We start from the raw sequence: 55773 nt of genomic DNA, 5'->3' as shown, positions 1-55773 counted from the left end.
GGCTCAGCGTGCTGACCGAAAATACCGGGGGAGACCAGGCGCTGATGACTGAGATGCTGGAGACGTTCCGCGATGCGTCGGCCGCGGATTTACAGGCTGCCGGACAGGCAATCGCCCGGCATGAGCCACAGATCTTTCTGCGAGCGCTGCACCGTCTGCACGGTTCAGCGCAAATTCTGGGGATTACTGCGCTGCAAGCGCTGTGCGCCCCTTTTGAGGCGAAGCGGCCTGACTCGCTAACGCCGGCAAGCTGTCTGGAGGTGGTACAGCGCATCACCGGCGTCATGCGCGAGATCGATGGCGAAATCGACGCCCTGATCGGCCGCTAGCCGTTCCGGTCGGGCAGTCCGCCTGCCCGGCCGTTAAGGGGACATCCTTGTCAGTTTCTTCCTCTGCGCTCTCTCAGGGTGGAACAGGTATCAGTTGCCTGCCACCAGCATCTCGCTGTCCACCACGATGCCCTCTTCAGCGCCTTTCAGCACCAGATTCGCTTCGTAATATTTTCCAGCTTTCAGCAGGTCTTGCGCCTGCGCCACCGCCTTACGGGTCTGGTTGAGCGGCATCAGATACTGGTTCTCAATTACGCCAATACCGGCCAGACGGAGGGTATCGATAGCCCCTTTCTGATCGCCTTTCGCCAGTTTTTCGTTAGCGGATTTAATGGCACTCTCTTTTTCCGGCGTGGCTACATAGTCTTCAGACAGAGCGATAGAGGCGTTAATGACCACATAGCGATCGGCGATCATTTTGGCTTTAGCATCGGTTTTCACAAACTTCGCCCAGCTGGCGTCATCGGCGGCCAGCAGCGCGGCGGCGTCGTCAGTCAGTTTTTTAGCGCTATCCGGCTGGCCATGGAACAGCGCCAGACGGGCGAACTGGACGTCGCGCATCGCGTTCGCGCCCTGTACCGCCACCTGCAGCACATCGGCGGCTTCTTTCTGCACCTGCGCTGTGGCTGCCGCGGCTGGCGCTGCCGTCGCGCTATCTGCTGCCCACACCGGAGAGGTACCCATCATGGTTGCCAGCAGGCTCGCCAGAATGACTTTTTTCATCGTTAACTCCTGATTAAAATCGGTAAGCATCACCAAACGCAGCCAGCTTAAAAAATATCATGGGCATTGAGAATCAGAGCCCGGAAGGAATATTGCGGGCCTTGTCTGACAGCTGTCAGACAAGGCGTATAAAGTCACCTCAGCGCTCTTATTTACGCCTGCCGATAGCGCGGCCTACTATTTTCCTCAGACCTTTCTTTTGGCCCGCTGAATAAAGCATGACGCATTTTATTCAGCGTCAGGCCGGCAACCGGGATCTGCGGAGCAATTATGTTTATGTTTAGCCATTACACCTTAAATGCGTTTAACCCACGCGTCTTCATTCGATATAAACGGCATGCCGGCTTGATGGCCGCGCTGCTGTTTATCTGCGGGGCCTGTTGCCTGGCCTGGCCGCTGGTCGCCGGCTGGTATCTCGCCACGGTGACCGGCATGTTGTTGATGATCTGCGGCTTCTACTCACTGTACAGCCTGATCGTCTTCCGCCAGCAGCACTGGAAATCACGCCTGGTGGCGCTGATCTTCGCCATCGCCTGGATCGTGCTCGGCCTGAGCTTTGTCGTTAATCCTCTTAACGGCATGAGCAGCCTGGCCCTCTTATTCGGCTTTTTATTTGTTCTCGGCGGTATTTCCCGCATCGTCAACGGATTTCAAACCCGAAAACAAAGCGGCGCCGGCTGGAATATTTTTATCGGCCTGTTGGATTTACTTATCGCCTGCCTGTGGCTGGCCATGAATCCGCAGCAAAGCTGGATATTTATTACCGCCTTTATCGGCGTTGAAATGATATTTAGCGCCATCGGCTTGCTGGTCCTGCGCAATAAAATGAAGCACGCCCAGGCTTAAGCCCTATTTTGTCACTGGAGAAGAAAATGAATTTGCCTAAAGTACTCGTACTGACCGTAGCGGCCACCACATTCTGTCTGATGACCAGCCCGGCGTTCGCGGTTCTGGAAACCACACCGCAGAATATGACCTGTCAGGAGTTTATGGATATGAACCCAAAAAGCATGACCCCGGTGGCCTTCTGGGTGGTGAACCGCAACACCGACTTCAGCGGCGGGGACTACGTCGACTGGCATGAAGTCGAGACCGTTTCGGTGCCGAAAATGTTGCAGCAGTGCCACAAGAACCCCGCCGCCAAACTCGGTGAGCTCAATGTGGTCATCAAGAAATAACCCTGATCCCCGGCGACTCGCCGGGGGACGTTAACCTCGTTGCCCGCCGTGATGCGGCGGGCAACGTCTCACTCATCGCTAGCGCATTCGCACGGCAGATGGTGGCCGATAAGCTTGCGGTATAAAAACGCTCCCATAATCGCCCCCACCACCGGCGCCAGCAGCGGCACCCAAAAGTAGGGTATCGACTGCCCGCCGGTAAAAGCCATCGCGCCCCAGCCGGCCAGACTGGTAAACAGTTTAGGGCCGAAATCACGCGCCGGATTCAGCGCAAAGCCGGTTAGCGGCCCCATCGACGCGCCGATCACGGCGATCAGCAAGCCAATCAGCAACGGCGCCAGCGGCCCGCGCGGGATGCCATTGCCGTCGTCGGTCAGAGCCATGATCATCGCCATCAGGATCGCCGTGATGGTGGTCTCTACGGCAAACGCCTGCCAAAAGGTGATATGCGGATGCGGGTAGGTAGAAAAGACCCCGGCCAGGTTAAGGCTGGCGACGGTACCGCGAACGATATGCTGGCTCTGTTCAAGATCGAGAAACAGCTGACGATAGAGCCCGTACACCAGGGCGGCGGCGCAGAATGCCCCGGCCGTCTGGGCGACAATAAACGGCAGTACTTTACGGCGTTCAAAACAGGCGAACAGCCACAGGGCAATGGTGACGGCCGGATTAAGGTGCGCGCCGGAGACGCCAGCCGTCAGATAGATGGCCATGGCGACGCCGAGGCCCCAGATAATACTGATTTCCCACTGGCCAAAGCTGGCTCCGGCGACCCGCAGCGCAGCGACACAGCCCGCGCCGAAGAAAATGAGCAGTCCGGTGCCAAGAAACTCGGCCACGCACTGCCCGGTTAAGCTAGAAGTCTGGTTCATCATTGGCATCCTGAAATAGCACGTTATAGAGAGAGGCTGGCGCGAGCGCCGGCTTAATCGGCATGTCCGGCCAGCACCAGCCCGGTGGCGACCGCATTGCGCGGCCCTTCTGTTCCCCGAATGTTGCCCTGCCCGGCGACCACGCCGTAGTGCGACAGGGCGTCGGTGATAAGCTGCGGGATCTCAAAATCCAGCGATGAGCCGCCCACCAGCACCACAAAAGCGATATCGCGAATGGAACCGCCGGGGGAGACCTGGCGCAGCGCGCGCAGGCAGTTGGTAACAAACACTTTCTCCTTCGCCTGGCGGCGCACAAGACGAATTTTTTCCAGCGGGCTGGCGTTATCGATCGGCACCAGTTCGCCCTCCTTGATGTACACCACTTTGGCGAACACCGCCGGGCTGAGGGCTTCCCGGAAGAACTCCACTGCGCCATTCTCGTGGCGGATACTGAACAGGCTTTCCACTTTGGCCAGCGGGTATTTTTTTATCGCTTCCGCCTGCGAAAGATCCTCGAGACCCAGCTCGGTTTTAATCAGCAGGCTGACCATATTTCCCGCCCCGGCGAGATGCACCGCGGCGATCTGCCCCTCCGCGCTGACGATCGCCGCATCCGTCGAACCGGCGCCGAGGTCGAGGATCGCCAGCGGCGCCGCACAGCCCGGCGTGGTTAACGCCCCGGCGATGGCCATGTTGGCTTCCACGCCGCCCACGACCACCTCAGTCTGGAGTCGGGCGCTCAGCTCACGGGCGATAACCTGCATCTGCAGACGATCCGATTTCACCATCGCCGCTATCCCGACGGCATTCTCCATGGCGCACTCCCCAGCCATCCCGCCCTGCACCTTGCGCGGAACAAATGTATCCACCGCCAGCAGATCCTGGATGTGGATCGCGCTCATCTCATGGCCGGTCAGGGACGCCATCACCTTGCGCACCCGCTCGAGCATGCCGCCGGCGTGGGTGCCCGGTTCGCCGCGGATGTCGCGTACCGGAGCGCAGGCGCTTATCGCCTGCATGATCCCCTCCGCGCCCTCGGCGACATCGGCTTCTCCACGGCGCTTTTCGCCGCTGATGTAGATCTTGCCCGCCGGGATCACCCGCGACTGCACGTCGCCCTGGGGGGTCTTGAGCACCACCGCTGAGCGGTTGCCAATCAGCGCGCGGGCGATGGGGACGATGGCCTGGGTCTCCTCCGGGCTCAGCCCAAAGAAGGTGGCGATGCCGTAGGGATTCGACAGGATCCGCACCACCTGCCCCGGCGCGGCTACCTCCACCGCCGCCATCACCCCCTCGGGCACGTGCTCAAGGAGCGTCACTTCATCCACCACCGGCAGGGTTTTGCGCAGGCGGTTGTTCACCAGCACGCCGTCGTCCTTTTTGAGGATCGCCGCCACCACGTTGATCCCGCGGTCGATCGCCTCATTGAGCCACCACACGGCGTCAAGGAAATCGACAGCGTCGTCAATCAGCGCGATCCACCCCTCGGCATACTGCGCCGCCGGCAGCGTCGCCAGCCGGCCGAGGGCGATGGTCGTCCCCACGCCGACGCCCACCCCGCCCGGGGTCTGCGGGTTATGACCGATCATGGTTGACTCGGTGATAATGGTCTCGGTGATGGTCTCCATCGCCACATCGCCAATGACCGGCGCGGCTTCGTTAAGATAGATGCGAGACACATCGCGCATTGACCATGGCGTTTTCGCCAGAGCCTGCTCCAGCGCGGCGAGGGTCCCGGCGATATTGTCCCGCGTCCCTTTCATGCCCGTCGTCGCGACGATCCCGCTGGCAACAAACGTCCTCGCCTGCGGGTCGTCGGACGCCAGCGCCACCTCGGTGGTGGCGTTGCCGATATCAATCCCGGCTATTAACGGCATGCTGACCTCCGCTTAGCTTCCTTTACGCAGCTTATGCCGCTGCTGATACACTTCCGCCGCCTCCCGGACAAAGGCGGCATTCACCGTCGCATGCCAGGTGTGCTCCAGCTCGTCGGCGATCGCCAGCAGCTCCGCCTGCGAGGAGCGGAACGGGCGCAGCGCGTTATAGATAGCCAGAATGCGCTCGTCAGGGATGGCAATAAGCTCCGCCGCGCGGCGAAAATTGCGCGCCACCGCATGGCGCTGCATCTGCTCGGCAATCTGCGCCTGGTACTCAAGGGTTTGCCGGGAGATCCGCACATCCTGCGGGCCCACCTCGCCAGAGAGCACTTTCTCGAGGGTGATGTCGGTCAATGGTTTGCCGGTGGGCGTCAGGATATGCTCCGGGCAGCGGGTGGCTAACGGATAATCCTGCACGCGCATGGTTTTCTCGCTCATGGTCACTCCCTTACTAAGTCGACGTGCAGGGAGACGGGCTCGGCGTCCTGCACCACATGTTTGGTCTCTTTGATATGAAACAGGGCGGCTTTGGCCATAAATTTCGGCCGCACCATCTGGTCGTTCACCACCGGCACCGGCGAAGGTGACTCGTTGCGCGCATAGCGCGCGGCGTTTTTGCCAATCTGCCGGTAGGTCTCCAGCGTCAGCAGCGGCGCCTGGGAGAACAGCTCCAGGTTGCTGAGCGGCAGCAGATCGCGCTGATGGATGACCGTGGTCCCCTTCGACTGGATACCGATGCCGATCCCGGATCCGCTCAGGTTCGCCGCATCCCAGGCCATAAAGGAGACGTCGGACGTGCGCAAAATGCGCACCACTCGGGCGTGAAGTCCCTCTTCCTCCACCCCGGCAATCAGCTCTTTAAGGATCGCGCCATGGGGCATATCGATCAGGGTGTGATGCTGGTGTTTATCGAAGGCGGGGCCGACGCCGATCACCACTTCATCGGCGCGTTCATCGGCAGAAGCCGCCCCGCCCTCGCGGGTTTTCAGGGTAAAAGAGGACTGAATTTGGGTTGTCTGTTGCACAGGAATACCGCCTTATTCAATGGTGTCGGGCTGGACCACGCCCGGAATATTTTTGATCTCCGCCCAGCGTTCGGCGGAGATGCGATAGCCGGTGCCCGGCCCCTGATAGTCATTGATGTCGTTGACCGCGCTCACCACCTCGAACTGTCGATCGAGAATGGCCGAGGTCTGCAGGTAATCGCCGGTGACCCGCTGGCGCAGCATATTGAGAATATTGCTGGCGATATCCTCAAAGCCGCTGCGGCTCAGCGCGCCGACAATATCGAGGCCGGTAATATTGCGCTTCATCATCTCTTCCACCGCGCTCAGGTCCTCCACCACGTTACGCGGCGGCATCTCGTTGCTGCCGTGCGCGTAGGTGGCGGCCTCCACCTCCTCGTCGGCGATCGGCGGCAGCCCCAGCTCGCGAAAGACCGCCTGGATCGCCCGCGCCGCTTTCTGGCGAATGGCGATGGTTTCCGCCTCGGTCACTGGACGCAGTCCGCCGTCAACCATCAGGTCGCGCTGCAGGATGTTGTAATCATCAAAATCTTCCGCATCGAAGTTCGAGCCGGCGAACATGTTGTCGTAGTTCGGCACCGCACTGTAGCCGGAGAAAATAAAGTCGGTGCCCGGCAGCATCTGCATCAGGGTGCGCGCGGTGCGGCGGATATCCGAGTGGGAGAAGGTCTGGTCGTTGGCCGAGGCCACTTCGAGGTCGAGCATGGAGGCGATCAGATTTTCCGCCAGCACCGCCCGAATGCCCGAGGGCACGGCGCCGGTCATGCCGATGCAGCTCACCGCCCCGTTCTGTAGACCCTGCACCCCGGCGCCTTTGGTAATGAAGATGCAACGCGATTCGAGGTAGAGCATCGACTTGCTCTCCGAATAGCCCATCAGCGCTTCGGAGCCGGTGCCGGAGGTGTAGCGCATTTTCAGCCCCCGGGAGGCGTAGGCCGAGGCGAGGAACGCCTTTGACCATGGGGTGTCATCGCCGTCGGTAAATACCGCCTCGGTGCCGTAGACTGACACCGTCTCGGCGTAACTGGTTAAGCCACGCATGCCCAGCTCCAGCTCGGTGGCCTCTTCCACCGAGCATTGCGTCAACACGCCGGGGCGGCCGCACTGCGAGCCGACCAGCAGCGCCAGGGCGTTGAACGGGGCATAGCGCGCAATACCGACCGTGGTCTCCTGCTCGGAGAAGCCGCGGATCCCGGCCTCGGCGGCGTCGGCGGCAATCTGCACCGGATTATCCTTCAGGTTGGTGACATGGCACTGGTTGGAGGGCGTTCGGCGGGCGCGCATCTTTTGCAGCGCCATCATCATCTCCACCACGTTCATCTGCGCCATGACTTCAACCGCTTTGGCCGGGGTGATGGCGGTGGTGATGGCGATGATCTCCTCCCGGCTGACGTGGATATCCACCAGCATGCGGGCTATCTCCAACGCCTCCAGACGCATCGCCTGCTCCGTGCGCTCAATGTTGATCGCGTAGTCGGCGATAAACCGGTCGATCATATCAAACTGGTCCCGGCGCTTGCCGTCCAGCTCGACGATCCGACCGTTTTCCACTTTGACCGACGAGACCGGGTCAAAGGGGCTTTCCATGGCGATCAGTCCCTCTTCAGGCCACTCGCCAATCAGCCCGTCCTGATTGACGGGGCGCTGGGCCAGTACTGCAAATCGTTTTGATCTTTTCATTGTTCATGGGCTCAAAAGGTGAAATCCGCAGACGGTAGCGAACACGCCGGGCCAGCGTCGCTGCCCGCCCGGCCATTACCGGCAATAGCGGAACTTTAAAGGAGCCCCTGGTGAAAAAAATAAAATTAATTTTGTTTCAATCTGGCACGTTATATCGGCAAACAGTTTCACTATGAAACCCCGCCGCAACGGTTAAAATAAAAAATGTGATCGCCCGCATTGATAGAAATCAATTAATAAAAAAAGCCCGCCACCGCGTTTTTCTGAGGCCTTTTTAGACCTGTTGACTAAATCATGGCGGGCGACAAAATAACGCTGAGAAAAATAAATTAAGCCAACCGCGTGGCGATAGTTTTTTTACTTTCGCCCCCTACTGACTATTCGCGTCAGCATTACCCTGGCGCGGGAGATAATCATGAACAAGAGCCAACACATTCAGACTATCACCCTGGTCGCCGCCCAGAAAATGGCGGCGGCAGTGGAGAAAAAAGCTAATGAGATCAACGTAGCGGTGGTATTTTCCGTGGTTGACCGCGGCGGCAACACGCTGCTTGTCCAGCGGATGGACGAAGCCTTTGTCTCCAGCTGCGATATTTCGTTGAATAAAGCCTGGAGCGCCTGCAGCCTGAAACAAGGCACCCATGAAATTACGCCAGCGGTTCAGCCCGGACAATCTCTGTATGGTCTGCAGCTGACCAATCAACAGCGAATCATTATTTTTGGCGGCGGCCTGCCGGTTATTTTAAATCAGCAGGTAATTGGTGCCGTCGGCGTTAGCGGCGGTACGGTCGAGCAGGATCAATTATTAGCCCAGTGCGCCCTGGATTGTTTTTCCGCATTATAACCTGAAGCGAGAAGGTATATTATGAGCTATCGTATGTTTGATTATCTGGTGCCAAACGTTAACTTTTTTGGCCCCAACGCTATTTCCGTGGTCGGTGAACGCTGCAAGCTGCTGGGGGGTAAAAAAGCCCTGCTGGTTACCGACAAAGGCCTGCGGGCGATAAAAGATGGCGCGGTGGATAAAACTCTGCATTATCTGCGAGAGGCCGGTATCGAGGTGGCGATCTTTGACGGCGTCGAGCCGAACCCGAAAGACACCAACGTGCGCGACGGTCTCGCCGTGTTTCGCCGCGAGCAGTGCGACCTTATCGTCACCGTGGGCGGCGGCAGCCCGCACGACTGCGGCAAAGGCATCGGTATCGCCGCCACCCATGAGGGCGATCTTTATCAGTATGCCGGGATTGAGACCCTGACCAACCCGCTGCCGCCCATCGTCGCGGTCAACACCACCGCCGGCACCGCCAGCGAGGTCACCCGCCACTGCGTCCTGACCAACACCCAAACCAAAGTGAAGTTTGTGATCGTCAGCTGGCGCAACCTGCCGTCGGTCTCCATCAACGATCCGCTGCTGATGATCGGCAAACCGGCCGCCCTGACCGCGGCGACCGGGATGGATGCCCTGACCCACGCCGTAGAGGCCTATATCTCTAAAGACGCCAACCCGGTGACTGACGCCGCCGCCATGCAGGCGATCCGCCTCATCGCCCGCAACCTGCGCCAGGCCGTCGCCCTCGGCAGCAATCTTCAGGCGCGGGAAAACATGGCCTACGCCTCTCTGCTGGCCGGGATGGCCTTCAATAACGCCAACCTCGGTTATGTGCACGCCATGGCGCATCAGCTGGGCGGGCTGTACGACATGCCGCACGGCGTGGCCAACGCCGTCCTGCTGCCGCACGTGGCTCGCTATAACCTGATCGCCAACCCGGAAAAATTCGCCGATATCGCCGAACTGATGGGCGAAAATATCGCCGGACTGTCGACCCTCGATGCGGCGGAAAAAGCTATCGCCGCCATCGCGCGTCTGTCGATGGATATCGGGATTCCGCAGCATCTGCGCGATCTGGGGGTGAAAGAGGCCGACTTCCCGTACATGGCGGAGATGGCCCTGAAAGACGGCAACGCGTTCTCGAACCCGCGTAAGGGCAACGAGCAGGAGATTGCCGCGATTTTCCGCCAGGCATTCTGAGTGTTAACGAGGGGACCATCATGTCGCTTTCACCGCCGGGCGTACGCCTGTTTTACGATCCGCGCGGGCACTATGCCTGCGCCATCAATGAGCTGTGCTGGGGGCTGGAGGAGCAGGGGGTCCCCTGCCAGACCGTATCCTGCGACGAAGGCGGTGACGCCGGTACGCTGAGCGCCCTGGCGGCCAGAAGCTCGACGCTGCGGGTGGGCATTGGGCTCAGCGCAGCCGGCGAGATCGCGCTAACCCATGCCCAGCTGCCGGCGGACGCGCCGCTGGCGACCGGGCACGTCACCGATAGCCGCGATCATCTGCGTACGCTCGGCGCCAACGCCGGGCAGCTGGTGAAAGTCCTGCCGTTAAGTGAGAGAAGCTGAATGTACCGTATCTATACCCGCACCGGAGATAAAGGCACCACCGCCCTGTACGGCGGCAGCCGCATCGAGAAAGACCATATTCGCGTCGAGGCCTACGGCACCGTCGATGAACTGATATCCCAGCTGGGCGTCTGCTACGCCACCACCCGCGACGCCGGGCTGCGGGCAAGTCTGCATCAGATTCAGGAGACGCTGTTCGCGCTGGGGGCCGAACTGGCCAGCGATGCGCGGGGCCTGGTCCGCCTGAGCCAGACGATCGGCGAGGAGGAGATCGCCGCCCTGGAGCGACTTATCGACCGCAATATGGCCGAAAGCGGCCCCCTGAAACAGTTTGTGATCCCGGGGAAGAATCTCGCCTCCGCCCAGCTGCACGTGGCGCGCACCCTGGCCCGTCGGCTGGAACGTCTGCTGACGGCCATGGACCGCTCGCACCCTCTGCGCGACGCGCTCAAACGCTACAGCAATCGTCTGTCGGACGCCCTGTTCTCCATGGCGCGTATCGAGGAGACTAGGCCTGATGCTTGCGCTTGAACTGGCTGGCGTCGATATCGTACTGCTTCATTTTGCGCCACAGGGTGGTGCGGCCGATATTCAGCAGTTGCGACATCTCCTGCACCCGCCCGCTGGTCACCCGGGCGGCGTGGATGATGGCCTCTTTTTCGATGGCGCTAAAGGTCAGGCTGGCCGGCAGCAGCGATGAGCCGCTATCGGCACCCGGCCGATCGGAAAAGAGATATTCCGGCAGGTTGCTCAGGCGAATGTGGCCGTTATCGCTGCTGATGGCGATGTTCTCTATCACGCTGTTAAGCTCAAAATCATTTCCCGGCCACGAGTAGGCCACCAGCTGGGCCAGCGCGTCATCGTCCACTTTCAGCCGGGAAGAGAAACGCTTCTCCAGGCTTTTCAGCCGGTTATGCACCAGCGACGGGATACTGTTGCGCCGGGCGCGCAGCGGCGGAATGACGATCTCGAAAGAGTGCAGCGCATAGTACAGCTGGCGGCTAAAGCGGTTCTGTTCCACCAGGTTGGCCAGATCGACGGTGGTGGTGGCGATCACCTTCACATCCACCGGGATCAGGCGGCGGGCGTCGAGGCGGGTAAGCACTCCCTGCTTAATCACCTGCAGCAGGGCGGACTGCAGCTCCGGCGCCAGATACTCAATTTTTTCCAGAAACAGGGTGCCGCCGTTGGCCAGCTCAAGGCGGCTCAGGCGGCCATTTTCATCATCGGTGGGGGCGCTCCCCATAAAGTCCTGGCCCAGCACGCTGTCGGCATACAGCTGGCAGTTGACGGCGATGTAGGGGCCGCCCGCCCGCTCGCTTTCATTGTGGATGGCCTGGCTCAGCAGCTCTTTCCCCACCCCCTCTTCACCGCACAGCAGTACCGGAAAGCCGCCGCGCGCCGCCTGGCGGCCAAAGTGGATCAGCCGCCGGGTTTCCGGATCGTCGGCTGACATCTGCTCAAAGGTGTGGCTGACTTTGCCCAGTTGGCTGGTCATCAGCTGCCGCATCTGCTCCACCGGGTGCAGCAGCAGAATAAAGCTGTTGCCTTGCGACTCGACAATCGGTTTTAAGGTGATCACCGCGTCGATAAACTGGTGCTGGCTTTCAAAGGTGACTTCAACGTGATTCAGGCCGCGGGCGTGTTTGATGGCGCGGCGCAGCAGCGCCGGCAGGGTCACCAGATCGGCGATATTTTTTCCCTGGCTGGCCTGGGCATCAAGATGCAGCAGTCTCGCCGCCTGAACATTGAGAAATTGCAGTACCCCCTGTTCGTTCCACGCCATCACCCCGTCGTCCATGCTCTCCAGCAGGCCGTACATCTGATTAAGGTGGCGGTTGGATTCCGCCAGCAGGCTGTCGGTGAGCAGGGAATTGCCCACCTCGCGGGCGATGGCCAGCGTCAGGGAGAGGTCGGCGCTGGACTGGTGCTCCACCAGACAGCAAAGCGAGATAGAGCCGAACAGCCGCCCGTGGTTATCGAACACCGGCGTCGAACAAAAGCTCCATGGTTGCAGGGCCTGCTTAAAATGCCGATCGCCGGCGGTGTTGATCGGCTGCCCCTGCATCGCGGCCAGCGACAGCGCGCAGGTGCCGATAATGCTCTCCGCGCAGTAGCTGCCGTCGCGAAACCCCAGGTCAGCCAGCTGCGCCAGCGTTTGCGGTTCGCCGCAGCGGCTCAGAATACAGGCGGTCTCATCAAGGATAAACAGCGCGCAGGGGCGACCGTCCATAAACTCCCAGGCGTCCTCCAGCGCCGCCTGACCGATGGTCAGCAGCGCGGTTTTACGCCGACAGATCGAGTCAAAGGTCAGGCCCTGGGCCTGGTGCGGTTTTTGCCAGGTTTCGCGCTGCATAAACTTGCTGCAGCGATGCCATGACTGGGCGATGACGGAAGAGACCGCCTTCCCGGTATCCTGAGTCTGAACAGTCATACTGTTTTCCGCGTTTTACCATAGAGAACCCCTCCGGCAGCCGCTGCCAGAGGGGAGAAAGAAAGACCGCCGACCGGCGCCAGCGGTTTAGCCACCGCGAATTAACGCGCCAGCCACTGCTGGCCTAACAGATCGGCGGTGAGGATAGCGGCGTGCACGCTCTCCGGGGTCACCGCAAACGGCATATTGTGGATGGTTTCCCCTTCCGCGCAGGTGGCTTTCGCCACCGCGGCGATTTTCGCGTCGATCCCCTCTTTGACGCCCATCTGCGCGAGGGTCACCGGCAGGCCGACGCGCTGGCAGAAGCCCAGCACGGTTTCAATCTCGTCCATCGGGCTGTTCTGCAGCACCAGCTGCGCCAGGGTGCCGAAGGCCACTTTCTCGCCGTGATACAGGTGGTGGCACTCTTCCAGAATGGTGAAACCGTTGTGGATCGCGTGGGCGGCGGCCAGGCCGCTGCTTTCAAAGCCAATGCCGCTGAGGTAGGTGTTCGCTTCGATGATGCGCTCCAGCGCTTCGGTCACCACCCCGGCCTGCGCCGCCAGACGGGCCTTTTCGCCCTCCGCCAGCAGCGTATCATAGCACAGGCGGGCCAGGCTCAGCGCCGCCTCGGTGGACTGCCCCCCGGCCATACTGGTGGCGCGCGCATCGTAGCAGGCTTTGGCCTCAAACCAGGTGGAGAGCGCATCGCCCATGCCGGAGACCAGCAGGCGTACCGGCGCTTTGGCGATAATCGCCGTGTCCATCACCACCATATCCGGGTTTTTCGGATAGATCAGATACTCTTCAAACTCGCCCGCTTCGGTGTAGATCACCGACAGCGCGCTGGTCGGCGCATCGGTCGAAGCGATGGTCGGGATCACCACCACCGGCAGCTTCTGGTAGTAACCGATCGCCTTCGCGGTATCGAGGGTTTTACCGCCGCCGATGCCAACCACGCCGCGGCAGCCCTGTTTTTGCAAAATCGCCATCAGGCGGTTAATTTCCGCATGGCTGCATTCGCCGTTAAACCGTTCTGCATGGCAGCGAATATCGTGACTCTGCAGGCCATTCACCACTTTCTCCCCCGCCAGCTTCATCACGAAGTCGTCAGCGATGACGAAGAAGCTCTCCGCCAGGTTTTTGGCATATTGACCGAACAGGACAGCAGCATCAGGACCCTGAAGATATTTGGCTGGAGATTGAATAACTTTTAGCATTCCTTTCACCCTCAAATAAGTGCGCATGTAGACATGATGAGCCCTGGCGTTATCCGCGCCGGCCGGTAAAGCGCGGCCTCAACGGAATGTACCGGAGCAGTGCGATCACTGTAGGGCCGGCACGGAACAAAAAAATCTTTCGCCTTTTTGTTCTGATTTGAAACACAGGTTAAATTTTTACGTTCCATATTGGAACAAAAAACCCTAGTCTTCGTCAGGATTGCGATCCCGATCCGCTCCTCTGCCGCATAATTCCCTTACCATCCCCCTTTAGCGGCAGGCTTTTTCCCCACAGCCGGGGGAAATTTAGCAAAAAATTTTTTTCCGCCCGCTGCGCCAGCCGCGATGACCGGCGCTTAAGGCAGAGGAAAAAAAGCGCGCCAGCTCGCATTTTCACCGTTTCCTTAGCAAAAACGTTCCATAAAGAAACAAAATCAGCAGGTGATGTTTCGTAATGAAACCCGATCGCCGGGGCATTCTTTTTTTCGTCCACTCAGCCAGAATCATCATATCGCCAGGCACGCTGCACCGTCAGACGATACCCCTACGCGATGACCGCCTCCGCCAGCAGAGAGGCCGCATCGAACCTTCTCCAACGGAGCACTGAATAATGAAAAAGCTGATTAACCGTGTTGAAGATGTACTGAATGAACAATTACAGGGGCTGGCTAAAGCCCACCCGCAGCTGACCCTGCACCAGGACCCGCTGTACGTCACCCGCGCCGACGCGCCGGTGGCCGGCAAGGTCGCCCTCCTCTCCGGCGGCGGCAGCGGCCATGAGCCGATGCACTGCGGCTATATCGGCCAGGGGATGCTCTCTGGCGCCTGCCCGGGGGAAATCTTCACCTCGCCGACGCCGGATAAAATGTTCGAATGCGCGATGCAGATTGACGGCGGCGAAGGCGTCCTGCTGATTATCAAAAACTACACCGGCGACATCCTGAACTTCGAAACCGCCACCGAGCTGCTGCATGAGAGCGGCATTAAAGTCACCACCGTGGTGGTCGACGACGACGTGGCGGTGAAAGACAGTCTCTATACCGCAGGCCGCCGCGGCGTCGCCAATACCGTTCTGATCGAAAAACTGGTCGGCGCTGCCGCCGAGCGCGGCGATTCGCTGGAGGCCTGCGCTGAACTGGGGCGCCGCCTGAATAATCTCGGCCACTCCATTGGCATCGCCCTCGGCGCCTGCACCGTACCGGCCGCCGGACAACCCTCCTTTACCCTGCAGGACGATGAAATGGAGTTCGGCGTCGGCATTCACGGCGAGCCGGGCATCGACCGCCGTCGCTTCAGCTCGCTGGACCAAACCGTCGATGAGATGTTCGATACCCTGCTGGAGAATGGCGCCTACAACCGCACGCTGCGCCAGTGGGATACCGTTAAGGGCGCGTGGCAGGAAGTGAAGCAGAGCAAAACCGCGCTACAAAACGGCGACCGGGTCATCGCCATGGTCAATAACCTCGGCGCCACGCCGCTGTCCGAACTGTACGGCGTCTATCACCGGCTCGCCCAGCGCTGTGAAGCGTCCGGCATCATCATCGAACGCAACCTCGTCGGCAGCTACTGCACCTCGCTGGATATGGCGGGCTTCTCCATCACCCTGCTGAAAGTGGATGATGAGACGCTGGCGCTATGGGACGCCCCGGTTCATACCCTGGCGCTGAACTGGGGAAACTAAGGAGCACGACATGTCACTGAACAGAATGCAAATCGTCGACTGGCTGTACCGCTGCGGCGATATCTTCACCAAAGAGAGCGATTTTCTCACCGGCCTCGATAAAGAGATCGGCGATGCCGACCACGGCCTGAATATGCACCGCGGGTTCAGCAAGGTGGTGGAAAAGCTGCCGTCGATTGCCGATAAAGATATTGGCTTTATCCTCAAAAACACCGGCATGACGCTGCTCTCCAACGTCGGCGGCGCCAGCGGCCCGCTGTTCGGCACCTTCTTCATTCGCGCCGCGCAGGTCACTCAGGCCCACCAGAGCCTGACCCTCGACGAACTGTACCTGATGATCCGCGAAGGCGCGGACGGCGTCGTCAACCGCGGTAAAGCGGAGCCAGGGGATAAAACCATGTGCGACGTCTGGCTGCCGGTGGTGGACTCCCTGCGCCAGTCCAGCGAGCAGCATCTGTCGATCGCCGCCGCGCTGGATGCCGCCTGCAAAGCAGCGGAGGCCGGCGCCCACAGCACCATCACCATGCAGGCGCGCAAAGGCCGCGCCAGCTACCTTGGCGAACGCAGCATCGGCCATCAGGATCCGGGCGCCACGTCAGTGATGTTTATGATGCAGATGCTGGCCGCCGCGGCCAAAGAGTAAGGAAATCGCGATGGTAAACCTGGTTATTGTTTCTCATAGCGCCCGGCTGGGCGAAGGTGTCGGAGAACTGGCCCGGCAGATGTTAATCAACGACGGCTGCAAGCTGGCGATCGCCGCCGGGATCGACGATCCCGACAGCCCGATCGGCACCGATCCGATCAAGGTCATGGAAGCGATCGAATCCGTCGCCGATACCGACCACGTGCTGGTGATGATGGATATCGGCAGCGCGTTGCTCAGCGCCGAGACCGCCCTCGACCTGCTCGATCCGGCGATTGCCGCGAAGGTGCGGCTGTGCGCCGCGCCGCTGGTGGAGGGGACGCTGGCGGCCACCGTCAGCGCCGCCTCCGGCGCCGGGATCGACAAAGTGATCGCCGACGCCATGAACGCCCTGGAGGCCAAACGGATCCAGCTGGGTTTACCTTCGCCAACCCCTGACGCCGCCCCGGCGCCGACGCTTGCCGACGATGGCGACAGCAAGTCCGTTGCGGTCGTCATACAGAACCACAACGGCCTGCACGTGCGTCCGGCGTCGAAGCTGGTCGCCGCGCTGGCGGGCTTTAACGCCGATCTGCTGCTGGAGAAAAACGGGAAGTGCGTCAAACCGGACAGCCTCAACCAAATCGCACTGCTGCAGGTGCGGCGCAACGATAAGCTGCGCCTGCTGGCCCGCGGGCCAGAGGCCGATGCGGCGCTGGCGGCGTTTCAGGCGCTGGCCGCCGATAACTTCGGCGAATCGCCTGCGGCGCAACCGGCAGCGGCCCCGGCCGCCCCCGAGCGCGTCGAAGGCATCGCGCTGCGCTATCCGCTGGCCCTGATCCAGCCGGTCCGCCCGGCCGCCGCCGATGTCGCCCGCGAGCAGCAGCGGCTGCGCCGGGCTATCGACCAGACGCTGGCGGATCTCACTGCCCTGACTGAGCTGGCGGAGAATAAATTTAACGCCGATATCGCGGCGATTTTCGCCGGGCACCACACCCTGCTCGACGATGAGGATCTGTTTGATGCCGCCAACGATCGTCTGCTCACCGAGCCGTGCTCGGCGGAATGGGCGTGGCATCAGGTGCTGATGGAGCTCAGCCAGCAGTATCGCCAGCTGGATGACCCCTATCTCCAGGCGCGCTATATCGATATCGAAGATATTCTGCAGCGCACCCTGCGCCATCTGCAGGACGTGCAGGAAACGCTGCCGACGCCCGGCGAGCCGACCATTATTATCGCTGACAACATGTTCCCATCGGCCGTCCTGCAACTGGATGCCAGCCGCGTGAAAGGCCTGTGCCTGCGCGACGGCAGCGAACAGGCCCACGGCGCGATTATCGCCCGCGCGGCGGGGATCGCCTGGCTATGTCAGCAGGGCGAGGCGCTGAACAGCGTGCAGCCCGGCGAGCCCATCGCGCTCGATATGCGCCGCCAGCGCCTTATCCGTTACTAAATCCACTTTGTCCGTTACCGCTCCGGAGGCCTGCCTCCGGAGGGTGAGTTTTCGCTTACTCTTCAGGAACCACTATGTCTCAATTCTTTTTTAACCAGCGCGCCAGCCTCGTCAACGATGTGATTGAGGGAACCATCATCGCCAGTCCGTGGAACAACCTCGCCCGGCTGGAGAGCGACCCGGCGATCCGGGTGGTGGTCCGTCGCGACCTGAATAAAAACAACGTGGCGGTGATCGCCGGCGGCGGCGCCGGCCACGAACCGGCGCACGTCGGCTTTATTGGTAAAGGCATGCTGACCGCCGCGGTTTGTGGCGATCTGTTCGCCTCGCCGAGCGTCGACGCGGTGCTTACCGCCATTCAGGCGGTGACCGGCGAGGCGGGCTGCCTGCTGATCGTAAAAAACTATACCGGCGACCGGCTGAACTTCGGCCTCGCGGCGGAGAAAGCGCGCCGTCTCGGCTACAACGTGGAAATGCTGATCGTCGGCGACGACATTTCGCTGCCGGAAAACAAACAGCCGCGCGGCATCGCCGGTACGCTGTTCGTCCATAAGGTGGCGGGCTATTTTGCCGAGCGCGGCTGCAATCTCGCCACCGTTCTGCGCGAAGCGCAGTACGCCGCCAACCACACCGCCAGCATCGGGGTGGCGCTGGCCAGCTGCCATCTGCCGCAGGAGGCGGACAGCGTGCCGCGCCATCAGGCCGGCCATGCCGAGCTGGGAATGGGCATCCACGGCGAACCTGGCGCCTCCACCATCGCCACGCAAAACAGTGCGGACATTGTCAACCTGATGGTGGAAAAACTGACCGCCGCCTTGCCGGAAACCGGCCGTCTGGCGGTGATGCTCAATAATCTCGGCGGCGTGTCGGTGGCCGAAATGGCGATCCTGACCCGCGAACTGGCCAACACGCCGCTGCAGGCGCGCGTTGACTGGTTGATTGGCCCGGCCTCGCTGGTGACGGCCCTGGATATGAAGGGTTTCTCGCTGAGCGCCATCGTGTTGGAAGAGAGTATTGAGAAAGCGCTGCTGGCGGATGTGGAAACCGCCGGCTGGCCGCGGCCGGTGCAGCCGCGGACGGTTAACATCATGCCGTCCACTCTCGCCAGCCCGCGCGTCGACTTTACGCCTTCGGCCAACCCGCAGGTAGGTGATTACGTGGCCCAGGTGACCGGCACCCTCGTCGGGCTTGAAGACCATCTCAACGCGCTGGATGCCAAAGTGGGCGATGGCGATACCGGCTCCACCTTCGCCGCCGGGGCGCGTGAGATTGCCGACCTGCTGCAGCGCCAGCAGCTGCCGCTGAACGATCTGCCCACGCTGTTCGCGCTCACGGGCGAACGCCTGACGGTGGTGATGGGCGGCTCCAGCGGGGTATTGATGTCGATCTTCTTCACCGCTGCCGGGCAGAAGCTGGGGCAAGGCGCCAGCGTGGCCGAGGCGCTGAGCGCCGGTCTGGAGCAGATGAAATTTTACGGCGGCGCCGAGGAAGGCGACCGGACAATGATCGACGCGCTGCAGCCAGCGCTGGCGGCGCTGCTCGACGAACCCGAGAACCTGCAGGCCGCTTTTGCCGCGGCGCAGGCCGGCGCGGATCGCACTTGCCAGTCGGGCAAAGCCGGCGCCGGACGAGCGTCCTATCTCAACAGCGACAGCCTGCTCGGCAACATGGACCCTGGCGCCCACGCGGTGGCGATGGTGTTTAAAGCGCTGGCGGAACGATAAACTTTCCCCGGTGGCGCAGCGCTTACCGGGGCAACGTCCCACCGCCAAAAGGCAGGTCGGGTAAGGCGTTAGCCGCCACCCGACAAAAACGGCACCGCGGATAGCCCGGATAAGACGCTATGCGCCGCTATCCGGGTTTGACCACGATGGCTTTTTACTTGCTGTGCCAGTACGCCTGCGAGCGCACCAGCTGCTGATCGATGCTCTCATCCTCAAAGCGCGCCAGCAGCGATTTCACCACCGCGCCTTCGCCGGTCAGCCAGATGAAATAATCCTCCGCCGGCACCTTCACCTGCGCCAGACGCTCGGCGACGAACGCCGGATGGTGGCCCACCACCCACTCGATGTTAAAGCCGTCGAGATCCGCCAGATAATCTTTATATGACGCATCGGCGATAGTGACGATGGCGGTCACCTGCGGCGTCACCGCCAGCTGACGCAAACCCAGCAGACGACGACGCAGCGCCGGCATACCAGACTCATCGCAGACATACAGTTGCCAGGCGTAATCCTCCGGCACCACCAGCGAGCCGCGCGGACCGCCGATCACCAGCTTATCGCCCGCTTTTGCCTCCAGCGCCCAGCGGCTGGCGATTCCGCCGTCGTGGATAAAGAAGTCGTACGCCAGCTCATGGCGTTCGGCATCGTACAGCGGCGTATAGTCGCGGGTAGCAGGCCGCACGCCCTCGCCCCAGTCAATCCCCTCCTCGGTCACCTGCGGCGGGGCAAACGCCGCGCCCGGCTCCGGGAAGAAAAGCTTGGTGTGGTCGTCAAAGCCGCGGGAAACGAAACCTTCCAGCGCCTCGCCTCCCAGCACGATGCGCTGGAAGGCCGCGCCTGCGCGCTCCACGCGCAGCACCGTCAGCTCACGGAAACGCAGCTCATTGCGGACACGCTGCGGGTACTTGTCTGCTTTGGTTTTTGTCATCATCGATCGCCTTCGTGAACAGTAAATAGATATATCTAAACTCGATGCAAATGATAATGATTGCCATCTAAAAAGAATGCAAGTCTTTTTTTGATATAGTCAAAACAAACCGCATTAAAATTCCAGAATCAAAAATAAACAGATAAATATCAACAAATTAAAAAATAAATCACAACCAGCATTGCGAGAATTCATTTTTTAGATATAAATTAGATATATCAAAACATAGCAGGAGGTAACCATGCGACATCATCATGAAGACGGGCGTGGGCCGCGCGGGCGCCACGGTGACCCCAGCGAACACGGCGACCATGGCCGTCGCGGCGGCGGACGTCGCCAGCGTTTCTTTGGCCACGGCGAACTGCGGCTGATTATTCTGGACATCCTCAGCCGCAGCGCCAGCCACGGCTATGAGCTGATCAAAGAGATCGAAACCCTCACCCAGGGGAACTACAGTCCCAGCCCGGGGGTGATCTACCCGACGCTGGATCTGCTCCAGGACCAGCGTCTCATCAGCGTGGAAGACGACAACGGACGCAAAAAAATCGTCATCAGCGAAGAGGGGAAACAGCTGCACGCGGAGAACCAGGAGCATCTGTCCCATATCCAGGAGCGTCTGCAGGCGCGGATGGTCGGCTGCGAGCTGCGCCGCGATCCGCAGATGAAGCGCGCGCTGGAGAATTTCAAAGCGGTCCTCGACCTGAAAGTGAACCAGCAGGCCAGCAGCGCCGCCCAGCTCAAGCAGATCATCGGCATTATCGACCGGGCGGCGATGGAGATCTCCCAGCTCGACTAAGCCTCCTTTCTCACCATCAGCTGCCCCGCGCTGGGGCAGCCCGCACCACGACGGATCGTGCCGCTCAACGCCGCAAGGCAGAAAATCTCGTCAGCTCAGGAATAAAACGTGCCAATAATGGCGCCATGAGATTAAATTTTACACATTTCGTCTTTTACTTTGCATTTATCCCGATTTTCACCGCTTCTGCCGAACTGGCGTAATCCCTGCAATACTTAATCCAGTATCGTGTGATACGTCCGCCCCAGGAGCACATTTTGAACAGGTTACCTTCCAGCGCATCGGCTCTGGCCTGCAGCGCACACGCACTGAATCTCATTGAAAAGCGCACGCTTGACCATGAGGAAATGAAAGCACTTAACCAGGAGGTCAGAGAATACTTTAAAGAGCATGTGAATCCGGGGTTTTTAGAGTATCGAAAATCGGTCACAGCCGGCGGGGATTACGGAGCCGTAGAGTGGCAAGCGGGAGGGTTAAATACGCTTGTCGACACCCAGGGACAGGAGTTTATCGACTGCCTTGGCGGGTTTGGCATCTTCAATGTAGGGCACCGTAATCCAGTTGTGGTATCCGCCGTCGAGAATCAACTCGCGAAACAACCGCTTCACAGTCAGGAACTGCTGGATCCGCTACGCGCGATGCTGGCGAAAACCCTGGCGGCCTTAACGCCCGGCAAACTGAAGTACAGCTTCTTCTGCAACAGCGGTACCGAATCGGTAGAGGCGGCCATCAAGCTGGCGAAAGCCTATCAGTCGCCGCGCGGTAAATTCACCTTCATCGCCACCAGCGGCGCCTTCCACGGCAAATCGCTGGGCGCGCTGTCGGCCACCGCCAAGTCGACTTTCCGCAAACCGTTTATGCCGCTGCTGCCGGGCTTCCGCCATGTGCCGTTCGGCGATATCAACGCCATGCGCACCATGCTGAGCGAGTGCAAGAAAACCGGCGACGACGTCGCGGCGGTGATCCTTGAGCCGATTCAGGGCGAAGGGGGCGTGATCCTGCCGCCGACGGGGTATTTGCCGGCGGTGCGTAAGCTGTGCGACGAGTTTGGCGCCCTGCTGATCCTCGATGAAGTGCAGACCGGCATGGGCCGCACTGGCAAGATGTTCGCCTGCGAGCATGAGAACGTTCAGCCCGACATTCTGTGTCTGGCGAAAGCGCTCGGCGGCGGCGTGATGCCGATCGGCGCGACGGTGGCGACGGAAGAGGTCTTCTCGGTGCTGTTCGACAACCCGTTCCTGCACACCACGACCTTCGGCGGCAACCCGCTGGCCTGTGCGGCGGCGCTGGCGACCATCAACGTGCTGTTGACGCAAAACCTGCCGGCGCAGGCGGCGCAGAAAGGCGATATGCTGCTGGACGGTTTCCGCCTGCTGGCGCAGGAGTATCCGGACCTGGTGAATGAAGTGCGCGGGAAAGGCATGCTGATGGCCATCGAGTTTGTCGATAACGAGATTGGCTACGACTTTGCCAGCGAGATGTTCAGACAGCGGGTGCTGGTCGCCGGGACGTTAAATAACGCCAAGACGATCCGCGTTGAACCGCCGCTGACGCTCACCCTTGAGCAGTGCGAGCAGGTGCTGAAGGCGGCGCGTAAGGCGCTGGCGGCCCTGCGCGTCTCGGTTGAAGAGGCGTAATAAACTGCCCCTCCCCCCGGTCCTCTCCCAATGGAAGAGGACCGGGGTTATCTTCTGCTCTGGATTTCCCTCACACCTGCGGTAGCAGGCCGATAAAGCTGCGCTTCTGCCGCGGCTGCGACATCATCTCTTCCAGCTTTTCGACGCAGGCTAAATAGTGCGGGGTCTTCTTGTGCGCCAGCACCGCTTCATCGTCTTTATAGGCTTCGTAGATAAAAAAGCGGGTCTTCACCTCCGGATCCTGCAGAACATCAAAGCGCAGGTTGCCCGGCTCCCGCAGCGCCCCTTCGTGGTTGGCGCGGAACACCTCGAGAAACTCATCCACCCGCTCGGGTTTGATATTGATCTCCACCAGCGTCACATTCATTTCCGCTCTCCCTGTTTCTCTTCCTGCCAGAACTGGTACGCTTCACGCGCGTTCAGATTCTCATGTACCACCTTTTTCACCGCCTTCAGCATTGCGCGCGGGGCGCTGGACTGGAAGATATTGCGCCCCATATCCACCCCGGACGCCCCCTGGTCGATCGCCCGCCAGCACATCTCCAGCGCCTCATGCTCCGGCAGCTTTTTCCCCCCGGCGATGACGATCGGCACCGGGCAGCTGGCGGTCACTTTTTCAAAGCCTTCCTCAACGAAATAGGTCTTCACAAACTGCGCCCCCATTTCGGCGGCAATCCGGCTGGCCAGCGAGAAGTAGCGCGCATCGCGGGTCATCTCTTTGCCGACGCCGGTCACCGCCAGTACCGGCATACCGTAGCGGTTGCCGGCGTCCACCAGTTTGATGATGTTGTTGATCGACTGATGTTCGTATTGGCTGCCGATATAGACCTGCGCCGCCACTGCGCAGACGTTCAGGCGCAGCGCATCTTCCATCGCCACCGCCACGCACTCGTTGGAAAGTTCGCTGAGGATCGAGTTGCCGCCGGAGGCGCGCAGCACCACCGGTTTGTTGGTCGCGGCCGGCACCTGACTGCGCAGTACGCCGCGGGTGCACATCAGCACGTCGGTTTCCTCGAACAGCGGCGCAATCGACAGATCGATGCGCTCCAGCCCGGTGGTGGGTCCCTGGAAGTAACCGTGATCGAAGGCCAGCATGACCGTGCGGTTGCTGTGCGGATTAAAAATGCGCGCCAGCCGCGACTGCATGCCCCAGTCCAGCGAGCCGCAGCCTTTCAGGGTATACAGCGTGTTCTGCTGCGGGCGGTCGAGGCCGAAGTCCTTGCCCTCTTTGATATCGTCTAAATCAGCCATCTCATCCTCCGTCAGAAGTCGTAGTTATTGATGTTCTCTTTGCTGAACACCACGCGCTCCGGCAGCAGCACGATACCGTTGCCCTTCGCCTCATACTGGTAGCCCTGCACGCTGTTCGGTTCGACCTTCAGCGAGCCGATATCTTTCACCTCAACGCTGTCGCCGACGTTAAGATCGCCCTTTTTCAGCAGACGATCGGCGACGTTAACCGCAATTTTGCCCTGCTGAACCACATCCCACAGGCCAAAGGCTTTCACCGTGCCGCGCTCCACGTACGGGCGCATCACGTTGGGGGTACTAAAGCCGACGATCGCCACGCCCTGGCGCTTGAGGTTTTCCGCCGCCTGCGCCGCCGCCGGCAGGGCATTGGCATCCGGCGCGATAATGGCGTCAAGATCGGGATACGCTTTTAAGATCCCCTCGGCGGTTTGCAGCGATTTGGTGGCATCGTTATAGCCGAACTGGGTGGTGACGATTTGCCACTGCGGATGTTCTTTTTCGATTTTGGCTTTGGCTTCCTTCACCCACTGGTTCTGGTCGGTCACCGTCGGGCTGGAGTAGAAAAACGCCACTTTGGCAGCGGGCCTGGTCACCTGCTTTTCCGCCATCTCCACCAGCAGGCCGCCGAGCTGCTGCGGCGTGCCCTGATTGATATAGATGCTGCGGCACTCCGGTTTGGTATCGGAATCCCAGGTCAGGACCTTCACCCCGCGCTGCATCGCCCGCTTCAGCGCCGGACACAGGCCGTCCGGCGAGACGGCGGAGACGATAATCGCGTTGTAGCCCTGGTTGACGAAGTTGTTGATCAGCTGCACCTGGCCGGAAACGCTGGGCTCGGTGGGGCCGTCATAGGTGACATCCACGCCCAGCGCTTTCCCCGCCTCTTTCGCGCCGTTGCCGCCGCTGGTAAAGAAGCCCACGCCGACCAGCTTAGGTATAAAGGCGATGCGGTCCGCCGCCTGGGCGGTTGCCACGCTTAACGCCAGCGCCAGGACGCTCGTCTGGAGGATTCGTTTGGTTTTCATCGTATGTTTATGCTCCGATTGTTTTACGCGAGAAAAGACGCCGCCAGGTCGCGCGCACCCATTCACGGTGCAGGCTCAGCGAACGCCCCATCACCACCACAACCAACAGCGCCCCTGACAGCGCGCTCGACACCTGGTTGGGGATGCCGACCATCTGTAAACCCTGTTGCAGATACCCCACCAGCAATGCCGCCAGCGCGGTACCCAGTATCGATCCCGAGCCGCCGTAAATATTGGCCCCGCCGAGCACCGCCGCGGTCAGCGCCGGCATCAGCAGGTCACGGCCTAAATCCGAACGCGCCGAGCCAAAATAGGAGACCATCACCAGCGCCGCCACTGCCGACGCCACGCCCACCAGGCCATACAGCACATACGGGATGCCGTTGACCGACAGCGCGGCATAGCGGGCGGCGCGCGGGTTTTGCCCGAGTAAAAAAAGATGGCGGCCAAAGCGCCCGCGATGGGCCAGCAGCCAGAAGAGAAAGGTGATAACCGCGAACAGCACCAGCGGCAGCGGCAGCCCGCCCAGGGTTAAATTGGCGAAGGCGGTGAAGCTGTCGGGAAAGCCGCCGATCCCTTCATAGCCGGTGGCGCCGGCCATGCCGGAAAGCAGCAGCGCGCCGCCGCCGTACAGATACAGCGTCCCGAGGGTGATCACCAGCGGGCTGATGCCGGTGTAGTGGATCAGCGTGGCGTTGATTAACCCGCACAGCAGCCCCAGCAGCAACGTCAGCGACACCGCCAGCCACAGCGGCCAGCCCGCCTGGGTCATCACCCCGAGGGCGATGGCGCACAGGCCGATGGTCGAGCCCAGCGAAATATCGATCCCGCCGCTGATGATCACCAGCGTCAGCGGCAGCGCGACGATGCCGATGCAGATAAAGTCGCTGGTGCTAAAGAGCAGCATATTGAGATCCAGCATGCGCGGATTCAGCGCGCCGAACAGCAGGATTTCCACGACTAACAACGCCAGCAGCGCGCTTTCCCAGTTAAGCTTCAGCTTCATTTACGCCACCTCTTTGCTTTTGCGTTCGGGAAAGCGGGCTACCTGTTTGCCCCCTTTGTTGCCGGGCTGGAAACGGCTGTACTTCAGCGCCCGCTGATGGCGGGTCAGCGCCTGGCGCAGGCGGCCATCAAGGACCAGCACCCCGAGCAGGACCAGGCCGGCGATAAAGTCATTCCACCAGGCGGGAAGGCGGAACAGCACCAGCACGGTGTCGATTTGGGTGAGGAAGAAGGCGCCGAGAAACGCGCCGAGCAGGGTGCCGGTGCCGCCGAGCAGCGAAATCCCGCCCAGCACGCAGGCGGCGATGGCTTTCATCTCCAGGCCGCTGCCGGTCTGATTGGGCACAAAGCCAATCTGCGCGGCGAAGACGATCCCGGCGCAGGCCGCCAGCATACCGTTGAGGGTAAAGGCCAGCATCCGCGTGCGGTTGACCGCCACGCCCAGCTGGCGGGCAGCGGCGAGGTTATCGCCAACGGCATAGAAATCACGCCCGGAGGCGGTGCGCGACAGCAGCCATGCGCCCGCCAGCAGCAGCGCCAGCACCAGCCAGCCCAGCGGCGAGACGCCGATAAACAGCGGCTCCGAGAGCGATTTCAGGCTATCGGGCAAGCCTTCGATCCATTTCCCGCCGGTCCACAGCAACATCACCCCGCGATACAACCCCAGCGTGCCGAGGGTGGCGACGATCGCCGGAATGCGCAGCCCCACCACCAGCAGGCCGTTAAAAGCCCCGGCCAGCGCGCCAATCGCCAGCGCGAAGGCGATCGCCGTCGCCAGCCCGTAGCCGTTGTTCAGCGCCACCCCAACGGCGATGGCGCTCAGGCCAACGGTGGAGCCCACCGACACGTCGATATTGCGGGTCAGCATCACCAGCGTTGCCCCCAGCGCCAGCAGGCACAGGATTTGCGAGCTGGCGAAAATCATCGCCAGCGTCTGCAGGCTGAAATAGGCCGGATTGAGCGCCACCAGCACGGCAAACAGCGCCACGATGGCGAAGAAGGCGCTCAGTTCGCGATTCTTGAGTAACGTTTTCATGCCTGCCCTCCAAAGGCCAGGGTCATCATGCGATCGACGGTCACCGCCTGCCGCGTCAGCTCGCCGCTGTAGCGGCCCTGATGCATCACCAACACCCGGTCGGCCAGGCCAACGAACTCATCCAGATCGCTGGAGATCATCAGCACCGCCACATTTTGCGCGGCAACGCTTTTCAGCAACTGATAGATATCGGCGCGGGCGGAGACATCCACGCCGCGCGTCGGTTCATCGACAATCAACAGCAGCGGGTTAGCCTCCAGACAGCGCGCCAGCAGCACCTTCTGCTGGTTGCCGCCGGAGAGGGTACGCACCGGCTGATCGCCATCGGCCAGCTTGATCCCCAGCGCCCGGTGATAGCGTTCGACCACCGCCGCCTCCCGTTTCCCCTGCTGCCACCACGACGGCTGATTGAACATTACCGTGTTCCAGCGCACCGGCGCATCGAGAAACAGCCCGGAGACCTGGCGGTCTTCGGGCAGATAGACCAGCCCGCTGCCCAGCCTGGCGCGGGTGCTCTCCTGACTAATCTCGCGGTTCTCCAGCCAGATCCGCCCGGCGCGCGGCGGACGCAGGCCGTATAAGGTTTCGGCAAATTCGGTGCGCCCGGATCCCACCAGCCCGGCGAGGCCGACGATCTCCCCGGCGCGGATCTCCAGACTGAGATCGATAAAACCTTCGCCAGTGAGATCCTCCACCCGCAGAACGGGAAAATCCTGCGCCTGGGTGCGGCGGTTGCCCGGCAGCGCCAGCCACAGCTTTTGCGTGTCGCTCAGCGCATGGTCGCGGCTGGCCGGCGTCATGGCGCTGATAAGCTGCTGGTCGCCGTAGCCCGCCGTTTCGCCGCTGAGCACTACCGCCCCATCGCGCATCACCGACACATGGCTGGCAAGCTGGCGGATTTCCGGCAGTTTGTGCGAGATAAAGACGATCCCCACGCCGAGCCCCTGCAATGCCCGGATCTGCTGAAACAGCCTTTCCGTTTCGCCCGGCGTTAAAGAGGCGGTGGGTTCATCAAGGATCAGGATCCGCGCCTCGCGCATCAGGCCGCGCAGGATCTCGACCATCTGTTGATCGGCTACCTCAAGCGTGCTGGCGCTGGCGTCCAGGTTGATCTGGCAGTTCAGCTGCTGCAGTTTTTCCTGCAGCCGCGCGGCGGTATCCGCCCGCTTCGGCAGACGAAAGAGAATGTTCTCGCGCACGCTGAGGTTGGGAAACAGCATCGGCTCCTGCGGCACCAGATAGATGCCCAGCTGGTGGGCCAGCGCCGGGTTAAGGCGCGCAAACGCGCGTTCGCCGATCGTCAGTTCACCGCTATCCGGGGTTTCGACGCCGGCGATGATCTTCATCAGCGTCGATTTACCCGCGCCGTTGCCCCCCATCAGCGCATGCACCTGGCCCGCGCATAGCGTAAAGTCGATGCCCTTCAGCACGGCAACGCCGGAGAATTGTTTGCGGATCTGGCGAGCTTCAAGCAGTGGCTTCATCGTCGCGCCTCGTTTGAACAAATGATTTTTAAATTTAATAATGTTCAAAAGCGTAGACGGTGAACTATATTTACAACCGTGCGAAGATCACAGTTTGGCGCTTTAGATCGTCAGGAAAAAAGGGGCCAGAGAGGAAAGATCCGTTTTGCCAGTCGGCTCACACTTTCTGGCCGCGCAATAGCGAACATATGATCTAAATTTTTATAAGAGTTCAATTTATGAGCGAAAAACGCATTACGGAAGACCATCGCTACGCCGGGCTGGCGTTAGCCGAGGAAGAGCTGGTGGCGCGGGTGGCGTGGTGTTACTACCACGACGGCCTGACGCAAAACGACATCGGCGAGCGTTTGGGGCTGCCGCGGCTGAAGATTTCCCGCCTGCTGGAGAAGGGTCGCCAGTCCGGGGTGATCCGCGTGCAGATCAACTCGCGCTATGAAGGCTGTCTGGCGCTGGAAAGCGAACTCCAGCAGCGCTTTGGCCTCAAGATTGCTCGCGTGCTGCCGGCGCTCAACACCCCGCCGATGAATACCCGGCTGGGGATAGGCGCGGCGCAGTCGCTGATGGGGATTCTGCAACCGGGACAGCTGCTGGCGGTCGGCTTCGGCGAAGCCACCATGAGCTGCCTGCAGCATCTCAGCGGCTTTATCGGCTCGCAGCAGGTGCGGCTGGTGACCCTCTCCGGCGGCGTCGGCCCCTATATGACCGGCATCGGTCAGCTGGATGCCGCCTGCAGCGTGAGCATTATTCCGGCGCCGCTGCGGGTCTCGTCGGCGGAGGTCGCCGAAATCCTGCGCCGCGAATCCAGCGTACGCGATGTGATGCTGGCGGCGACGGCGGCGGACGCGGCGGTGGTTGGCATTGGCGCTATCGATCAGCGGCGCGACGCGACCATTCTGCGCTCCGGCTATATCAGCGAGGGCGAACAGCTGATGTACGCCCGCAAAGGGGCGGTCGGCGACATTTTAGGTTATTTCCTGCAGGCCGACGGCCGGCCGGTAGAGGGGCTGGAGATCCATCGGGAACTGCTCGGCGTGACCCTGGATGAGCTGGCGCAGCTGCCGACCATCGTCGGCGTCGCCGGGGGAGAACAAAAAGCGCAGGCGATTCATGCCGCTCTGATTGGCAAGCGGATTAATGGCCTGGTAACGGAAGAGACAACAGCACGCGCGGTGCTCGCGCTGGCCTCCTGAAGGCCCGGCGCCGCGCGACAACAGCGAGGCGCATGTCATGAGTTACCTGTTAGCGTTAGATGCCGGGACCGGCAGCATTCGGGCGGTCATTTTCGATCTCAATGGCCGCCAGCTGGCGGTGGGCCAGGCCGAATGGAAACACCTGAGCGTCGATAACGTCCCCGGCTCGATGGAGTTCGACCTTACCACCAACTGGCAGCTGGCCTGCCAGTGCATTCGCCAGGCGCTCGACGCCGCCCGGCTCTCTCCCGCCGATATTCAGTCCGTCGCCTGCTGTTCGATGCGCGAAGGGATCGTCCTCTATGACCGCAACGGCGAGGCCATCTGGGCCTGCGCCAACGTTGATGCCCGCGCCAGCCGCGAAGTCGCGGAGCTTAAAGAGATCCACGACTATCGTTTTGAATCCGAGGTGTACGAGGTCTCCGGGCAAACGCTGGCGCTCAGCGCGATGCCGCGCCTGCTGTGGCTGGCGCACCATCGGCCCGATATCTACCGCAAGGCGGCGACCATCACCATGATCAGCGACTGGCTGGCGGCGAAGCTTTCCGGCGAGCTGGCGGTCGACCCGTCAAACGCGGGCACCACCGGCATGCTCGATCTGTTCAGCCGCGACTGGCGTCCGGCGCTGCTGGATATGGCCGGGCTGCGCGCCGATATGCTGTCGCCGGTGAAAGAGACCGGCACGCTGCTGGGCGCCGTCACCGAAGCGGCGGCCCAGCAGAGCGGCCTGCGCGCCGGGACGCCGGTGGTGATGGGCGGCGGCGACGTGCAGCTCGGCTGCCTGGGGCTCGGGGTGGTGCGCGCCGGACAAAGCGCAGTGCTCGGCGGCACCTTCTGGCAGCAGGTGGTGAATCTACCGCAGGTGCGCACCGACCCGCAGATGAATATTCGCGTTAACCCTCACGTCATTCCCGGCATGGCGCAGGCGGAGTCCATCAGCTTTTTTACCGGCCTGACCATGCGCTGGTTCCGCGACGCCTTCTGCGCTGAAGAAAAGCTGATTGCCGAGCGCCTCGGCGTCGATGCCTATTCGCTGCTGGAGGAGATGGCCAGCCGCGTACCCGCCGGTTCCCACGGCGTGATGCCTATTTTTTCCGACGCCATGCACTTTAAGCAGTGGTACCACGCCGCGCCGTCGTTTATTAACCTCTCCATCGATCCGGAGAAGTGCAATAAAGCCACTCTGTTCCGCGCCCTGGAGGAGAACGCGGCGATTGTCTCCGCCTGCAACCTGGCGCAGATATCGCAGTTTTCCGGGGTGACTTTCGATAGCCTGGTGTTTGCCGGCGGCGGCTCGAAGGGAGCGCTGTGGAGCCAGATCCTCAGCGACGTCACCGGCCTGCCGGTGCGGGTGCCGGTGGTCCGCGAAGCCACCGCCCTCGGCTGCGCCATCGCCGCCGGCGCTGGCGCCGGGCTGTACGGCGACATGGCCAGCGCCGGAGAAAAGTTAGTGAGCTGGCACCGCGAGTTCACCCCTAATCCGCAGCATCGCGAGCTGTATCAGGAGATGATGAGTAAATGGCAGTCGGTATATGCCGATCAGCTTGGTCTTGTCGATAGCGGGCTGACAACGTCGATGTGGCAGGCGCCGGGCCTCGAACGCCGCCAGCGCGCTGTGTCTTCCCCCTCACCCTAATCCTCTCCCGGCGGGAGAGGGAACCGTTCGGCGCGAAGCCTGATTTTCAGTGCCCGCTCGCCCCTCTCCCTTTGGGAGAGGACCGGGGTGAGGGGCAACGCTTCGCCGTTCTTTGAATCCCATCACAATCACCGCACTCCCCTTTTCCCTTTTTCTCCACGACGGCTAAATTAGTAACTCATCCGACCACATAACAATAATTTTACATTGGAAGCCATTATGAGCCGCTATCCGTCGCTTTTCGCCCCGCTTGAGCTGGGCTTCACCACCCTCAAAAACCGCGTGTTGATGGGCTCCATGCATACCGGTCTGGAAGAACTGCCCGACGGCGCGCAACGGTTAGCGGCCTTTTACGCCGAGCGCGCGCGGCACGGCGTGGCGCTGATCGTCACCGGCGGCATCGCGCCCGCCCCGTCCGGGGTGACCATGGCCGGCGGCGCGGTACTCAACGATGTCAGCCATCTGGCGCATCATCGCCAGATCACCGATGCGGTACATCAGGAAGGCGGTAAAATCGCCCTGCAGATCCTGCACACCGGGCGCTACAGCTACCAGCCCGCGCTGGTCGCCCCCTCTCCTCTGCAGGCGCCGATTAACCGGTTCACCCCTCATGAGCTGAGCCACGACGAGATCCTCACGCTGATCGATGATTTTGCCCACTGCGCCCAGCTGGCGCGGGAAGCAGGCTATGACGGCGTGGAGGTGATGGGCTCTGAGGGCTATCTGATTAACGAATTCCTCGCCGCGCGCACTAACCAACGCAACGATCAATGGGGCGGCGATTACGCGCGCCGGATGCGTTTCGCCGTTGAAGTAGTCAAGGCCGTGCGCCAGCGCGCCGGTCACGATTTCATTATCATCTACCGTCTGTCGATGCTCGATCTGGTTAACGACGGCAGCACGCTGGCGGAAGTCACCGCGCTGGCCAAAGCCATCGAGGCGGCGGGGGCGACGATCATCAACACCGGCATCGGCTGGCACGAAGCGCGCATTCCGACCATCGCCACTCCGGTACCGCGCGGCGCCTTTAGCTGGGTCACCCGCAAACTGAAGGGCGCGGTGTCGATCCCGCTGATCACCACCAACCGCATCAACGATCCGCAGGTCGCGGAGGCGATCCTCGCCCGCGGCGATGCCGACATGGTCTCAATGGCCCGCCCGTTCCTTGCCGATGCCGAATTTATGTCGAAAGCGCAGAGCGATCGCGCCGATGAGATCAACACCTGCATCGGCTGCAACCAGGCGTGTCTCGATCGGATCTTCGTCGGCAAAGTCACCTCCTGTCTGGTCAACCCGCGCGCCTGCCATGAAACCCTGATGCCGGTCCTGCCTGCCAACGCCCCTAAGCGGCTGGCGGTGGTCGGCGCCGGGCCTGCCGGTCTGGCCTTCGCGGTTAACGCCGCCGCCCGCGGTCATCACGTCACGTTGTTCGATGCCCTCCCGGAGATCGGCGGCCAGTTTAATATCGCCAAACAGATCCCCGGCAAAGAGGAGTTTCATGAAACCCTGCGCTACTACCGTAGAATGCTCGATCTTAACGGCGTCGATCTACGTCTGAACACCCGCGTCACGGCAGACGATCTGCTGGCGTTCGATGAGACGATCCTCGCCACCGGCATCGCCCCGCGTCTGCCGGCGATCATAGGGATCGATCATCCCAAGGTGCTCAGCTACCTGGATGTCTTACGCGATAAAGCGTCGGTTGGCGCGAAGGTGGCGATTATCGGCTGCGGCGGCATCGGCTTCGACACCGCGATGTATTTAAGCCAGTCGGGGGTGGCCACCAGCCAGGATATCGGCGAGTTCTGTCGCGAATGGGGTATCGATACCAGCCTGCGGACGGCGGGCGGGCTGCGTCCTGAAGGCCCGCAGCTGAGTCAAAGCCCGCGACAGATTGTGATGCTGCAGCGCAAGGCGAGCAAACCGGGCGACGGGCTCGGCAAAACCACCGGCTGGATCCACCGCGCCACGCTGCTGGCGCGCGGCGTGAAAATGATCCCGGCGGTCAGCTATGAGAAGATCGATAATGAGGGATTACACGTGACGATCGGCGGCGAGCGCCAGCTGCTGGCGGTGGATCATGTCGTGATCTGCGCCGGTCAGGAGCCGCGCCGTGAACTGGCGGATCCGCTGCGCGCGGCGGGAAAAACGGTGCATTTGATCGGCGGCTGCGACGTGGCGGCGGAGCTGGATGCGCGCCGGGCGATTGCCCAGGGCACGAAGCTGGCCCTGGCGATTTAGCCGTGTCCCGGGGGCGGCGCGATGCGCCTTCCCCGGGCTACCACGATAATCCCGAACGGTAGCCCGGCTAAAGCGACAGTCGGTAGCCCGGCTAAGGCGACAGCCGCAAGCCGGGGAAATAGCCACACGGATCAGCGCTGTTTACGCACCTTCGTTGCTTTCAAAATGACAAACTTATTGTTCGTCGCAATCGTCGTGCAGTTACCAAAAGCGCGCTTCAGCTTACGGAAGTAGTCGAGATGACGGTTGCCGACAACGTACAGCTCGCCGCCGTATTTCAGGCTGCGGCGGGCGTCGTTAAACATCTGCCATGCGATATGGTCGGTAATGGCGTGCTGCTGGTGGAACGGCGGATTGCACAGGATCGCCGTAAAGCGGTCCGGCTCAATGCCGGAGAGCGAGTTGTTGACCATAAATTCACAACGGTCAATATCGTCCGGCAGGTTGTGCTCAACGTTCAACCGGCTGGAAGCCACCGCCATGTGCGACTCATCGGTGAACATCACGCGGGCATTGGGGTTCTGCGCCAGCGCCTGCAGGCCTATCACCCCGTTGCCGCAGCCGAGATCGGCGATCTCGCCTTCTAAATCAGACGGTAAATGCTGCAGGAAGAAGCGCGCGCCGATATCCAGACCGCTGCGGGCAAAGACGTTGGCATGGTTGTGGATGGTCCACGGCGTGCCGTCCAGCTTCCAGCTGTAGGTTTGCGGCGCATCGGCAAGCTCAGGGGCGGTGAAAACGCAGTGGATCAGACGCGCTTTTTTCCACGCCAGCGAGGTGGTGGTGGTGCCGAGGATCTTTTCAAACAGCGCCAGCGTCGAGTTATGCACATCGCGCGCTTTCGCCGCGGCGATAATGCGGGTTTCCGGCGTCACCACTGCGCGCAGGGCGCGCAGCTGCTGTTCCAGCAGCGCCAGCTGCTTTGGCACCTTAATCAGCACCAGCGCCGGCGCGGCCGGCAGCGGGCTCAGGCTATCCTGAAAACGCACACTCTCTTCATCAATGCCGTTCATCCGCAGGTTGTGGCGGGTCGCCAGCTCGGAGATAAAGGAGTCGTTGATGCTCACCGGGTTGCGTTCCGCCAGCGCGCAGGCGAGCGCGCCGAAGCCGTCGTTGAAGATGAGCGTCAGGCCGTCGACGTCATTCACCTGTTGCAGCAGATATTCATCCGCCGCTTCCCACGCCTGAAGCGCTTCTTCTTCAGCGTTAGGTGGGAACCGCTCTAATGTGAATAACTCACCGTTTAACTCTGCCTGGCTCATCGCCTCTCCGCCTCCGGAATAGTAAAACCCGCGAGTTTATACGCAAATCCTGTCCAGTTGAAGAGAGATCGCTGATCATCGCCGCTCAGCGTAGATCGCTCTCGTCATCGGCTCGCAGCAGCGTTATCGAGGCGCGGGCGCCGGGCATCAGCTGCTGCAGATAGCCTACCAGCCGCTCTCCCGCCTCATGCAGGGCCGACAACGGCATCGCCGGCAGGCTTTCGAGAATAAACCACATCGTCTGCGCGCCGCTGTCCAGCCGGGTACGTACGCCCTGCCGCCAGTTCCAGCGTCGGCAGGTTACGCCTATATCATCCCGCCAGATGACTTCGCCCGGCTCCGGATATTCCACCACCGGCTCTGCCGATTTCAGCGTATCGAATGGCTCATCGCCGCGGGCAATGGCCAGCCGCGGTTCGCCACGGTAGGCGGCCAGATTTTCCCCACCGACCGGGATGGCATAGCGAATGCTGATCGCGTTGTAGATATCCACCACCGGATCGATGGCCGGCAGGCTCCCCTCTTTCAGCACCCGCTTGCGCAGCGCCTGCGCCGAACAGGGGGTACGTTTCGCCTTCGCGCCGAAGGCGCTGAACGCTTCATCCCATGCCGCCAGGTGCGCTTGCGCCCAGGGCACATCATCCTGCTGCACCGCCAGGCAGGCCTCGGCCAGCGCCTGTTCCGCGACGGCGGGATTGGCCACCGGCGCGCTCTCCACCACAATACTTAATGCCCGAAAGCCCGGCGCCAGGCGGCTGACCGCAGATTCGATTGACGGCGTTACGCTACGCATTCGATAATCCTGTAATGACCAATTTGTTTCATCATAGTGACCAATGAACGTAAAAGTCAATATAACGACCGATTCAGGATCTGATGTCGACCAGGTAAGTCGCGCCGTCGCCACGCGGCTGAAGGCCTACCGTAAAGCGAAAAAAATGTCGCTGGACGAGCTGTCGCGCCGGGCCAGCATCAGCAAAGGCATGCTGGTCGAGATGGAAAAAGAGGCCGCCAACCCCAGCATTGCGATCCTCTGCAAACTCGCCGCCGCGCTGGGCGTCTCGGTGGCGGATATTGTCAATGTGGCTAGCGAACCCGCGTTGCATATTATTCCCGCCGAGCAGATCCCCACCCTCTGGCAAGGGCCGCTGGGGGGCAGCGCCAGGCTCCTCGCCGGCACCGCCGGGCCGAATATGATAGAGCTGTGGCGCTGGGAGATGCAGCCCGGCGAAGCCTTTACCTCGCCCGGCCATCCGGCGACGACCTTCGAGCTGCTGCACGTGGAAGCCGGCGCGCTGACGCTGACGCTTGGCGAGACCTGCCGCACGGTGGCGGCCGGGGAATCCGCGGTGGCCCGTACCGAAACAGAGCATGGGTACCGGAATGCGGGACCCGCGCCGCTGGTCTTTACCATGACCGTGGCTGAACTGCCCTCCTGACAGACATAATGATAAGACGATGACAAAACTCATTTATTTACAGGGCTATCCTGAATCGCTGCTGGCGCAGGTGACCACGTTAATCGAGCAAAACCGCCTTGGAGAGGTGCTGCAAAAGCGCTATCCGCATGGGCACGACGTTAACAGCGATAAAGCGCTATATCAGTACACCCAGGATTTGAAAAACCGCTTTCTGCGCGGCGCGGCGCCGATCAACAAAGTGATGTATGACAGTAAGATCCACGTGCTGAACAATGCGCTCGGCCTGCATACCGCCATTTCCCGCGTTCAGGGCGGCAAGCTGAAAGCCAAAGCGGAGATCCGCGTGGCGACGGTATTTCGCGACGCGCCGGAGGACTTTTTGCGGATGATCGTGGTCCATGAACTGGCGCATCTGAAAGAGAAGGAGCACAACAAAGCCTTCTACCAGCTGTGCTGCCATATGGAGCCGCAGTACCATCAGCTGGAGTTCGACACCCGCCTGTGGCTGACGCACCTTTCGTTAAATCGTTCTGCGTAGTCACGCACTGGTTTTGTCATGGGGGCATGATAGAGTGACGACAGGTTCCCTTTAATGGAGTTCGTCACCGTTTATGATACGTTTCGCAGTTGTTGGCACAAACTGGATCACTAAGCAGTTTGTCGATGCCGCCCATGAAACCGGCAAATATAAACTTACCGCCATCTACTCCCGCAGCCTCGAACAGGCACAAGCCTTCGCCAATGACTATCTGGTCGAGCATCTGTTTACCTCGCTGGAGTCGCTGGCGCAAAGCGACGCCATTGACGCGGTATATATCGCCAGCCCGAACTCCCTGCACTTCCCGCAGACGCGGCTGTTCCTGAGCCACAAAAAGCACGTCATTTGCGAAAAACCGCTGGCGTCGAATCTGCAGGAGGTCGAGGCGGCCATCGCGGTGGCGAAAGCCAACAACGTGGTGCTGTTTGAAGCCTTCAAAACCGCCAGCCTGCCCAACTTTCTGCTGCTGAAGGAAACCCTCGGCAAAGTGGGTAAACTGCGTAAAGCCTTCATTAACTACTGCCAGTACTCTTCGCGCTACCAGCGCTATCTCGACGGCGAAAACCCCAACACCTTTAATCCGGCGTTCTCCAACGGTTCGATTATGGATATCGGCTTCTATTGCCTGGCGTCCGCTGTGGCGCTGTGGGGCGAACCGCGGGCCGTTCATGCCACCGCCAGCCTGCTGGACAGCGGCGTGGACGCCCAGGGCACCGTGGTGCTGAGCTACGGCGACTTCGACGTGACGCTGCATCATTCCAAGGTGAGCGACTCGGCGATCCCCAGTGAAATTCAGGGCGAAGACGGCGTATTAGTGATCGAAAAAATCTCCGAGTGCCAGAAGCTGGCGTTTGTGCCGCGCGGCGGCAAAGCCCAGGACCTGACGCAGCCGCAGCATATCAATACTATGCTGTATGAGGCGGAGACCTTCGCGCGGCTGGTGGAAACAGAGGATGTCGACCATCCGGGCCTGGCAGTGAGCCGTATCACGGCGAAACTGTCGAGCGAAATTCGTCGCCAGACTGGGGTGATCTTCCCGGCCGATACGCAGCCGCTGGCGTAAAAGAGTGTAAAGGCCCGTCTGGCCGCCATTGACGAAAACCGCCTCGTGACATATTTTGTTACGAGCAAAGGGGAGTAACTTCCTTGCCGGTCGATCGTCATTACGATGCGTGTAACACCGCATCCGGTCGCCGGGCAATTACCAAAGCCCATCGCGATGAACTTTGGTTGTTGTAAGTGAGACCTTGCCGGAAGGCGAGGTCTATGCATAAAAGCGCAGCGGCTGCCGTCTTCCGACGTCAGCCGTTTTTGTTTTTATGTAAGGAATATCAAATGAATACTGTCGGCACGCCGTTGCTATGGGGTGGATTCGCTGTCGTCGTCGCGATCATGTTGGCGATCGACCTGCTGCTTCAGGGACGACGCGGTTCGCATAGCATGACCATGAAGCAGGCCGCTGGCTGGTCTATCCTCTGGGTCACACTTTCTCTGTTGTTTAACGCCGCGTTCTGGTGGTATCTGGTGCAAACCCAGGGCCGCGCCGTCGCCGATCCGCAGGCCCTGGCCTTCCTCACCGGCTATCTGATTGAAAAAGCGCTGGCGGTCGATAACGTCTTCGTCTGGCTGATGCTGTTCAGCTACTTCGCCGTGCCGCCTGCTCTGCAGCGCCGGGTGCTGGTGTATGGCGTCCTCGGGGCGATTGTTCTGCGCACCATTATGATCTTCGCCGGCAGCTGGCTTATCTCCCAGTTCGACTGGCTGCTGTACGTCTTCGGCGCCTTCCTGCTGTTTACCGGCGTGAAGATGGCGCTGGCGAAAGAGGACGATTCCGGCATCGGCGACAAACCGCTGGTGCGCTGGATCCGCAGCCATCTGCGAATGACCGATAAAATCGAGAGCGAGCGCTTCTTCACCCGTAAAAACGGGGTGCTGTTCGCCACGCCGCTGCTGCTGGTGTTGATTCTGGTCGAGCTGAGCGATGTGATATTCGCCGTCGACAGTATCCCGGCGATCTTTGCGGTCACCACCGACCCGTTTATCGTGCTGACCTCGAACCTGTTTGCCATTCTCGGCCTGCGCGCCATGTACTTCCTGCTGGCGGGGGTCGCTGAGCGCTTCTCGATGCTCAAATATGGCCTGTCGGTGATCCTGGTGTTTATTGGCGTGAAGATGCTGATCGTCGATTTCTACCATATCCCGGTCGCCATCTCGCTGGGGGTCGTGGGTGGTATCCTGACCGTCACGCTGTTGATTAACGCCTGGGTCAACAAGCAGCACGACAAGCAGCGCAAACTGCCTGAGTAACCTGCCTGGCGCGCCGTCGGCCCCCGCTGGCGGCGCGGTAATCGGCTATAGCAAACCTTCTCGTAACGATAATGCCTGCTCATGTCACAATTATGTTGCTACATAGTTAAAAAATAAGATCCAGATTAAAATCACAGTATTTTGCGCTTCCCGCCCGTCATTCTTTCCGTATACTCGACTATGCAAACATATACTTACATCCTGACATAAACGTAACAAATAATACGTAGCTGGGATGGCTTGCTACATCACTGGAAGGAATGAATTATGACCACACGCACTCCCTCATCAGGGTGGCTTTCCCGCCTGGCACAAGGCAGCCTGGTGAAACAAATTTTAGTCGGCCTGGTACTTGGCGTGCTGCTGGCGCTGGTCTCTAAGCCTGCGGCCATCGCCGTCGGCCTGCTGGGGACCCTGTTCGTCGGCGCGTTGAAGGCGGTAGCGCCGGTGCTGGTATTGATGCTCGTCATGGCCTCGATCGCCAACCATCAGCACGGACAAAAAACCAGTATCCGCCCCATTCTGTTTCTCTATCTGCTGGGCACCTTCAGCGCGGCGCTGACCGCGGTGTTGTTCAGTTTTGTCTTTCCCTCGACCCTGCACTTAACCACCGCCGCCGACAGCATCACGCCGCCGTCGGGGATTGTTGAGGTGCTGCGCGGCCTGCTAATGAGCATGGTGTCCAACCCGATCGACGCCCTGCTGAACGCCAACTATATCGGTATTCTGGTGTGGGCGGTGGGCCTTGGCTTCGCCCTGCGTCACGGTAACGACACCACTAAAAACCTGATCAACGATGTCTCCCACGCGGTGACCTTTATCGTTAAAGTGGTGATCCGCTTTGCGCCGCTGGGGATCTTCGGTCTGGTCTCTTCCACCCTGGCAACCACCGGTTTTGAAACCCTGTGGGGTTACGCCCAGCTGCTGCTGGTGCTGGTGGGCTGTATGCTGCTGGTGGCGCTGGTGATTAATCCGCTGCTGGTGTTCTGGAAGCTCCGCCGCAACCCCTATCCGCTGGTGCTGACCTGCCTGCGCGAAAGCGGCGTCTACGCGTTTTTCACCCGCAGCTCCGCCGCTAATATTCCGGTGAATATGGCGCTGTGTGAGAAACTGAACCTGGATCGCGATACCTATTCGGTCTCCATTCCGCTGGGGGCAACCATCAATATGGCGGGCGCGGCAATCACGATCACCGTGCTGACGCTGGCGGCGGTCCATACGCTGAATATTCCGGTGGATCTGCCTACGGCGCTGTTGCTGAGCGTGGTCGCTTCGCTGTGCGCCTGCGGCGCCTCCGGCGTGGCGGGCGGTTCGCTGCTGCTGATCCCGCTGGCCTGTAATATGTTTGGTATTCCGAACGATGTGGCGATGCAGGTGGTTGCCGTCGGCTTTATTATCGGGGTGCTGCAGGATTCTTGCGAAACCGCGCTGAACTCCTCCACCGACGCCCTGTTTACCGCCGCCGCCTGCATGGCGGAAGACGACCAGCTGGCGAAAAACGCCCTGCGTAGCTAATGCCTTTCCCCTCCGCTACCGCGCGGAGGGGCTCTCTTCCTGCACCGCGTTTTCAACCCTGAACGGATCGATACCCCGCTTTTGCATCCGGCGGAAGCGAATAATATTCAGGCCGTTGACGATCAGGAAGCTGCCTTCAATCAGCGTCCCGCCGATGGAACCCAGCCACAGGTTATGCGTCACCCAGCAGGCGGTGGAGCACCACATCACGCAGCGGACGGTCAGCCCTTTACAGCGAAACAGCGCCCAGGTGCTGGCGACAGTGCCAATAATCGGCAGCAGCTCCATAGCATGCTGCAGCTTGCCAAGGCCGAGGATCAGCGTCAGAAGGATAAAGATCGTCATCACCCAAAGGCTGCGGGTGCGCAGGGAAATGACCGTGCGGAGCGCATTAAGCCCGGCGCTCATCCCGGCAGGCGCGGCGCCCATCAGGAAGAAATGGACGCCGATAACGCCGCTATAGACCGCCAGCTGAAGCCTGAAGCGACGTTCGTCGCGGTTGATAAAGGTGGTAATGCCGATAAGAAAGGCGATGACGCCGACCCCCTGGGCCAGCCAATATGCGGTCATGAAAGCTCCCTGAGAGAAAAAAACAAACGGCGCTTCACAGGCTGAAACGCCGCTGTTGCTTACCCGATGACGCTGCGCTATCAGGCCAATGCGCGATCAACGCCGCCCGGGCGCCAATATGAATGCGCCTTTACAGGGTAACACCGCTTTTAAAGATGGCCAGCTCGCGGAAGTCATTCTGCTCATTACAGGTCGGTTTGCCGTTGGCGAAAGCCACAATGGTGTCCACGAACTCCTCCAGCAGCTGCGGCATCGCTTTGCCGTGGATCAGCTGTCCGGCATCGAAGTCGATCCAGTGCTTTTTCTTTGCCGCCAGCTCGCTGTTGGTGGCGATCTTCACCGTCGGCACAAAGCCGCCGTACGGCGTGCCGCGGCCGGTGCTGAACAGCACCATATGGCAGCCGGCGCCGGCCAGCGCGCTGGTGGCGACGGCATCATTGCCCGGCGCGCTCAGCAAGTTCAGACCATGTACCTTCAGACGCTCGCCGTAGCGCAGGACATCCACTACCTGGCTGGAGCCCGCTTTCTGGGTACAGCCCAGCGACTTATCTTCGAGGGTGGTGATCCCCCCGGCCTTGTTGCCCGGCGAAGGGTTTTCGTAAATAGGCTGGTCGTGAGCGATAAAGTACTGCTTAAAGTCATTGACCATGGTCACCAGCTTGTCGAAGGTCGCTTCGTCGCGGCAGTGGCTCATCAGCAGCTGTTCGGCGCCGAACATCTCCGGCACTTCGGTCAGCACGGTGGTGCCGCCGTTGGCGATCACATAGTCTGAGAAACGCCCCAGCATCGGGTTAGCGGTGATGCCGGACAGGCCGTCCGACCCACCGCACTCGAGGCCAAACTTCAGCTCGCTCAGCTTGCCCGGCTGACGTTTATCCTGACGCATCACGTCATACAGCTGGTGGAGATGCGCCACCCCCGCCTCCACTTCATCGTCCTGATGCTGACAAACCATAAAGTGCACGCGCTGCGGATCATACTCGCCCAGCGTTTCGCGAAAAGCATCCACCTGGTTGTTTTCACAGCCAAGGCCCACCACCAGCACCGCTCCGGCGTTCGGATGGCGGACCATATTCTGCAACATGGTGCGGGTGTTGATGTGGTCGTCCCCGAGCTGTGAGCAACCGTAGGTATGGCTGAAGAGATGCACCCCATCGATATCTTCGGCGCCGTTCGCCTCTTTCAGAAAACGGTTCTGCATCTGACGGGCCATGGCGTTGACGCAGCCGACGGTCGGCAGGATCCATAGCTCATTGCGCACCCCGACGTCGCCATTGGCGCGACGATAAATCTGCACTTCGCGATCCGCTGGCTGCGGCGGTTGGGCAACCTGCTCCGGTTGATAGCGATACGCGTCAAGGTCGCTGAGATTGGTGCGCGTATTGTGCGCATGGACATGCTCGCCCGGCGCGATATCCGCCAGCGCATGGCCAATCGGCAACCCATACTTAACGACGTTTTCCCCTTTCGCGATAGCGCGCAGTGCAAACTTATGTCCGCGAACGATATCCTGACCGAGGGTGACCGGGTCATTGTCGATCGTCACCACGCTACCGGCCGTCATATCCGCCAGCGCGACCGCGACGTTATCCTGCGAATGGATTTTGATGTATTGCATATCAACCGACCTCTGGTCTTAGTTCAGTTCAATGGCGAAATAGTCACGCGCATTGTTAAAGCAAATGTTTTTCACCATCTCGCCCAGCAGCGCGATATCCGCAGGCGCTTCGCCGGCGGCCACCCAACGGCCGATCATCTGGCACAGAATACGACGGAAGTATTCGTGGCGGGTGTAGGAGAGGAAGCTGCGGCTGTCGGTCAGCATTCCGACAAAGCGGCTCAGCAGGCCGAGCTGCGCCAGCTGGGTCATCTGCCGCTCCATGCCGTCTTTCTGATCGTTGAACCACCAGCCGGAGCCGAACTGCATCTTGCCCGGCATCCCTTCGCCCTGGAAGTTACCGATCATGGTGCCCAGCACTTCGTTATCGCGCGGGTTCAGGCAGTAGAGAATGGTTTTCGGCAGCAGGTTCTCTTCGTTCTGCTTGCTCAGCAGCTTAGACAGCTCTTCAGCCATCGGACGATCGTTGATCGAGTCAAAGCCAACGTCCGGGCCTAACAGTTTGAACTGACGCAGGTTGTTATTGCGCAACGCGCCGATGTGGTACTGCTGCACCCAGCCGCGACGGGCATACTCTGCGCCGAGGAACACCAGCACCGCGGTTTTGAACTGCGCCACTTCGCGTTCGCTGAGGGTTTCGCCAGCCAGGCGACGCGCCAGAATGGCGTCCAGCTCGGCGTCAGTCGCTTCCGCAAACAGCACCACGTCCAGGGCGTGGTCGGAGACTTTGCAACCGTGAGCGGCAAAGTGGTCCAGACGTTTGGTCAGCGCGCTTTGCAGGTCCGCAAAACGGCGAATATCGGTGTCCGACACTTCACCCAGCTTAGCCATATAGTCATTGAAGGTCGCCTGCTCGATGTTGAACGCTTTATCCGGGCGCCAGCTCGGCAACACCTTGATATCAAATGAAGTGTCTTTAGCGACAACCGCATGGTGTTCCAGGGAATCAATCGGATCGTCGGTGGTGCCAACCATCTTCACATTCATCTGCTTCATGATCCCGCGGGCGGAGAAGGCGTCCTGGGCCAGTAACGCATTGCACTGGTCCCAGATCTCATCGGCGGTGGAAGGCGACAGCAGCTTACCTGTAATACCAAATGGGCGACGCAGCTCTAAATGGGTCCAGTGGTATAACGGGTTGCCAATCGTGTGAGGCACGGTGGCTGCCCAGGCGTCAAATTTCTCGCGATCGGAGGCATCACCGGTACACAGACGCTCCGGCACGCCGTTGGTGCGCATTGCGCGCCATTTATAGTGATCGCCTTTCAGCCAGATGTCATACAGATTTTTGAAACGGTAATTTTCGGCAACCTGCTGCGGCGGAAGGTGGCAATGGTAGTCGAAAATAGGCTGATCTTTGGCGTAATCGTGGTACAGGCGGCGGGCAAATTCGCTATCGAGTAGAAAATCTTCGGTCATAAACGGTGTCATTCGTGTGTCCTCTTCGCTCCGGAGCGGGAGCCTTTCAGATGATTGACTACAATGCTGACAAAGTTATCACACCAATTTCTACAGACCGAACTGTTTTTCGTGAGTTAGATCAATAAACGCTGATAAAAAAAACCGCCTGCGCGCGGCAAACATCTCGCCAGAGCGCGCCGTATCTGGCTTTCTTCGCCAATCATAAAGACCACACTAACTTTCCCGCTTTTGTGACAGCACTCAACTTTTAAAGTTGTATGACAAGTTATCTTTCTGCCGTCGCAACATATAAACCGACGGAATGCTTTACCGGTGTTTATGGCATCGGCTTATACGGAATGGATACCGACTTTTTACATAACAACTGATGGTAAGGTTCGGGCCAGAGGGGACCGCCCTCCTGAACCCTCCGTTTCGCTTTCCCGACCGCGTATCGCCGTCAGGAGAGGCCGCACCTGGTGCGGAGAAATTACAGACGATGAGGTTTACATGCGTAAAATTAAAGGGTTACGTTGGTACATGATCGCACTGGTGACGCTGGGCACCGTGCTGGGCTACCTGACCCGTAACACCGTGGCGGCGGCCGCGCCGACGCTGATGGAAGAGTTACACATCTCGACCCAACAGTACTCCTATATCATTGCAGCCTATTCCGCTGCCTATACCGTCATGCAGCCTGTCGCAGGTTATGTTCTTGATATTCTGGGGACTAAAGTCGGCTATGCCTTCTTCGCTATCGCCTGGGCGATATTCTGCGGCTCGACCGCCCTCGCCGGCAGCTGGGGCGGCCTGGCGCTGGCCCGCGGCGCGGTGGGCGCGGCGGAAGCGGCGATGATCCCCGCCGGGCTGAAAGCCAGCTCCGAATGGTTCCCGGCAAAAGAGCGCTCTATCGCGGTGGGCTACTTCAACGTAGGTTCCTCTATCGGCGCCATGATCGCGCCGCCGCTGGTGGTGTGGGCGATCGTCATGCACAGCTGGCAGATGGCGTTCATTATCTCCGGGGTTCTGAGCTTCGCCTGGGCCATCGCCTGGCTGATCTTCTACAAACACCCGCGCGACCAGAAGAAATTATCTGACGAAGAACGCGACTACATCATTGGCGGCCAGGAGTCTCAACACCAGACCAATAATGCGAAGAAAATGTCGCCGTGGGAGATCCTGCGCAACCGTCAGTTCTGGGGTATCGCCCTGCCGCGCTTCCTCGCCGAGCCGGCCTGGGGGACCTTTAACGCCTGGATCCCGCTGTTCATGTTTAAGGTTTACGGCTTTAACCTGAAAGAGATCGCGATGTTTGCCTGGATGCCGATGCTGTTCGCCGACCTCGGCTGCATCGTCGGTGGATACCTGCCGCCGCTGTTCCAGCGCTGGTTCGGCGTCAACCTGATCGTGTCGCGAAAAATGGTGGTCACCATGGGCGCCCTGCTGATGATTGGCCCGGGGATGATCGGCCTGTTCACCAGCCCGTACGTGGCGATTGCCCTGCTGTGCATCGGCGGGTTTGCTCACCAGGCGCTGTCCGGGGCGCTGATTACCCTCTCTTCCGACGTCTTTGGCCGTAACGAAGTCGCTACCGCCAACGGTCTGACCGGGATGGCCGCCTGGCTGGCGAGCACCATGTTCGCTCTGGTCGTCGGCGCGCTGGCAGACACCATCGGCTTCAGCCCGCTGTTTGCGGTACTGGCGGTCTTTGATCTGCTGGGCGCGCTGGTCATCTGGACGGTGCTGAAAAACAAACCGGCTGACGATGACACGACGCCGCTTAGCAGCCGCAAACCGGCCACCCAGAGTTAGAGACGCTTATGCTGAGGTGATCGCCTGCCAAGCCGCCTTCTCAGGCGGCTTTTTCATCCCTGCCAGTGGTGGAAATCGCGTAAAAGTGGTATAACAAATCGAATATTGTCGCCATCTTGCGGGAGCGAATATGGAAATCATTGAACCACGCCGTCTTTATCAGCAACTTGCCGCTGAGCTGAAGACGCGCATCGAACAAGGTGTCTACCTTGTAGGGGATAAGCTGCCCGCCGAGCGCTTTATCGCCGATGAAAAAAACGTTAGCCGCACTGTGGTTCGTGAAGCCATTATCATGCTGGAAGTGGAAGGCTATGTCGAAGTCCGCAAAGGGTCGGGCATTCACGTCATCTCCAACCATCCGAAATACCAGCAGGTGGCCGATGAAAGCCTGGAGTTCGCCAACTATGGCCCCTTTGAGCTGCTGCAGGCGCGGCAGCTTATTGAAAGCAATATCGCCGAATTCGCGGCCACTCAGGTGACCAAGCAGGACATCATGAAGCTGATGGAGATTCAGGAGAAAGCGCGCAACGAGAAGTGTTTCCGCGACTCCGAATGGGATCTGCAGTTTCACGTCCAGGTGGCGCTGGCCACGCAGAATAGCGCCCTGGCGGCGATCGTGGAAAAAATGTGGACCCAGCGCGTGCATAACCCGTACTGGAAAAAGCTGCATGAGCATATCGACCTGCGCACCGTCGATAACTGGTGCGACGACCACGATCAGATCCTGAAGGCTCTGCTGCGTAAAGATCCGAACGCCGCCAAACTGGCGATGTGGCAGCATCTGGAAAATACCAAGCAAATGCTGTTTAACGAAACCAGCGACGACTTTGAATTTAATGCCGATCGCTACTTATTTGCCGAAAACCCGGTGGTTCATCTCGATACAGCGGCCAACGGCGCGAAATAAGCCTTTATCCCCCCGGCGCGCAGCCCCTGCGCGCCTGTTCCCCATGCCGGCTGGGGTAAGCAAAACATATATAGTGTCAGCCTGTGTAAATCCTCTCGCCTCCCATCGCCGCAATCAGCAAAATCAACGAGCAACACCTTGCAATTTCTCTGACGGAAAGTCAGGTGATTTGTTACAATTAGATGCATTTTGCCGTTCTGGGAGTAGGTATCGACTTACTTCAATTTTTTACAGGGAAGCGTTCAGAGCGCCGAAGCAGCGACCATAATCTCATAAAAATCTTGTCGCCCTACATGCCGCGCGCTCAGACGTGCCGTTAACCGATGTACCAGGAATCGTGAATGGAACTATTAACCCAGTTATTGAATGCCTTGTGGGCTCAGGATTACGAAACGCTCGCGAATCCCTCCATGATTGGCATGCTGTATTTTGTCTTGTTTATGATTTTGTTCCTTGAGAACGGGTTACTGCCTGCCGCGTTTTTGCCGGGGGACAGCCTGCTTGTGCTCGTGGGCGTGCTGATCGCCAAAGGGGCGATGGGCTTTCCGGAAACGTTGCTGCTGCTCACCGCCGCCGCCAGCCTCGGCTGCTGGCTGAGCTACATCCAGGGGCGTTGGCTGGGCAATACGCGGATCGTGCAAAACTGGCTGTCGCATCTGCCCTCTCACTATCATCAGCGCGCGCATCACCTGTTTCATAAACATGGACTCTCCGCGCTGCTGATCGGCCGCTTCATCGCCTTCGTGCGCACGCTGCTGCCGACCATCGCCGGGCTTTCCGGCCTCAATAACGCCCGCTTTCAGTTCTTTAACTGGATGAGCGGCCTGCTGTGGGTGCTCATCCTGACCTCGCTGGGCTATCTGCTGGGCAAAACCCCGGTATTCCTTAAGTATGAAGATCAGCTGATGTCCTGCCTGATGCTCCTGCCGGTTGCGCTGTTGGTCTTCGGACTGGTCGGCTCGCTGGTGGTGCTGTGGAAGAAAAAATACAGAAGCCGGGGCTAATGATGGTCATAAAACGCCCTTCCCTGCGCCAGCTCAGCTGGCTGCTGGGTGGCTCTCTTCTGCTCTGCGCGCTGTTCTGGCTATGGCTGGCGGTGCAGCAGCAAGAGGCCACGCTGGCGATCCGTCCGGTTGGCCAGGGCGTCAGTATGCCGGATGGTTTCTCCGTCTGGCATCACCTCGACGCCAACGGTATCCGCTTCAAGAGCATTACGCCGCAAAAGGATGGCCTGCTGATTAAGTTTGATTCCACCGCCCAGGGCGCGGCGGCGAAAGAGGTTCTCGGCCGCGCTCTGCCTCATGGTTATATTATCGCCTTGCTGGAAGACGATAACTCGCCTACCGCCTGGTTATCCCGCCTGCGCGACGCGCCGCATCGGCTCGGGTAAACGGCCGTCAGACTGCGTTTTCAACGCAGTCTGGTGGTTTCCCGCATTTGTTACTATGCTTAAACCTGCGTGAATCAACGCATTCACGTTTACCAACGGGAACGGGTTTATCCTCCGGGTATCCCCTAAGACAATGGAAGGTACTATCCATGAAACACCGCATCGCTCTGCTTCTGGCCCTGTCTTCACTTAGCGCCAGCGCCATAGCCGCCTCTCCCTGCCAGGAAAAAGAGCAGGATATTCAACGAGAGATCAGCTATGCCGAAAAGCATCACAATCAAAGTCGCATTGATGGGCTAAATACCGCGCTACGCCAGGTACGGGAGAACTGCAGCGACAGTAAACTCAAAGCCGATCATCAGCAAAAAATTGCCAAACAGCGGGAAGAGATCGCTGAACGTCAGCGCGATCTGCAGGAAGCCCGGAAGAAAGGCGATGCGGACAAAATCAACAAACGCCAGCATAAACTCAATGAAGCGCAACAGGAGTTGAAAACGCTGGAGTCTCGGGATTACTAATCACTATTAACTTTCGCAATACGGACCACGCTACAGGAGAACGACATGGCTAAAGAGAATGTGACTGACGACCTTCGTGCAGAACTGAAAACGCTGGCGGACACCCTGGAGGAAGTACTGAATTCCTCGGCGGACAAGTCGAAAGAAGAGATGGGTAAACTGCGCAGTAAAGCCGAGAGCGCGCTGAAAGAGAGCCGCGCCCGTCTGGGTGAGACCAGCGAAGCGATTCTGCGTCAAACTCGTGAGACCGCCGCGCGAGCGGATGATTATGTTCGCGAAAATCCGTGGACAGGGGTCGGGATTGGCGCCGCCGTCGGGCTGGTGCTGGGTGTCCTGCTGTCGCGTCGCTGATTATGGCGAATACTCAACACACGCAGGGGCCGGGTCAGCGCGTCTTCTCCATTGGCCAGCGTATCGTTACGCTGCTGGTCGAAATGGTGGAAACACGGCTGCGCCTGGTCGTCGTGGAGCTGGAGGAGGAGAAAGCCAACCTCTTCCAGCTGCTGATCATGACCGGACTGACGCTGCTGTTTGCCGCGTTTGGCCTCATGAGTCTGCTGGTGCTGGTTATCTGGGCCGTTGACGCTCAGTACCGCCTGCACGTCATGATCGCCACCACCGTCGTGCTGCTTCTCGCCGCCGCGATTGTCGGTATCCTTACCTTACGTAAGGCGCGACGCTCCACGCTGCTGCGCCTGACGCGAAGAGAGCTGGAGAACGACCGTGCCCTTCTGGAGGAAGATAAACCATGAATGGCCGACAGGAGCGTGAACGGCAAAAGGCGCAGCTGCTGCGCCAGATCCAGCAGCAACGGCTGGAGCTGAGCGCCTGTCGCCGCCACTGGCTGGAAGCGACTGCGCCCTTAGACCGCGGCTGGCATACGCTGCTTAGTTTACGTTCGTGGCTGATGGTGGGCAGCGGTCTGATGGCCGTGTGGTCCGTCCGACACCCGCATTTTTTGATGCGCTGGACCAAACGCGGACTGGGTTTATGGAGTACCTGGCGGCTGGTCCGCGGGATCCTGCGCCAGTCGGCAGTTCGTTAGCCGCCCGGAGCGCGGGCGCTTTTCCCGGCGCCCCGCTCTGCCACTTCCTCGCTCGATACGCAACGCCGTGCGTAAAAACTTGCCCCCTGGCCGCCATCCGCGGTCAGCCAGCCCTCTGATCCCATGCCATTCCGCCCGGCCAGGCCTTTACCAGCGCCGGTCGTGACCTATCGCGTTGTGGCATTTTTCGCCCCCTCTTACCGATTACTCAGAAACTTTGAACTAGATCTACAGTTTTCCTTGCTAACAATTCCCTCTCCGCCTCGCTACTATCCTCTCCATCGACAGCAACACCGCGTAACTACGCGGGATTGCGCTAAAAAACAAAACCGCCGCCCTTTGGGTTTTCTGGAGTAAGAAATGAAAAAATTAGAAGATGTTGGTGTACTGGTAGCGCGCATTCTGATGCCGATTCTGTTTATCACTGCAGGATGGGGCAAAATCACCGGTTATGCGGGAACCCAGCAGTATATGGAAGCCATGGGCGTACCGGGTGCGCTGCTGCCGCTGACCATTCTCCTTGAATTCGGCGGCGGACTGGCGATTCTGTTCGGTTTCCTGACCCGGACCACCGCGCTGTTCACCGCAGGCTTTACGCTGTTGACCGCGTTCCTGTTCCACAGCAACTTTGCGGAAGGCGTGAACTCCCTGATGTTCATGAAAAACCTGACCATCGCTGGCGGTTACCTGCTGCTGGCCATTACCGGACCGGGCGCCTTCAGTATCGACCGTGTACTGAATAAGAAATGGTAAGCGCACTATACTGAATGAATGAAAAAGCGAGGAGGCCACTCCTCGCTTTTGCTATCTGAAGTCTGAAGGAGGAATAAAGATGGGCCAATTAGTCGACGGCGTCTGGCAGGATACCTGGTATGACACAAAATCCACCGGTGGGCGTTTTAAGCGTTCCGTTTCCGCCTTCCGTAACTGGCTCACCGCCGATGGCGCGGCCGGACCGAGTGGTGAAGGGGGATTTGCGGCGGAAAAAGATCGCTATCATCTGTACGTTTCTCTCGCCTGCCCGTGGGCGCATCGCACGTTAATTATGCGTAAGCTGAAAGGACTGGAGCCTTTTCTCCCTGTCTCCGTGGTCAATCCGCTGATGCTGGAAAACGGCTGGACTTTTGACGACAGCTTCCCGGAAGCCACCGGTGACACCCTTTATCAGCACGATTTTCTCTATCAGCTGTATCTGCACGCCGACCCGCGCTACACCGGTCGCGTCACCGTCCCGGTACTATGGGATAAAAAACAGCAGACCATCGTCAGCAATGAGTCGGCAGAAATCATCCGTATGTTTAATACCGCCTTCGATGGCCTGGGCGCCAGAGCCGGGGATTACTACCCGCCGGCGCTGCGGGAAAAAATCGATGAACTGAACGGCTGGATCTATGACAACGTCAATAACGGCGTGTATAAAGCTGGCTTTGCCACCAGTCAGCAGGCTTACGACGAAGCGGTGGATGAGGTGTTTACCTCGCTGGAGCGGCTGGAGCAGATCCTCGGTCAGCATCGTTACCTGACGGGCAATCAGCTGACGGAAGCGGATATTCGCCTGTGGACGACGCTGGTACGCTTCGACCCGGTGTATGTGACCCATTTTAAATGCGACAAACGACGCATCAGCGATTATCTCAATCTCTACGGCTTCCTGCGCGACATCTACCAGATGCCGGGTATCGCGGAGACGGTGAGCTTTCCGCATATTCGTCACCACTATTACCGCAGCCATAAAACCATTAACCCTACCGGCATCATCTCCATTGGGCCGCAGCAGGATCTCAGCGAACCACACGGTCGCGACCAGCGCTTCCGTTGATCCGTCGGGCGCCAGTGATGGCGCCCAATAATTCAGAAAACAGATATTTACCCACCATTCATTCACGTCTATTCTTATTGCGATCGCTTAAAAAACAAGTGATTGACGGTTAATTGAGGCATAGAAATGGACTGGTATCTCAAGGTATTAAAAAACTATATAGGATTTGGCGGCCGTGCGCGGCGCAAAGAGTACTGGATGTTTATTCTGGTCAACCTCATCCTGACCGGCGTATTGAGCATCATCGATAAAATGCTGGGCTGGCAGCGGGCGGGCGGCGAAGGCATTCTGACGACCATCTATGGCATACTGGTCTTTTTACCGTGGTGGGCGGTGCAGTTTCGGCGTCTGCACGACACCGACCGTTCGGCATGGTGGCTGCTGCTGCTGTTGATCCCGGTCATCGGCTGGCTGGTGATCCTGATCTTTAACTGCCAGCGCGGAACGGAAGGCAACAACCGATTCGGGCCCGATCCAAAACCCTTTTCCTACTGATCTTCCTGCTCCTCCCGCTAGCGGGAGGAGTGTCCTCGACTATCTGCCGGCAAACAGCTTAGGGATCTCACGCAGGCACCAGGACTTCGCTTCGCCCATGCTGTCCCGTCGCCAGGCCATGATAATGTCAATTTCATTGGTATATTCCGGACTGACCACCCGCAAGCGTCCTTCAGCAATATCCTTCTCCACCAGCGGATAGGGCATGGTCGCCACGCCTAATCCGGCCAGCAGCGCCTGACGCTTATCTTCAATGGTGCTCACCGTTAAGCGCGGCTGTTTATCCAGCAGCTGAACGGTGAGAACGGGCCGCTCGCGCGCGGTATCCGCCACCGCGACGCCACGGTATTTGACGCGGGTGACCTCGGAGAGCGGTTCAGGCTCCTGGTGGATCGGGTGGTCCGGCGCCGCGACGTACACGCTGAGCACCGAATAGAGTTTGCGCGAGTTAATCTCCGAGGAAGAACGAAAATGCATATCCGGCGCGACAACGATATCCGCCCGCCCCTGCTCCAGCCGCTCCCAGGCGCCGGCCAGCACCTCGGTGATAATCGACAGCTGGGTGTTGGACTTGGTCGCCAGTTTCTCAATCAGCGGAAACAGATCCGGCGTGGGCACCAGCGCTTCGGTGACGATCGTCAGGTGAGTTTCCCAGCCGCGAGACAGGGCTTCGGCATCGGTGGTGAGCTTGTCCGCCGCCTCGAGCAGCACGCGACCGCGCTCCAGCAGCATACGCCCGACGTTGGTGAACTTTGTGCGATGACCTGAGCGGTCAAACAGCACCACGTCCAGCTCTTCCTCCAGTTTTTGCATGGTGTAGCTCAGGGCGGAAGGCACGCGTCCCAGCTCATCAGCCGCGGCAGCGAAGCTCCCGCGACGATCGATCGCATCCATCACGCGTAACGCTTCCAGCGTTAATGCTCTCTCTTTAGCCATCGCTTTCTCATTCAGGAAATTTGAACATACCGGGCAGAATATCTGGCTAACAATACAGCGTCCATACCTTTACCATTGATTTAGTGTAAAGAGAGGTCAAGAACATGATTACTACCCGAACAGCCAAACAATGCGGACAAGCAGACTTCGGCTGGCTGCAGGCCCGCTACACCTTCTCCTTTGGCCACTACTTCGACCCAAAATTACTGGGCTTCGCGTCCTTACGCGTTCTCAATCAGGAAGTGCTGGCCCCCGGGGCCTCGTTCCAGGCCAGAACGTATCCCAAGGTCGATATCCTGAACCTGATTCTGGAAGGCGAAGCGGAGTATCGCGACAGCGACGGCAATCACCTGCAGGCCAGGGCCGGCGACGCGTTGATTATCGCCACTCAGCCTGGCGTGAGCTATAGCGAGCACAATCTGAGCAAAGAGCAGTCGTTAACGCGAATGCAGCTATGGCTCGATGCCTGCCCGCAGCGGGAAAACCCGCTGCAGCAGAAAATCGAGGTCGCCAACGCGCCGCTACAGCTGCTGGCCTCACCGGATGGGGGGAATAATAGCCTCCAGCTTCGCCAGCAGGCCTGGGTCTATCACATCGCGCTGGAAAAAGGGGAGCAGATCAACGTGCAATTGCATGGCCCGCGCGCCTACCTGCAGTCGATCCACGGCACCGTCCATGCCGTCGCGCAGGAACAACCCAAACAGGCTCTCACCTGTGGTGATGGGGCATTTATTCGTGACGAAGCTAACATTACCCTCGTCGCCGATACGCCGCTGCGCGCTTTGCTGATAGATTTACCGGTGTAACAACGGAAGGGATGGAGTCTGTCAGTGAGTAAGAAAAAAAACAGAAAAAAGGCGTCTCCGACGCCGCTAGCCCCGACGCCGCCGGAAACCGTCGGCGTCGTCAGCTTTGGTTATGATGAGATGCTTAGCGAACTGGAAGCCATCGTCGCCGAGGCGGAGATTCGCCTGCGGGATGAAGAAAGTCTCGCCTGAAACTGCAGCATGGATTATTCGGCTATCGTTGATGGCCTGCCGCTAATACCGGCCCCGAAAGGGGCTGATGGCATTATTCACTCAGCGCGTCGGCAAGATCTTTTTTCACCTGGGTGCGCTGCTCCGGCGTCAGTACCTGATTCACATCAAAATAGTACTTCACGCGATAATAACGTACCTGTTGATCAATTTTACTGAATGCCGCCAGCTGATCCTTCACCGCTTTCTCATTCCATTTACCGGAATCAATCACGTTAATCAGCGCGCCATCTTTAATGTCTTGCTGTGAAATCTGCTCAACGTTTTTTTCCATTTGCTGATGCAGGCTGTTAATTTTGCTCACCTGATCGGGAGTCAGTTTTAAGTGCTGGACGATAGGGTCCTTAGCGGGTGCTGGCGCAGTCACTTCCGCGGCCTGCGCCGCCAGCGAAAAACCTGCAACGGCGGCGGTCAATAATATAGCTCGTGATACTTTTGTCATTTTATTATCCTGTATAAGTGCGTCATGATAAGACGCACTATTATTCCCTGAACAATAATGGCGATGTGTAAAAAAGCATGAACATAATTGTAAAAGGGGTTGAATACATTCATAGATCAAATGATCTATAAGCTAAACATCCACATTGTTTATTTTTTTAGGTCCGATAACGACGAGGAGGTTAAATTAATATCCATCCGTTGCGCGGCGAGGGTGATCTGATGTTCATCGAGCGCTTCTTTAATCGCTTCAAGAAAATCAAAATAAGTCTCCCAATATTCGCTATTTTTCACCCAGACACGAACAGTGAAGTTAAGTGTGCCCGGCATCATTTCAAGCAGACGAACCGTAGTACCACGAGATTGATCGATTCGCTTTTCACTATCAATGATAGCCTGAATGACCTGCTTAACCTGCACAATTTTAGTCTCGCTGGCCACGCCGAGGGTCAGATCGATTCGCCGAAAAGGATGGCAGGAATAATTCACAATACTGTCGGCGATGACTTTACCATTTGGAATAATAACTTCTTTATTATCAACGGTTAGTAGCGTTGTTGAAAAAACATGTACGGACTGCACCATACCAGAAATCGCGCCGACCTGTACAAAATTGCCGGCCCGAAAAGGACGTAAAGTGACTAACAGAACACCAGCGGCAAAGTTAGAAAGCGAACCTTGCAGCGCCAGACCAATTGCCAGCCCTGCCGCGCCAATAACCGCGATGATGGACGACGTCTCAATCCCTACCCGACCTAATGCGGCGATTATCGCAAAAGCCATCGTAATATAACGAACGAGCGCAGCAAAGAAATGAACGATTGTCGCATCGACGTTGCGTCGTAAGAGAATTTTCTCGAAGGCTTTAGCGAGGACTTTTGCAAGCATTCGCCCGACAAAAAGAATAATCAGCGCTGCCACGATATTCCAGGCAAACTGCATAATTGTTTCACCATGACCGATAAGCCAGGCTATTGCCGATTTGAGCTGCGGGAATAATACTACATTTTTCACGTCTATCACTCCTGTCTGGATAACCTATAAACCTGCTATCCATTAAGCTGAATGATGACCGCTGCAAATCAGGGAATGGAGACTAACGGATAGACAATAAAACATCGTAGCGTGACAGTATTAACGAATCCGGTGTTTAAAGCAGCCAAAAAACTGTTTAAAAGTGGATATTCTACAAACCTGATTTACAACCGACTGAAATTAAAAATAAACACCTTCGTCGAGAGGTTTTATAGAGATAGTTGAAACTGACCGATAAGCCGCTTTCTTTTGGGTATAGCGTCGTGGACAGTCATTC

The 55773-nt window shown here is 59.4% G+C and carries 58 protein-coding genes (1 of these 58 only partly in view); 35 read left to right on the top strand and 23 right to left on the bottom strand.

Annotated elements, in window-relative coordinates; all coding sequences use genetic code 11:
- Positions 1 to 329, top strand: partial view of a transporter substrate-binding domain-containing protein gene (locus ABLX76_RS18045; RefSeq protein WP_282279497.1) — the final stretch only. Its footprint begins 2914 nt before the window's first position; 329 of the gene's 3243 nt are visible here — the last part of the coding sequence; its start codon lies beyond the left edge, outside the window; the stop codon is at positions 327 to 329.
- A gap of 90 nt (positions 330 to 419) precedes the next feature.
- Here ABLX76_RS18045 and ABLX76_RS18040 read toward each other — a convergent pair whose 3' ends face one another.
- Positions 420 to 1082 carry a YfdX family protein gene (locus ABLX76_RS18040; protein WP_072096602.1) on the bottom strand — a complete coding sequence of 221 codons (663 nt, stop codon included), beginning with the start codon at positions 1080 to 1082 and terminating at the stop codon, positions 420 to 422.
- Between the two features lie 240 nt (positions 1083 to 1322).
- Between ABLX76_RS18040 and ABLX76_RS18035 the strand changes: the two genes are divergently transcribed.
- Together ABLX76_RS18035 and hdeB are read left to right on the top strand one after the other, a co-directional pair.
- The gene (locus ABLX76_RS18035; RefSeq protein ID WP_348875012.1) at positions 1323 to 1898 is read left to right on the top strand and encodes an HdeD family acid-resistance protein; all 576 of its coding nucleotides are present in this window, start codon (positions 1323 to 1325) and stop codon (positions 1896 to 1898) included.
- Positions 1899 to 1924: 26 nt separating this feature from the next.
- Positions 1925 to 2230 carry an acid-activated periplasmic chaperone HdeB gene (gene hdeB / locus ABLX76_RS18030; RefSeq protein ID WP_101992807.1) on the top strand — a complete coding sequence of 102 codons (306 nt, stop codon included), beginning with the start codon at positions 1925 to 1927 and terminating at the stop codon, positions 2228 to 2230.
- Positions 2231 to 2298: 68 nt separating this feature from the next.
- Here hdeB and ABLX76_RS18025 read toward each other — a convergent pair whose 3' ends face one another.
- The 5 genes from ABLX76_RS18025 to ABLX76_RS18005 are packed head-to-tail and all read right to left on the bottom strand — an operon-like array spanning position 2299 to position 7684.
- Positions 2299 to 3102, bottom strand: a complete 804-nt coding sequence (locus tag ABLX76_RS18025) for an MIP/aquaporin family protein (RefSeq protein WP_044524799.1) — start codon at positions 3100 to 3102, stop codon at positions 2299 to 2301.
- A gap of 53 nt (positions 3103 to 3155) precedes the next feature.
- On the bottom strand, positions 3156 to 4979 hold the full coding sequence (locus ABLX76_RS18020) for a diol dehydratase reactivase subunit alpha (protein WP_065882635.1): 1824 nt from the start codon (positions 4977 to 4979) through the stop codon (positions 3156 to 3158).
- Positions 4980 to 4991: 12 nt separating this feature from the next.
- Complete coding sequence (locus tag ABLX76_RS18015) at positions 4992 to 5417, bottom strand: glycerol dehydratase small subunit DhaB3 (RefSeq protein WP_023291057.1); 426 nt, start codon at positions 5415 to 5417, stop codon at positions 4992 to 4994.
- A 2-nt stretch (positions 5418 to 5419) separates the two neighbouring features.
- On the bottom strand, positions 5420 to 6004 hold the full coding sequence (locus tag ABLX76_RS18010; protein WP_348875008.1) for a propanediol/glycerol family dehydratase medium subunit: 585 nt from the start codon (positions 6002 to 6004) through the stop codon (positions 5420 to 5422).
- A gap of 12 nt (positions 6005 to 6016) precedes the next feature.
- Positions 6017 to 7684, bottom strand: coding sequence for a propanediol/glycerol family dehydratase large subunit (locus ABLX76_RS18005; protein WP_023291059.1), 1668 nt, complete (start codon positions 7682 to 7684; stop codon positions 6017 to 6019).
- 415 nt (positions 7685 to 8099) lie between these two features.
- Here ABLX76_RS18005 and ABLX76_RS18000 point away from each other — a divergent pair, with 415 nt between their 5' ends.
- From ABLX76_RS18000 to ABLX76_RS17985, 4 genes are read left to right on the top strand one after another with little or no spacing between them, the layout of a single operon-like run.
- Positions 8100 to 8528, top strand: a complete 429-nt coding sequence (locus ABLX76_RS18000) for a heme-binding protein (protein WP_348875006.1) — start codon at positions 8100 to 8102, stop codon at positions 8526 to 8528.
- Positions 8529 to 8549: 21 nt separating this feature from the next.
- Positions 8550 to 9713: a 1,3-propanediol dehydrogenase gene (gene dhaT, locus ABLX76_RS17995; protein WP_032454132.1), complete on the top strand. Its 1164-nt coding sequence runs from the start codon at positions 8550 to 8552 to the stop codon at positions 9711 to 9713.
- A 20-nt stretch (positions 9714 to 9733) separates the two neighbouring features.
- Positions 9734 to 10087, top strand: a complete 354-nt coding sequence (locus tag ABLX76_RS17990) for a glycerol dehydratase reactivase beta/small subunit family protein (protein ID WP_261902013.1) — start codon at positions 9734 to 9736, stop codon at positions 10085 to 10087.
- Positions 10088 to 10618: a cob(I)yrinic acid a,c-diamide adenosyltransferase gene (locus tag ABLX76_RS17985; protein WP_109546892.1), complete on the top strand. Its 531-nt coding sequence runs from the start codon at positions 10088 to 10090 to the stop codon at positions 10616 to 10618.
- Here ABLX76_RS17985 and dhaR read toward each other — a convergent pair.
- Positions 10596 to 12521, bottom strand: coding sequence for a dihydroxyacetone kinase operon transcriptional regulator DhaR (gene dhaR, locus ABLX76_RS17980; RefSeq protein ID WP_044524806.1), 1926 nt, complete (start codon positions 12519 to 12521; stop codon positions 10596 to 10598). The genes ABLX76_RS17985 and dhaR overlap by 23 nt on opposite strands.
- 101 nt (positions 12522 to 12622) lie before the next feature.
- Positions 12623 to 13720 (bottom strand): glycerol dehydrogenase, encoded by a 1098-nt coding sequence (locus ABLX76_RS17975; protein ID WP_008806556.1) that lies wholly within the window; start codon positions 13718 to 13720, stop codon positions 12623 to 12625.
- Positions 13721 to 13971: 251 nt separating this feature from the next.
- Between ABLX76_RS17975 and ABLX76_RS17970 the strand changes: the two genes are divergently transcribed.
- The 5 genes from ABLX76_RS17970 (at position 13972) to ABLX76_RS17950 (ending at position 19200) form a co-directional block, all read left to right on the top strand.
- Positions 13972 to 14175, top strand: a complete 204-nt coding sequence (locus tag ABLX76_RS17970) for a hypothetical protein (protein ID WP_065882674.1) — start codon at positions 13972 to 13974, stop codon at positions 14173 to 14175.
- Between the two features lie 155 nt (positions 14176 to 14330).
- Positions 14331 to 15401, top strand: coding sequence for a dihydroxyacetone kinase subunit DhaK (dhaK, locus tag ABLX76_RS17965; RefSeq protein WP_348875003.1), 1071 nt, complete (start codon positions 14331 to 14333; stop codon positions 15399 to 15401).
- Between the two features lie 10 nt (positions 15402 to 15411).
- Positions 15412 to 16044 carry a dihydroxyacetone kinase subunit DhaL gene (gene dhaL / locus ABLX76_RS17960; protein WP_086074934.1) on the top strand — a complete coding sequence of 211 codons (633 nt, stop codon included), beginning with the start codon at positions 15412 to 15414 and terminating at the stop codon, positions 16042 to 16044.
- 10 nt (positions 16045 to 16054) lie between these two features.
- Positions 16055 to 17476 (top strand): dihydroxyacetone kinase phosphoryl donor subunit DhaM, encoded by a 1422-nt coding sequence (dhaM, locus tag ABLX76_RS17955; protein WP_048335369.1) that lies wholly within the window; start codon positions 16055 to 16057, stop codon positions 17474 to 17476.
- 74 nt (positions 17477 to 17550) lie between these two features.
- Positions 17551 to 19200, top strand: coding sequence for a glycerone kinase (locus ABLX76_RS17950; RefSeq protein WP_348875001.1), 1650 nt, complete (start codon positions 17551 to 17553; stop codon positions 19198 to 19200).
- A gap of 154 nt (positions 19201 to 19354) precedes the next feature.
- Here ABLX76_RS17950 and ABLX76_RS17945 read toward each other — a convergent pair whose 3' ends face one another.
- On the bottom strand, positions 19355 to 20131 hold the full coding sequence (locus ABLX76_RS17945) for a siderophore-interacting protein (protein ID WP_023291069.1): 777 nt from the start codon (positions 20129 to 20131) through the stop codon (positions 19355 to 19357).
- Between the two features lie 238 nt (positions 20132 to 20369).
- On the opposite strand from ABLX76_RS17945, the gene ABLX76_RS17940 reads away from it, so the two are divergent.
- Positions 20370 to 20924 (top strand): PadR family transcriptional regulator, encoded by a 555-nt coding sequence (locus tag ABLX76_RS17940; RefSeq protein WP_348874999.1) that lies wholly within the window; start codon positions 20370 to 20372, stop codon positions 20922 to 20924.
- A 257-nt stretch (positions 20925 to 21181) separates the two neighbouring features.
- Positions 21182 to 22561 carry a putrescine aminotransferase gene (gene ygjG, locus ABLX76_RS17935; RefSeq protein ID WP_023291071.1) on the top strand — a complete coding sequence of 460 codons (1380 nt, stop codon included), beginning with the start codon at positions 21182 to 21184 and terminating at the stop codon, positions 22559 to 22561.
- A gap of 70 nt (positions 22562 to 22631) precedes the next feature.
- Here the strand turns inward: ygjG and lsrG are convergent, their stop codons facing one another.
- Genes lsrG through lsrA form a run of 6 tightly spaced genes read right to left on the bottom strand, consistent with a single transcriptional unit; the run spans position 22632 to position 28362 of the window.
- Positions 22632 to 22928, bottom strand: coding sequence for a (4S)-4-hydroxy-5-phosphonooxypentane-2,3-dione isomerase (lsrG, locus tag ABLX76_RS17930; protein ID WP_004181386.1), 297 nt, complete (start codon positions 22926 to 22928; stop codon positions 22632 to 22634).
- Entirely contained in the window at positions 22925 to 23812 is an 888-nt protein-coding gene (gene lsrF / locus ABLX76_RS17925) for a 3-hydroxy-5-phosphonooxypentane-2,4-dione thiolase (RefSeq protein WP_023291072.1), read from the bottom strand. The genes lsrG and lsrF overlap by 4 nt, the downstream gene beginning before the upstream one ends.
- Before the next feature lie 11 nt (positions 23813 to 23823).
- The gene (lsrB, locus tag ABLX76_RS17920; protein ID WP_064155346.1) at positions 23824 to 24837 is read right to left on the bottom strand and encodes an autoinducer 2 ABC transporter substrate-binding protein LsrB; all 1014 of its coding nucleotides are present in this window, start codon (positions 24835 to 24837) and stop codon (positions 23824 to 23826) included.
- A 7-nt stretch (positions 24838 to 24844) separates the two neighbouring features.
- A complete protein-coding gene (lsrD, locus tag ABLX76_RS17915; RefSeq protein WP_087848566.1) occupies positions 24845 to 25843 on the bottom strand; it encodes an autoinducer 2 ABC transporter permease LsrD in 999 nt (332 codons plus the stop codon).
- Positions 25844 to 26878: an autoinducer 2 ABC transporter permease LsrC gene (gene lsrC / locus ABLX76_RS17910; RefSeq protein WP_023291075.1), complete on the bottom strand. Its 1035-nt coding sequence runs from the start codon at positions 26876 to 26878 to the stop codon at positions 25844 to 25846.
- Positions 26875 to 28362: an autoinducer 2 ABC transporter ATP-binding protein LsrA gene (gene lsrA, locus ABLX76_RS17905; protein WP_087777164.1), complete on the bottom strand. Its 1488-nt coding sequence runs from the start codon at positions 28360 to 28362 to the stop codon at positions 26875 to 26877. Before lsrA ends, lsrC begins: the two co-directional genes overlap by 4 nt.
- A 218-nt stretch (positions 28363 to 28580) precedes the next feature.
- Here lsrA and lsrR point away from each other — a divergent pair, with 218 nt between their 5' ends.
- From lsrR to ABLX76_RS17890, 3 genes are all read left to right on the top strand, one after another.
- Positions 28581 to 29552: a transcriptional regulator LsrR gene (gene lsrR / locus ABLX76_RS17900; protein WP_004206105.1), complete on the top strand. Its 972-nt coding sequence runs from the start codon at positions 28581 to 28583 to the stop codon at positions 29550 to 29552.
- Positions 29553 to 29589: 37 nt separating this feature from the next.
- Positions 29590 to 31188 carry an autoinducer-2 kinase gene (lsrK, locus tag ABLX76_RS17895; protein WP_023291078.1) on the top strand — a complete coding sequence of 533 codons (1599 nt, stop codon included), beginning with the start codon at positions 29590 to 29592 and terminating at the stop codon, positions 31186 to 31188.
- A gap of 219 nt (positions 31189 to 31407) precedes the next feature.
- Positions 31408 to 33429: an NADPH-dependent 2,4-dienoyl-CoA reductase gene (locus ABLX76_RS17890; protein WP_087848563.1), complete on the top strand. Its 2022-nt coding sequence runs from the start codon at positions 31408 to 31410 to the stop codon at positions 33427 to 33429.
- A gap of 131 nt (positions 33430 to 33560) precedes the next feature.
- Here the strand turns inward: ABLX76_RS17890 and rlmG are convergent, their stop codons facing one another.
- Positions 33561 to 34691: a 23S rRNA (guanine(1835)-N(2))-methyltransferase RlmG gene (gene rlmG, locus ABLX76_RS17885; protein ID WP_261902006.1), complete on the bottom strand. Its 1131-nt coding sequence runs from the start codon at positions 34689 to 34691 to the stop codon at positions 33561 to 33563.
- A gap of 85 nt (positions 34692 to 34776) precedes the next feature.
- Entirely contained in the window at positions 34777 to 35484 is a 708-nt protein-coding gene (locus ABLX76_RS17880; RefSeq protein WP_072420637.1) for a B3/4 domain-containing protein, read from the bottom strand.
- A gap of 43 nt (positions 35485 to 35527) precedes the next feature.
- On the opposite strand from ABLX76_RS17880, the gene ABLX76_RS17875 reads away from it, so the two are divergent.
- The 5 genes from ABLX76_RS17875 to sstT all read left to right on the top strand — a co-directional run bounded on the left by ABLX76_RS17875 (position 35528) and on the right by sstT (position 40472).
- Complete coding sequence (locus ABLX76_RS17875; protein WP_043520967.1) at positions 35528 to 36130, top strand: XRE family transcriptional regulator; 603 nt, start codon at positions 35528 to 35530, stop codon at positions 36128 to 36130.
- 19 nt (positions 36131 to 36149) lie between these two features.
- Positions 36150 to 36650 carry a M48 family metallopeptidase gene (locus ABLX76_RS17870; protein WP_032454156.1) on the top strand — a complete coding sequence of 167 codons (501 nt, stop codon included), beginning with the start codon at positions 36150 to 36152 and terminating at the stop codon, positions 36648 to 36650.
- A 73-nt stretch (positions 36651 to 36723) separates the two neighbouring features.
- The gene (locus ABLX76_RS17865; RefSeq protein WP_348874995.1) at positions 36724 to 37713 is read left to right on the top strand and encodes a Gfo/Idh/MocA family oxidoreductase; all 990 of its coding nucleotides are present in this window, start codon (positions 36724 to 36726) and stop codon (positions 37711 to 37713) included.
- A 272-nt stretch (positions 37714 to 37985) separates the two neighbouring features.
- The gene (locus ABLX76_RS17860; protein WP_004188496.1) at positions 37986 to 38957 is read left to right on the top strand and encodes a TerC family protein; all 972 of its coding nucleotides are present in this window, start codon (positions 37986 to 37988) and stop codon (positions 38955 to 38957) included.
- Between the two features lie 267 nt (positions 38958 to 39224).
- Positions 39225 to 40472 (top strand): serine/threonine transporter SstT, encoded by a 1248-nt coding sequence (gene sstT, locus ABLX76_RS17855; RefSeq protein ID WP_023291085.1) that lies wholly within the window; start codon positions 39225 to 39227, stop codon positions 40470 to 40472.
- Between the two features lie 15 nt (positions 40473 to 40487).
- Here sstT and ABLX76_RS17850 read toward each other — a convergent pair whose 3' ends face one another.
- The 3 genes from ABLX76_RS17850 to uxaC all read right to left on the bottom strand — a co-directional run bounded on the left by ABLX76_RS17850 (position 40488) and on the right by uxaC (position 44091).
- Positions 40488 to 41042 (bottom strand): YgjV family protein, encoded by a 555-nt coding sequence (locus ABLX76_RS17850; protein ID WP_065882620.1) that lies wholly within the window; start codon positions 41040 to 41042, stop codon positions 40488 to 40490.
- 130 nt (positions 41043 to 41172) lie between these two features.
- Positions 41173 to 42660, bottom strand: coding sequence for an altronate dehydratase family protein (locus ABLX76_RS17845; protein WP_044524824.1), 1488 nt, complete (start codon positions 42658 to 42660; stop codon positions 41173 to 41175).
- An 18-nt stretch (positions 42661 to 42678) separates the two neighbouring features.
- Positions 42679 to 44091, bottom strand: coding sequence for a glucuronate isomerase (gene uxaC, locus ABLX76_RS17840; RefSeq protein WP_023291088.1), 1413 nt, complete (start codon positions 44089 to 44091; stop codon positions 42679 to 42681).
- Positions 44092 to 44571: 480 nt separating this feature from the next.
- Between uxaC and ABLX76_RS17835 the strand changes: the two genes are divergently transcribed.
- From ABLX76_RS17835 to ABLX76_RS17785, 11 genes are all read left to right on the top strand, one after another.
- Positions 44572 to 45873 (top strand): MFS transporter, encoded by a 1302-nt coding sequence (locus ABLX76_RS17835; RefSeq protein ID WP_023291089.1) that lies wholly within the window; start codon positions 44572 to 44574, stop codon positions 45871 to 45873.
- A 130-nt stretch (positions 45874 to 46003) separates the two neighbouring features.
- A complete protein-coding gene (exuR, locus tag ABLX76_RS17830) occupies positions 46004 to 46780 on the top strand; it encodes a transcriptional regulator ExuR (RefSeq protein ID WP_004206120.1) in 777 nt (258 codons plus the stop codon).
- A gap of 341 nt (positions 46781 to 47121) precedes the next feature.
- Positions 47122 to 47784, top strand: coding sequence for a DedA family general envelope maintenance protein YqjA (gene yqjA / locus ABLX76_RS17825; RefSeq protein WP_023291090.1), 663 nt, complete (start codon positions 47122 to 47124; stop codon positions 47782 to 47784).
- A gap of 8 nt (positions 47785 to 47792) precedes the next feature.
- Complete coding sequence (gene mzrA, locus ABLX76_RS17820; RefSeq protein ID WP_072096611.1) at positions 47793 to 48170, top strand: EnvZ/OmpR regulon moderator MzrA; 378 nt, start codon at positions 47793 to 47795, stop codon at positions 48168 to 48170.
- Positions 48171 to 48319: 149 nt separating this feature from the next.
- Entirely contained in the window at positions 48320 to 48688 is a 369-nt protein-coding gene (locus ABLX76_RS17815) for a DUF1090 domain-containing protein (protein ID WP_004206124.1), read from the top strand.
- Between the two features lie 45 nt (positions 48689 to 48733).
- Positions 48734 to 49039, top strand: a complete 306-nt coding sequence (locus ABLX76_RS17810) for a YqjD family protein (RefSeq protein WP_002917916.1) — start codon at positions 48734 to 48736, stop codon at positions 49037 to 49039.
- 2 nt (positions 49040 to 49041) lie between these two features.
- The gene (locus tag ABLX76_RS17805; protein ID WP_023291093.1) at positions 49042 to 49440 is read left to right on the top strand and encodes a phage holin family protein; all 399 of its coding nucleotides are present in this window, start codon (positions 49042 to 49044) and stop codon (positions 49438 to 49440) included.
- The gene (locus ABLX76_RS17800) at positions 49437 to 49733 is read left to right on the top strand and encodes a YqjK-like family protein (RefSeq protein ID WP_023291094.1); all 297 of its coding nucleotides are present in this window, start codon (positions 49437 to 49439) and stop codon (positions 49731 to 49733) included. The genes ABLX76_RS17805 and ABLX76_RS17800 overlap by 4 nt, the downstream gene beginning before the upstream one ends.
- Before the next feature lie 360 nt (positions 49734 to 50093).
- Positions 50094 to 50486, top strand: a complete 393-nt coding sequence (locus ABLX76_RS17795; RefSeq protein ID WP_002917920.1) for a DoxX family protein — start codon at positions 50094 to 50096, stop codon at positions 50484 to 50486.
- 79 nt (positions 50487 to 50565) lie between these two features.
- The gene (locus ABLX76_RS17790) at positions 50566 to 51552 is read left to right on the top strand and encodes a glutathione S-transferase family protein (protein WP_348874994.1); all 987 of its coding nucleotides are present in this window, start codon (positions 50566 to 50568) and stop codon (positions 51550 to 51552) included.
- 126 nt (positions 51553 to 51678) lie between these two features.
- Positions 51679 to 52047: a DUF805 domain-containing protein gene (locus ABLX76_RS17785; protein WP_017900662.1), complete on the top strand. Its 369-nt coding sequence runs from the start codon at positions 51679 to 51681 to the stop codon at positions 52045 to 52047.
- A gap of 39 nt (positions 52048 to 52086) precedes the next feature.
- Here the strand turns inward: ABLX76_RS17785 and ABLX76_RS17780 are convergent, their stop codons facing one another.
- Positions 52087 to 52983, bottom strand: a complete 897-nt coding sequence (locus tag ABLX76_RS17780) for a LysR family transcriptional regulator (protein WP_004144865.1) — start codon at positions 52981 to 52983, stop codon at positions 52087 to 52089.
- A gap of 104 nt (positions 52984 to 53087) precedes the next feature.
- On the opposite strand from ABLX76_RS17780, the gene ABLX76_RS17775 reads away from it, so the two are divergent.
- Both ABLX76_RS17775 and ABLX76_RS17770 read left to right on the top strand, forming a co-directional pair.
- A complete protein-coding gene (locus ABLX76_RS17775; protein ID WP_023291096.1) occupies positions 53088 to 53789 on the top strand; it encodes a pirin family protein in 702 nt (233 codons plus the stop codon).
- Positions 53790 to 53813: 24 nt separating this feature from the next.
- On the top strand, positions 53814 to 53981 hold the full coding sequence (locus ABLX76_RS17770) for a hypothetical protein (RefSeq protein ID WP_004206134.1): 168 nt from the start codon (positions 53814 to 53816) through the stop codon (positions 53979 to 53981).
- Between the two features lie 73 nt (positions 53982 to 54054).
- Here ABLX76_RS17770 and ABLX76_RS17765 read toward each other — a convergent pair whose 3' ends face one another.
- Positions 54055 to 54462, bottom strand: coding sequence for a Spy/CpxP family protein refolding chaperone (locus ABLX76_RS17765; RefSeq protein WP_023291097.1), 408 nt, complete (start codon positions 54460 to 54462; stop codon positions 54055 to 54057).
- Positions 54463 to 54611: 149 nt separating this feature from the next.
- Positions 54612 to 55475, bottom strand: a complete 864-nt coding sequence (locus ABLX76_RS17760) for a mechanosensitive ion channel domain-containing protein (RefSeq protein ID WP_023291098.1) — start codon at positions 55473 to 55475, stop codon at positions 54612 to 54614.
- Positions 55476 to 55773: the final 298 nt, after the last annotated feature.

It is taken from the genome of Klebsiella sp. JB_Kp004, assembly GCF_040065795.1.
Classification (GTDB): Bacteria; Pseudomonadota; Gammaproteobacteria; order Enterobacterales; family Enterobacteriaceae; genus Klebsiella; species Klebsiella quasipneumoniae.
The sequence above is the reverse complement of the archived record's forward strand: the minus strand, read 5'-3'. Positions and strand labels throughout refer to the sequence as shown.

Coding starts and splice junctions, on each gene's coding strand:
- lsrK (WP_023291078.1), top strand. CDS start 29,590: ATGAGTTACCTGTTAGCGTTAGATGCCGGGACCGGCAGCATTCGGGCG.
- ABLX76_RS17875 (WP_043520967.1), top strand. CDS start 35,528: ATGAACGTAAAAGTCAATATAACGACCGATTCAGGATCTGATGTCGAC.
- ABLX76_RS18025 (WP_044524799.1), bottom strand. CDS start 3,102: ATGAACCAGACTTCTAGCTTAACCGGGCAGTGCGTGGCCGAGTTTCTT.
- dhaK (WP_348875003.1), top strand. CDS start 14,331: ATGAAAAAGCTGATTAACCGTGTTGAAGATGTACTGAATGAACAATTA.
- lsrR (WP_004206105.1), top strand. CDS start 28,581: ATGAGCGAAAAACGCATTACGGAAGACCATCGCTACGCCGGGCTGGCG.
- ABLX76_RS17810 (WP_002917916.1), top strand. CDS start 48,734: ATGGCTAAAGAGAATGTGACTGACGACCTTCGTGCAGAACTGAAAACG.
- ABLX76_RS17945 (WP_023291069.1), bottom strand. CDS start 20,131: ATGATGACAAAAACCAAAGCAGACAAGTACCCGCAGCGTGTCCGCAAT.
- ABLX76_RS17785 (WP_017900662.1), top strand. CDS start 51,679: ATGGACTGGTATCTCAAGGTATTAAAAAACTATATAGGATTTGGCGGC.
- uxaC (WP_023291088.1), bottom strand. CDS start 44,091: ATGACACCGTTTATGACCGAAGATTTTCTACTCGATAGCGAATTTGCC.
- ABLX76_RS17950 (WP_348875001.1), top strand. CDS start 17,551: ATGTCTCAATTCTTTTTTAACCAGCGCGCCAGCCTCGTCAACGATGTG.
- ABLX76_RS18040 (WP_072096602.1), bottom strand. CDS start 1,082: ATGCTTACCGATTTTAATCAGGAGTTAACGATGAAAAAAGTCATTCTG.
- ABLX76_RS18035 (WP_348875012.1), top strand. CDS start 1,323: ATGTTTATGTTTAGCCATTACACCTTAAATGCGTTTAACCCACGCGTC.
- ABLX76_RS17775 (WP_023291096.1), top strand. CDS start 53,088: ATGATTACTACCCGAACAGCCAAACAATGCGGACAAGCAGACTTCGGC.
- lsrF (WP_023291072.1), bottom strand. CDS start 23,812: ATGGCTGATTTAGACGATATCAAAGAGGGCAAGGACTTCGGCCTCGAC.
- sstT (WP_023291085.1), top strand. CDS start 39,225: ATGACCACACGCACTCCCTCATCAGGGTGGCTTTCCCGCCTGGCACAA.
- ABLX76_RS17815 (WP_004206124.1), top strand. CDS start 48,320: ATGAAACACCGCATCGCTCTGCTTCTGGCCCTGTCTTCACTTAGCGCC.
- ABLX76_RS18005 (WP_023291059.1), bottom strand. CDS start 7,684: ATGAAAAGATCAAAACGATTTGCAGTACTGGCCCAGCGCCCCGTCAAT.
- ABLX76_RS17990 (WP_261902013.1), top strand. CDS start 9,734: ATGTCGCTTTCACCGCCGGGCGTACGCCTGTTTTACGATCCGCGCGGG.
- lsrD (WP_087848566.1), bottom strand. CDS start 25,843: ATGAAGCTGAAGCTTAACTGGGAAAGCGCGCTGCTGGCGTTGTTAGTC.
- ABLX76_RS17985 (WP_109546892.1), top strand. CDS start 10,088: ATGTACCGTATCTATACCCGCACCGGAGATAAAGGCACCACCGCCCTG.
- lsrC (WP_023291075.1), bottom strand. CDS start 26,878: ATGAAAACGTTACTCAAGAATCGCGAACTGAGCGCCTTCTTCGCCATC.
- dhaR (WP_044524806.1), bottom strand. CDS start 12,521: ATGACTGTTCAGACTCAGGATACCGGGAAGGCGGTCTCTTCCGTCATC.
- lsrG (WP_004181386.1), bottom strand. CDS start 22,928: ATGAATGTGACGCTGGTGGAGATCAATATCAAACCCGAGCGGGTGGAT.
- ABLX76_RS17940 (WP_348874999.1), top strand. CDS start 20,370: ATGCGACATCATCATGAAGACGGGCGTGGGCCGCGCGGGCGCCACGGT.
- ABLX76_RS17800 (WP_023291094.1), top strand. CDS start 49,437: ATGAATGGCCGACAGGAGCGTGAACGGCAAAAGGCGCAGCTGCTGCGC.
- hdeB (WP_101992807.1), top strand. CDS start 1,925: ATGAATTTGCCTAAAGTACTCGTACTGACCGTAGCGGCCACCACATTC.
- ABLX76_RS17805 (WP_023291093.1), top strand. CDS start 49,042: ATGGCGAATACTCAACACACGCAGGGGCCGGGTCAGCGCGTCTTCTCC.
- ABLX76_RS18020 (WP_065882635.1), bottom strand. CDS start 4,979: ATGCCGTTAATAGCCGGGATTGATATCGGCAACGCCACCACCGAGGTG.
- ABLX76_RS17860 (WP_004188496.1), top strand. CDS start 37,986: ATGAATACTGTCGGCACGCCGTTGCTATGGGGTGGATTCGCTGTCGTC.
- ABLX76_RS17880 (WP_072420637.1), bottom strand. CDS start 35,484: ATGCGTAGCGTAACGCCGTCAATCGAATCTGCGGTCAGCCGCCTGGCG.
- ABLX76_RS17835 (WP_023291089.1), top strand. CDS start 44,572: ATGCGTAAAATTAAAGGGTTACGTTGGTACATGATCGCACTGGTGACG.
- exuR (WP_004206120.1), top strand. CDS start 46,004: ATGGAAATCATTGAACCACGCCGTCTTTATCAGCAACTTGCCGCTGAG.
- ABLX76_RS18015 (WP_023291057.1), bottom strand. CDS start 5,417: ATGAGCGAGAAAACCATGCGCGTGCAGGATTATCCGTTAGCCACCCGC.
- ABLX76_RS17765 (WP_023291097.1), bottom strand. CDS start 54,462: ATGACAAAAGTATCACGAGCTATATTATTGACCGCCGCCGTTGCAGGT.
- dhaL (WP_086074934.1), top strand. CDS start 15,412: ATGTCACTGAACAGAATGCAAATCGTCGACTGGCTGTACCGCTGCGGC.
- lsrA (WP_087777164.1), bottom strand. CDS start 28,362: ATGAAGCCACTGCTTGAAGCTCGCCAGATCCGCAAACAATTCTCCGGC.
- ABLX76_RS17790 (WP_348874994.1), top strand. CDS start 50,566: ATGGGCCAATTAGTCGACGGCGTCTGGCAGGATACCTGGTATGACACA.
- lsrB (WP_064155346.1), bottom strand. CDS start 24,837: ATGAAAACCAAACGAATCCTCCAGACGAGCGTCCTGGCGCTGGCGTTA.
- ABLX76_RS18000 (WP_348875006.1), top strand. CDS start 8,100: ATGAACAAGAGCCAACACATTCAGACTATCACCCTGGTCGCCGCCCAG.
- ABLX76_RS17865 (WP_348874995.1), top strand. CDS start 36,724: ATGATACGTTTCGCAGTTGTTGGCACAAACTGGATCACTAAGCAGTTT.
- ABLX76_RS17975 (WP_008806556.1), bottom strand. CDS start 13,720: ATGCTAAAAGTTATTCAATCTCCAGCCAAATATCTTCAGGGTCCTGAT.
- rlmG (WP_261902006.1), bottom strand. CDS start 34,691: ATGAGCCAGGCAGAGTTAAACGGTGAGTTATTCACATTAGAGCGGTTC.
- ABLX76_RS17850 (WP_065882620.1), bottom strand. CDS start 41,042: ATGACCGCATATTGGCTGGCCCAGGGGGTCGGCGTCATCGCCTTTCTT.
- dhaM (WP_048335369.1), top strand. CDS start 16,055: ATGGTAAACCTGGTTATTGTTTCTCATAGCGCCCGGCTGGGCGAAGGT.
- ABLX76_RS17890 (WP_087848563.1), top strand. CDS start 31,408: ATGAGCCGCTATCCGTCGCTTTTCGCCCCGCTTGAGCTGGGCTTCACC.
- ABLX76_RS17845 (WP_044524824.1), bottom strand. CDS start 42,660: ATGCAATACATCAAAATCCATTCGCAGGATAACGTCGCGGTCGCGCTG.
- ABLX76_RS17780 (WP_004144865.1), bottom strand. CDS start 52,983: ATGGCTAAAGAGAGAGCATTAACGCTGGAAGCGTTACGCGTGATGGAT.
- yqjA (WP_023291090.1), top strand. CDS start 47,122: ATGGAACTATTAACCCAGTTATTGAATGCCTTGTGGGCTCAGGATTAC.
- dhaT (WP_032454132.1), top strand. CDS start 8,550: ATGAGCTATCGTATGTTTGATTATCTGGTGCCAAACGTTAACTTTTTT.
- ABLX76_RS17870 (WP_032454156.1), top strand. CDS start 36,150: ATGACAAAACTCATTTATTTACAGGGCTATCCTGAATCGCTGCTGGCG.
- ABLX76_RS17795 (WP_002917920.1), top strand. CDS start 50,094: ATGAAAAAATTAGAAGATGTTGGTGTACTGGTAGCGCGCATTCTGATG.